Source organism: gamma proteobacterium symbiont of Axiagastus rosmarus, assembly GCF_059730925.1.
The window spans coordinates 2,455,968-2,512,485 of sequence record NZ_AP035925.1 but is presented as its reverse complement, the minus strand read 5'-3'; the positions used below and the strand labels follow the sequence as shown (position 1 = coordinate 2,512,485).

The following is a 56,518-nucleotide window of genomic DNA, read 5'->3' as shown; positions in this document are numbered from 1 at the left end:
CTAACCGTGAGCCGGTAATGAACCTGAGCGAAAGCGAGGTGCAGGCTCAGCTCGATGAGCTGGTGAAAAAGCATCTGGTCACCGCTAACAGCGGTTTCGGTCAGCGCGTCAGCAAATATGAACAGCGTTTCTGCAACTCGGCGTTTGGCAATCTGCAGCTGAATGCCGCCGAAGTGGCGGTGCTGACGCTACTGTTCCTGCGCGGCGCGCAGACGCCGGGCGAACTGCGTACCCGCAGTGGTCGTCTGCATGAGTTTCAGGACATGGCCGAGGTGGAACGCACGCTGGAGGGGCTGACGACGCGCGACGACGGCCCCATGGTGGTGCGTCTGGCGCGCGAGCCGGGCAAGCGTGAAAGCCGCTATATGCACCTGTTTGGCGGCGAGGTGGTGGACGAACTACCTGCCAGCCACACCGCGTCGCCTGAGTCTGACGATCTGGCCGCGCGCGTTGCTCAGCTGGAAGCGCAGGTGGCGCGCCTTGATGCTCAGCTGCAGCAACTGCTGCAGCGGGAGGCGTGAAATGACGCTGCGTATTGGTGTGGTCGGGCTTGGCGGTATCGCGCAGAAAGCCTGGCTGCCGGTGCTGGCACAGGCCAGCGGCTGGCAGCTGGTGGGCGCGTTCTCGCCCAGCCAGGCCCGGGCGCAGCCGATCTGCGACAGTTACCGTATTCCTTATTTTAGTCAGCTGGATGCGCTGGCGGCGGCCAGCGATGCGGTGTTTGTGCACAGCAGCACCGCCAGCCATTTTGAGGTGGTGCAGGCGCTGCTGCTGGCCGGTAAAGATGTTTGTGTCGATAAGCCGCTGGCCGAAACGCTGCAGCAGGCGGAGACGCTGGTGGCGCTGGCGGAAAAGCGCAAACGCAAACTGATGGTGGCCTTCAACCGGCGCTTTGCACCGCGCTACCAGCAGCTGAAAGCGCAGCTGCCGGGCGCGTCCTCGCTGTGCATTGAGAAACACCGGGCAGACAGCGTCGGCCCGCACGACCTGCGCTTTACCCTGCTGGATGACTATCTGCATGTGGTCGATACCGCGCTGTGGCTGGCCGGCGGCAAGCTCAGGCTGGAGCTCGGCCATATCGACACCCATGATGACGGCGCAATGCTCTACGGTGAGCACCATTTCTCGGCCGGATCGCTGCAAATTACCACCAGTATGCATCGCCGCGCGGGCACGCAGCGTGAAGTGGTCAGCGCCATCTGCGACGGGCGTTACATCGAGATTAATGAGATGCGCGACTGGCGTGAAGAGACGCTTAGCGGCCTGCGCAGTGATGTCCCGCCGGCGTGGCAAAGTCATCTGACCCAGCGTGGCTTCAGCGGTGCGGCACACCATTTTATCCAGTGCGTGGAAAATCAGACGATGCCTGAAACCAGCGGTGAACAGGCGCTGGCGGCGCAGCGTCTGGTGGAAAAACTGTGGCGCGACGCCGTACAGGAATAATCCCTTGTAACACTCAATGCTGGTCATTTCCCACCGCAGCAGTAGACTATCGCCGGACATCGCAGGATGTCCGCGCTAAGTTGCTCATTTATCCGACACTTTTCAGGATGCGCCACTCATTATGAATTTGCTGAAATCGCTGGCTGCGGTCAGTTCGATGACCCTGTTTTCCCGCGTGCTGGGCTTTGCCCGCGACGCCATTGTGGCGCGCGTTTTCGGGGCTGGCATGGCCACCGATGCCTTTTTCGTGGCGTTCAAACTGCCCAATCTGCTGCGCCGTATTTTCGCCGAAGGCGCCTTTTCACAGGCCTTCGTGCCAATTCTTGCCGAATATAAAAGCAAGCAGGGCGAAGACGCCACGCGGGTGTTTGTTGCCTATGTATCAGGCCTGCTGACGCTGGTGCTGGCGGTGGTGACGGTGCTGGGCATCGTCGCTGCGCCCTGGGTAATCGTGGTAACGGCGCCGGGTTTTGCCGATACTGCCGACAAGTTCGCCTTAACCAGTTCGCTGCTGCGCGTCACCTTTCCTTATATTCTGCTGATCTCGCTGGCGTCGCTGGCCGGGGCGATTCTTAATACCTGGAACCGCTTCTCCGTCCCGGCGTTCGCGCCCACGCTGCTGAATATCAGCATGATCGGCTTTGCGCTGTTTGCCGCGCCGCACTTCCATCCGCCGGTGATGGCGCTGGCGTGGGCAGTGGTGGTGGGCGGGCTGCTGCAGCTGTTTTATCAACTGCCGCACCTGAAAAAGATTGGCATGCTGGTACTGCCGCGCGTCAACCTGCGCGATGCCGGCGTGTGGCGGGTGATGCGCCAGATGGGCCCGGCGATTCTCGGCGTGTCGGTGAGCCAGATCTCGCTGATCATCAATACCATTTTCGCCTCGTTTCTGGTCTCCGGCTCGGTGTCGTGGATGTACTACGCCGATCGTCTGATGGAGTTTCCCTCTGGCGTGCTGGGCGTGGCGCTCGGCACCATCCTGCTGCCGTCGCTGGCGAAGAGTTTTGCCAGCGGCAACCACGATGAATATTCCCGTCTGATGGACTGGGGCCTGCGTCTGTGCTTCCTGCTGGCGCTGCCGAGCGCGGTTGCGCTGGGCATTCTTTCCGGTCCGCTCACCGTGGCGCTGTTCCAGTACGGCAAATTTACCGCTTTTGATGCGGCGATGACCCAGCGCGCGCTGATTGCCTATTCGGTTGGGCTGATGGGGCTGATCGTGGTGAAAGTGCTGGCACCGGGCTTTTACTCGCGGCAGGACATCAAAACGCCGGTAAAGATTGCTATCGCCACCTTGATCATGACGCAACTGATGAACCTGGCGTTTATCGGCCCGCTGAAGCACGCCGGTCTGTCGCTGTCGATTGGTCTGGCGGCCTGCCTGAATGCGGCGCTGCTCTACTGGCAGCTGCGCAAACAGCAAATCTTTCAGCCGCAGCCGGGCTGGCACGGTTTCCTGCTGCGTCTGCTGGTCGCCGTCGCGGTGATGGCTGCTGCGCTGCTGGGCATTCTGCAGGTGATGCCGGCGTGGGAAGAGGGGCAGATGTGGTGGCGGTTACTGCGGCTGGCGGCGGTGTGCGCCATTGGCGGCGGCGCTTACTTCGTGATGCTCGGTTTACTGGGCTTCCGCCCGCGCGATTTTGCCCGCCGCACGGCGGTGTGAGCGCACAATAAAAAAGGGGCGCCCGGCGCGGGCGACCCTGATTCAGTGGACCTGCAGCGCGGCTGCGTTTAGCCTTTGCGGCTCAGCGTGGTCTGGCCTAAACCACGACCGTCCGGACCGTAAAACGACTGGGTCTGATGCGGTTTCAGCACCGACAGCGCCTGTTCAGTAAAGGTCATCTGATGCTGCAACAGCATGCCATTGTGCTGATTGGCGTCGCGCAGACGCTGGGTATGTTGCTGAATGCTGTGCCAGCGGCGTGCAATATCACTGTGACCACGATAAGGCGCTTTGGTACCCAGCGACAGCTCGGTTTTGCGGCGCATTTCGTCCAGATAATTCAACGTCGTCAGCAGCGCGCTTTTATCTTCTGTAATGCGCTGCAGCAGGTTGCCATTAATCCGTCCGGCAGAAAGTTGCTGCTGCTCTTCATCCATCACGACGTTAAGCGAACTCAGCACATCCTGCATTTTATCTAAGGTGGTCAGCAGATTATCCATCGGGACTATTTACCCTCTAAAAACGCCCTGGTATCGGCGATCAGCGCATCGGCGATCTTACCGGTATCCATTTTCAGTTCACCATTACGAATGGCGGTCTTCAGCTGCTCTACGCGCGCTGTGTTAATATCTTTGCTGCCCGGCTGCATCAGCTGCGCCTGAGCGGGACTCAGCGTCACTTCTGCACCATTCTGGCTGGTGCTGGCGGCCGGTGCGCTGTTCTGACGCACTTTTGCCTGGTTGTCGCTGCTGTCACGGGTTTGTACAGTGCTCACCGGTTTTAAAGGCTGCGTTCTGTCGATACTCATGGTGTGGCTCCTGTTAGGGTCAGTTGGGGATCAGCCAACTGAGTCAGCATAGGGTAATATCATTGTTGATATCTCTATCGGCAGAACAACAGCGTTCTTTAACGCTTTATAGCGATATCAGAATATTCCCATCCTCGCTGACACGACCGCTTACCACCTGGCCATTGCTCATGCGCACGCGCACCGTCTGCGCCGCGCTGGCGTTGTTTAACGCACGACCTTCACTGCTGGCATTAAAGCCGTTGCCGCTGGCAATTACCATCACATTCTGACCGGCTTTCACCCGCCACGGCTGGCGCAGCATGGTGGCCGTCACCGGCTGGCCTGGCGCAATGTCACGCAGGGCAATGGCGTCCGCCAGATTGCTGCTGCTGAGCAGCGCGCGCGCCGGCAGCGTGTCCAGCCGGCCACTCTCCAGGCGGAAATCACTGGCGCTGACGTTGCTGCCGCGCGCCAGCTGACGATTGGCCACCAGATACTCGCCGGTGACCTGCACCTGTACCTGCAGATAGCGACGATTCTGGCCGCAGCTGGCGGCAATGCTCAGATTGCCCCACTGGCGACTGTTACCCGGCAGCAGCAACTGCGGTGTGTCGCAGGCGGGCCACTGCGTCTGCGGCGTGCGGACCACCACGGTCATACCGGCGGCGTGCTGCGGATCGCGTGCCTGAAAGAACTGAGTCAGCTGCGCGCTGAGATCGGCGGCATAGCCGGGCGTCGCGAAGGCCAGCCACAGCAGGGCCAGCAGGGAAGAAGTTGTACGCATCAACGCCTCCTGTCGAAAAGATGGCACTGAGTCTACTCCGCGCACCAAAAATTCAAGGTGAAAAATAGCCACGATTTTTGCTGCTATTCAGACGATAGCCCTTGCTTTTGTCCCATTAAGCTGTCAGCTCGAAATTCTCATTCGCGGAGGAAGCATGCTCGACAAACTCGATGCCGCGCTGCGATTTGGTACAGAAGCATTAAACCTGCGGGCGCAGCGCCAGGAGATTCTGGCGTCTAACATTGCCAACGCCGATACCCCGGGCTACCAGGCGCGGGATATCGACTTTGCCAGCCAGCTGAGCAAGGTGATGCAGAACGGCCGTGCCGAAGGCAGCAGCCTGGCGCTCAATGTCACGTCATCACGTCACATTGAAGCGCAGACCAACTCACAGCCCGCACTGGATCTGCTGTACCGCATTCCCGATCAGCCTGCCGCGGATGGTAACACCGTGGATATGGATCGCGAGCGTACGCAGTTTGCGGATAACAGCCTGAAATACCAAACCGATCTCACCCTCATCAGTAGCCAGATCAAAGGCATGATGAGCGTTCTGCAGGGGCAATAATCATGGCATTGCTGAATATCTTTGATATCGCCGGTTCTGCGATGACCGCACAGTCACAGCGGCTCAACGTCAGCGCCAGTAACCTGGCCAACGCCGACAGCGTCACCGGGCCGGACGGCCAGCCGTACGTGGCGAAGCAGGTGATTTTCCAGACCGATGCCGCTCAGGGCGCGGCCACCGGCGGCGTCAAAGTGGCCGGTGTCGTGAACGACCCGACGCCCGCCAAACTGGTCTATGACCCGGGTAATCCGCTGGCTGACCAGAAAGGCTACGTCAAAATGCCTAACGTCGACGTGGTCGCCGAAACCGTTAACACCATGTCCGCGTCGCGCAGCTATCAGGCCAACGTCGAAGTGCTGAACACGGTGAAGTCAATGATGATGAAAACCCTCACCATGGGTCAGTAACGGAGACGCATTATGAGCCTTGCAGTAGGGATTAAAGACAACCTCGACCCCACGGTCCTCAGCTCCAGCAGCAGTACCGGCAGCGGCAACAGCGCGCAGGATCTGCAAAACCAGTTCCTGAACATGCTGGTGACGCAGCTGAAAAATCAGGACCCGACTAACCCGATGGACAACAGCCAGCTGACAACCCAGCTGACGCAGATCAACACCCTGAGCGGCATTGAAAAACTTAATACCACGCTGGGATCGATCTCCGGTCAGATCAGCACCAGCCAGTCGCTGCAGAGCTCAACGCTGATCGGCCATGGCGTGATGGTGAAGGGCAGCCAGGTGCTGGTCGGCAGCGGCACCAGCACGCCGTTTGGCGTGGAGCTGGGCACCGCGTCGACTGCCACCAGCGTCACCATCAAAGATGGCAACGGCAGCGTAGTGCGCTCCATCGATCTCGGCGGTCTCAGCGCCGGCGTTCACACCTTCTCGTGGGACGGCAAGATGGACGATGGCAGCGCCGCACCGGACGGCAAATATACGGTTTCACTCGCCGCCAGCAATGGCAGCACCCAACTGGTGGCACAGCCGCTGAACTACGCCTATGTCAATGGCGTCAGCACCGTGAATAACACCGCAAAACTGGATCTCGGCACCATGGGCTCCGCGACCCTCGATGAAATTCGTCAGATTCTCTGACTAACCTCTTAGCAGGAGAAATAGCATGTCATTTTCACAAGCGGTGAGCGGCCTGGGCGCTGCCTCCAGCAACCTCGACGTTATTGGTAACAACATCGCCAACTCGGCGACGGCCGGCTTTAAATCCAGCACCATCGCGTTTGCCGATATGTTCGCCGGTTCGAACGTCGGTATGGGTACCAAAGTCGCAGCGGTGATTCAGAACTTTAACGACGGCACCACCACTTCCACCAGCCGTGGGCTGGACGTGGCGCTGAGCGGCAACGGTTTCTTCCGTCTGACCGACGCCAGCGGTGGCGTGTTCTATTCGCGCAACGGCCAGTTCACGCTGGACGAAAACCGTAACCTGGTGAACACCCAGGGCCTGACCGTAACCGGCTATCCGGCTAACGGCACCCCGCCAACCATTCAGGCCGGTGCCAACCCGGTCGCGCTGAGCATTCCGACCACCCAGATGTCGGCGCGCGCCACCACTACCGCCACCATGGTATCCAACCTGAACTCAACCGATGCGGTGCCAACCGGCGGTGCGTTCACGGCGACCAACGTGGATACTTACAACGCCAAAAGCACCGTGACCGTGTACGACTCGCAGGGTAACGACCACGCGCTGGATCTGTACTACGTCAAAACGGCCGACAACAACTGGACGGTGCACGCGATTGATTCCACCACCGGTCAGGCTGCCGGTAACTTCAACATGGTATTCGATACCAGCGGTAACCTGACCTCGGCCAGCACAGTGGCGCTGACCATTCAGGGTGCGAACGGTGCTGCGGCCAACCAGGCGGTCAGCCTCAGCGTGCTCGGCAGCCTGCAGCAGAACACCGGCAAAACCAACTTCGGTAACCCAACCCAGGATGGCTATGCACCGGGCGATCTGACCAGCTACACCATCAACGACGACGGCACCATCACCGGGACTTACTCCAACCAGAAAACCCAGCTGCTGGGTCAGATTGTGCTGGCGAGTTTCTCTAACCCGGAAGGGCTGAAGTCCGAGGGTGATAACGTCTGGTCGGCAACCAACTCTTCGGGCCAGGCGGCAGTCGGTCTGGCAGGCACCGGTACCTACGGCAACCTGACCTCCGGCGCGCTGGAAGCGTCCAACGTCGACCTGAGTAAAGAGCTGGTGAATATGATCGTTGCCCAGCGTAACTATCAGGCCAACAGCCAGACCATCAAAACGCAGGACCAGATTCTTAACACCCTGGTCAACCTTCGTTAATACGCTAACGGGATTGCTTTATGGATCACGCAATATATACCGCGATGGGCGCGGCCAGTCAGACGATGGAGCAACAGTCTGTCACCGCCAGCAACCTCGCCAACGCCTCGACGCCGGGCTTTCGCGCTCAGCTCAATGCGCTGCGCGCGGTGCCGGTCAACGGCTGGTCGCTGCCAACACGTACGCTGGTGGCCGCTTCGACGCCGGGTGCCGATATGTCGCAGGGCTCGCTCGATTATACCGAGCGTCCGCTCGATGTGGCGGTGCAGCAGGATGGCTGGCTGGCGGTGCGTACCGCTGACGGCAGCGAAGCTTATACCCGCAACGGTAACATGCAGATCAGCCCGACCGGCCAGCTGACCATTCAGGGCAATCCCGTGATGGGCGATGGCGGTCCGATTGCCGTGCCGCAGGGCGCGCAACTGACCATTGCCGCCGACGGCTCCATCACCGCGCTTAACGCCGGTGACGCGCCGAACGCCACGGTGCAGCTTGGACGGCTGAAGCTGGTACGTGCCACAGGCCAGGAACTGACGCGCGGTGATGACGGCATGTTCCGTCCCAGCGCCGCCACTCAGGCACAGCGCGGCGCGGCGCTGCCGAATGACGCGACCGTGCAGGTGATGCCGGGCGTGCTGGAGGGCAGCAACGTGAAGCCCGTGGAAACCATGGTCGACATGATCGCCAACGCCCGACGTTTCGAGATGCAGATGAAAGTGATCTCCAACGTCGATGAAAACGAACAGCGGGCTAATCAGCTACTCAATATGAGCAGCTAAGGCTTAAGGAAAACACAATGATTCGTTCTTTATGGATCGCGAAAACCGGTCTTGACGCACAGCAGACCAACATGGACGTCATCGCCAACAACCTGGCGAACGTCAGCACCAACGGCTTTAAGCGTTCACGCGCGGTGTTCGAAGACCTGATGTACCAGACCCTGCGTCAGCCGGGTGCGCAGTCGTCAGAACAGACGACGCTGCCGTCGGGCCTGCAGATCGGTACCGGTGTGCGTCCGGTGACCACCGAACGTCTGCACAACCAGGGCAACCTGTCGCAAACCAGCAACTCAAAAGATGTGGCGATTAATGGTCAGGGCTATTTCCAGGTGCAGATGCCGGACGGTACGTCTGCGTATACCCGCGACGGCTCGTTCCAGGTGGACCAGAACGGCCAGCTGGTGACCAACGCCGGTTTCCCGGTGCAGCCAGGCATCACTATTCCGGCGAACGCCACCAGCATCACCATTGCGCGTGACGGCGTGGTGACGGTGACACAGCAGGGGCAGACGCAGCCGGCGCAGGTTGGCCAGCTGACGCTCAGCACCTTCATGAACGATGCCGGACTGGATAGCGTCGGGGAAAACCTCTATCAGGAAACCCAGGCCTCCGGTGCGCCGACCGAAAGCACGCCGGGCCAGAACGGGGCCGGTCTGCTGTATCAGGGTTACGTGGAAACCTCCAACGTCAACGTGGCGGAAGAGCTGGTGACCATGATTCAGACGCAGCGCGCTTATGAGATCAACAGCAAAGCGATCAGCACCTCCGATCAGATGCTGCAGAAGTTAACCCAGCTGTAATGCCGGGATCGTTGGGCCAGCGCGTCTGGCCCGATTAAGAACATGAAAAAGGTCAGAACTCCGTGGCGAAGCAAGTGATTCTCAAGCCTGGGCATTGGTTAGTAGCCACGCTGCTACTGACCCTTAACGGTTGTGCGCTGGTGCCGCGCACGCCACTGGTACAGGGTGCGACGACGGCTGAGCCGACGCCATCCGCACCGCCGGTGGTGAACGGTTCCATTTTTCAGGGCGTGGCGCCGCTCAACTACGGCTATCAGCCGCTGTTTGAGGATCGTCGTCCACGTAACATTGGTGACACCCTGACCATTACGCTGCAGGAAAACGTCAGCGCCAGCAAAAGCTCTTCAGCCAATGCCAGCCGCGACGGCAGCAACAGCTTTGGCCTGAGCGCCGTCCCAACCGGCCTGGCCGGACTGGTGGGTGCCGGCGGCGAAAAAGCCGCGCTCGACGCCAACGGCAAAAACGATTTCGCTGGCAAAGGTGGCGCAACCGCCAACAACACCTTTACCGGCACCATCACCGTCACCGTTAACCAGGTACTGTCGAACGGCAACCTGCGCGTGGTCGGCGAGAAACAGATTGAAATCAACCAGGGCACCGAATTTATTCGCTTCTCTGGCGTAGTGAACCCGCGCACCATCAGCGCCAGCAACGCGGTGCTGTCAACGCAGGTCGCCGATGCACGTATTGAGTACGTCGGTAACGGTTATATCAATGAGGCGCAGACCATGGGCTGGTTCCAGCGCTTCTTCCTGAACGTCTCGCCGATGTAAGAGGTCATGATGAAAAACACTACACTGCTGCGTTTGGGCCTGGGCCTGTTGCTCGGCATCAGCAGCCTGATGGCGCAGGCCGATCGCATCCGCGATCTCACCAGCGTGCAGGGCGTACGCGATAACCAGCTGATTGGTTACGGTCTGGTGGTTGGCCTTGACGGCACCGGTGACCAGACCACCCAGACGCCGTTCACCACGCAAACGGTGAGTAACATGCTGTCGCAGCTGGGCATCACCGTGCCTGCCGGCACCAACATGCAGCTGAAAAACGTGGCGGCGGTGATGGTCACCGCCAAGCTGCCGTCGTTTGCCCGTCAGGGACAGACGGTTGATGTGGTGGTGTCCTCACTGGGTAACGCCAAAAGCTTGCGCGGCGGTACGCTGCTGATGACGCCGCTGAAGGGCGTCGATAACCAGGTTTACGCGCTGGCGCAGGGTAACATTCTGGTCGGCGGGGCGGGCGCCTCGGCCGGTGGCAGCAGCGTACAGGTTAACCAGCTCAACGGCGGCCGCATTACCGGTGGCGCCACCGTGGAGCGCGAGCTGCAGAGCAACTTCGGCAGCCAGAACACCATCAACCTGCAGCTTAACAACGAAGATTTCACCATGGCGCAGCGCATTGCTGATGCCATCAACAGCCGTGGCGTGGGGTCAGCGCTGCCACTGGACGCCCGTACCGTGCAAATCCGCGTGTCGCCAAATAACAGCTCGCAGGTACGTCTGCTGGCGGAGATCCAGAACATCGACGTGTCGGTACCGCTGGAAGACGCCAAAGTGATCATTAACTCGCGCACCGGTTCGGTGGTGATGAATCGCGAAGTGACGCTCAACACCTGTGCGGTGGCGCAGGGCAACCTGTCGGTCACGGTTAACCAGCAGCAGAACGTCAGCCAGCCGGATACGCCGTTTGCCGGTGGTCAGACGGTTGCCACCACGCAAACGCAGATCGATCTGCGTCAGAGCGGTGGCGCGCTGCAGCGGGTTAACGCCAGTGCCAACCTGAACAACGTAGTGCGGGCGCTGAATGCGCTGGGTGCGACACCGATTGAGCTGATGTCGATTCTGCAATCGATGGAGAGCGCGGGCTGCCTGCGCGCCAAGCTGGAAATTATCTGATGACCGATACGCAATCGCTGATGAACGCGGCGTATGACAGCCGCTCGCTGAACGAACTGAAACGCCAGGCTGCCGTGGACCCGAAAGGCAAAGCGCTGCAGGTGGCGAAGCAGGTCGAAGGGATGTTCGTGCAGATGATGCTGAAGAGCATGCGTGAAGCGCTGCCGCAGGATGGCATGCTGAGCAACGATCAGACGCGGCTTTACACCTCGCTGTACGATCAGCAGATTGCGCAGGAAATCGGCAAGCGCGGGCTGGGTCTGGCCGACACCATTGTCAAACAGATGCAGCCGGCGCAGGCACCGGACGAAAGCGCCGGTACCGTGCCGATGAAACTGGATAACAGCTTCATCTATAGCAGCATGGCGCCCACGCAGCTGGAGCAGATGGTGCGCAAAGCGGTGCCGCGTCTGCCGGTCTCGCCGGCCAGCCTGCCGGGTGACAGCAATGAGTTTATCGCCCAGCTGGCGCAGCCGGCGAAAGTAGCCAGCCAGCAGAGCGGCATTCCTCACCATCTGATTCTGGCGCAGGCGGCACTGGAGTCCGGCTGGGGCCAGCGGCAGATCCTGACGCGCGACGGCAAGCCGAGCTACAACGTGTTCGGGATCAAAGCCAGCGGCGACTGGAAGGGCGAAACCACCGACATCATGACCACGGAATACGAGGGCGGTGAAGCGAAGAAAGTGCGCGCCACCTTCCGCGTTTATGGCTCCTATTTCGAAGCGCTCAGCGACTACGTGCGGTTGATTTCCAGTAACCCGCGCTATGCGGCAGTAGCGAATGCACCGAGCGCCGAGCAGGGTGCGCGCGCGCTGCAGGCGGCTGGCTACGCGACTGACCCGAAATATGCGCAGAAACTGGTAGGAATGATCCAGCAATTCAAAAACATGGGCGAAAAAGTGGTTAAGGCTTACAGCCAGGATTTCACCGACCTGTTCTGATTTTTCCGCTCAAGTTTCGCTTAAGCACGCCGATAACCTTCACATGCCGCGGGCGTTGTGGCCCGCGCAATCGCACTGATGACTGCCAGCCCGGTTAACGGGAAAAAGGAACCGAGATGTCCAGCATAATTAACTCCGCGATGAGCGGGCTGAGCGCCGCACAGGCCGCATTAAGCACCACCAGTAACAACATCAGTAATTACACCGTGGCCGGTTATTCGCGCCAGACGATTTTGCTGTCGCAGGCCAACAGTACGCTGCAGGGCAGCAACTATTATGGCAACGGCGTCAATGTGACCGGCGTGCAGCGTGAATACGATGAGTTTATTACCGCCCAGTTGCGCGGTAACAGCGCCAACTACAGCGCGGTCAATTCACAGTACAACCAGATTTCGAATATTGATGATCTGCTGTCGACGTCGACCACCAGCCTGTCTGACTCGATTCAGAGCTTTTTCACTAACGTGCAGAACGTGGTGAGTAACGCGGACGATCCTTCTGCGCGTCAGTCTATGCTCAGCTATGCGCAGGGACTGGTAAACCAGTTCCAGACCACCGCACAGTATCTGACCAGCATGCAAAACAGCGTCAATACGGACATTAAAGCCAGCGTCGAGCAGATCAACACCTACTCCAGCCAGATTGCCGATCTCAATACGCAGATCGCCAAGCTGACCACCGGCGGCGGCTCTGCGCCTAACGATCTGCTCGATCAGCGCGATCAGCTGGTCAATAACCTGAATGGCCTGGTCGGCGTGAACGTTTCGCAGCAGGACGGTAACTACATCGTCTCGATGGGCAACACCACGCTGGTCAACGGCAGCAAAACCACCTCGCTGATCGCCATGCCTTCCAGCAGCGATGCGTCGCGCATTACCGTGGGCTATGTCGATAAGCAGGCCGGTAACGTTGAGATCCCGGAAAAAACGCTGACCACCGGTTCGCTCGGGGGCCTGCTGGCGTTCCGTACCCAGGATCTGGATAACGCGCAGAACCAGCTCGGGCAGCTGGCAGCGGCATTCACCACCAGCTTCAACCAGGTGCACAGCCAGGGCTATGACAGCAAAGGCAACACCGGCATCAACTTCTTCAATATTGGTAGCCCGACAGTGGTGACCAACAGCAAAAACACCTCTGCCGCTACCGTCAGTGCCAGCTGGACCGACACCGGGGCGATGAAAGCCTCTAACTACAGCGTGAGCTATGACGGCAGCAACTGGTCAGTGACGCGTCTTTCCGACAACGTGAAAGTGACGCCGACCATGGGCAGTGACGGTGCCGGCAATACCACCATGAGCTTTGACGGACTGTCATTAACGGTAAATGGAACGGCTAACGCCAAAGACAGCTTCCTGGTCAAACCGGTGCAGGATGTGATTAGCGGCATGTCAGTGGCTATCACCAGTGAATCGCAGATCGCGGCAGCTTCGGCTGCGGGTGGCGCCAGCGATAACCGTAACGCGCAAAAGCTGCTTGACCTGCAGGATGCCAAACTGATTAACGGTAACGCCACGCTGGCGCAGGGTTATGCCAGCCTGGTGAGCACCGTCGGCAACAAAACCAAAAACCTCGAAACCGCCGCCACCACCCAGAAGGGCGTGGTGACGCAGCTGACCGAACGTCAGCAGTCGGTTTCTGGCGTAAACCTCGACGAAGAGTACGCCAACCTGAGCAAATATCAGCAATTTTACATGGCGAACGCGCAGGTACTGCAAACCGCCAATACCATTTTCGATGCTCTGATGAGCATTCGCGGTTAATACGGGAGGCCTGACCGATGAGACTCAGTACCAATATGATTTTCGACCAGCAGGTGCGCGGCGTCACTGACGCGCAATCCTCCTGGCTGAAAGCGGGTGAACAACTGTCAACCGGTCGCCGCGTGACCAATCCGTCTGACGATCCGATCGCCGCTTCGCGCGCCGTGGTGCTGTCGCAGACGCAGGCGCGCGACAGCCAGTTCGCGCTGGCGCGTTCGTTCGCGAATCAGGGACTGTCGCTGGAAGAGAGCACGCTGAGTGATGTCACGACGGCGATTCAGTCGGCGCAATCCACGCTGATCAGCGCCGGTAACGGCTCGCTGAGTGACGATGACCGCGCCTCTTATGCTACCCAGCTGGAGGGCATTCGCTCGCAGCTGCTCAACCTGGCCAACAGCAAAGACGGGAACGGCCGCTACCTGTTTGCCGGCTATGCGTCCGACAAGCCGCCGTTCACCGAAGATGCCAGCGGTAAAATCATCTATAGCGGTGGCAGCGACGCGATCACCCAGAAAGTCGACAGCGAACGCACCATGACGGTGGGTCATACCGGTAATTCAATTTTTGACCAGCTGACCAGCAACGCCAAGCCGGAGCCGGATGGCAGCGCCAGCCAGACTAACCTGTTCGATATGCTGGATGACGCCATTGCGGCGCTGAAAGTGCCGCAGAATGACGCTGACGATGCCACTAAACAGACCTTCAGCGCGGCAATGGACAAAGCCAACCGTGGCTTCAGCAACTCGCTGAACAACGTGCTGGCGGTGCGTTCTGAGATTGGTACCCAGCTGGACGAACTGGATACGCTGGATGCAAAAGGTGACGACCGCAAGGTGACGCTGAAAGATCAGATGAGCACGCTGGTTAACGTCGATTACACCGAAGCCATTTCCACCTACACCATGCAGCAGCAGCTGCTGCAGGCGTCGTACACCACCTTTAGCGATATGTCGAAGATGTCGCTGTTCCAGATGAATAAATAAACCTGACTGTTTGAGCGTACTTAAACCGGGTACGCTTAGTTTTTCCCACTGCCTGCGAGGGCCGTGGGATTTTTTTTGGCTTGTAATCAGGGTGTTCAGTCAGGTGGGGAGGGGAGAATGCGGGCAATAAAAAACCCCGGACCAGCCGGGGTTTGGAGACGGTAGCGCTCTACAGCAGAGACTTACGCGCTTTCCGGACGGGTAGCCGGTGCGGTAGCCTGATGCGTGGCGCTGTGACCACCGGCTGAACCGCGTCCTTCGAAGTTGAAGGCCGGACGGACCCAGTCACTGTGACGCACGGGCTCAGGTTCCCATGCCGGTGCCGGTGCTTTGGTCATCGGCGCCGTAGCGTGATGCTTAAAGCGGGTCTCAGCATTGCTGACCCCGGTATCACGGGCGGCAACCGGTGCGTGCGGTTCGGTGACCGGCGCGACTGGTGCTTCGGCCGCTACCGGCGCGGACAGCACTTCTTCTACCTGCGCTTCAACCGCGGGTGACACCTCGATCGGAGCCTGTTCCGCTGCGCTAACCGCTTCGGTAACCACTGGCGGCGTCTCTTCGGCAGGCGTAACAGCCGGTTGCGCTTCTGCTGCGGTTTCCTGTGCAACTGCTTCATCGGCTGCGGAAATCACTGCTGGCTGGTGATCAACCGGTGCCGCCACTGGCGTCAGGTCATCAGTATTCACCACCGGCACCTCAGTGTGCGCCTGCGGTTCAGCCTGATGCACCACTTCTGGCGCTGGCGTTTCTGGCTGTGCCACGGCTGCGGCTTCGACAGCCACAGGCAGTTCTTCCGCCGGGGCGGCATCCTGATAGCCATAGTCTGGCATTTCGTTCAGCGCCTGGTTAGAAGTGAAGTGCTCGTGAGTCTGCGTGACCGGATAGGTGATCCACACTTTGCCTGACGCCATCTCTGGTGAGGCAGCTGCTGTTTCCAGCGGCATCGCAGACTGCGTAGGGTAACGCTCGTCACGATAGCGACGACGACGCTGACCGCTGACGCGCAGATGACGCGGTGAGCGACGTGAACGGCGCGGCATGTTGGCCCCGTCACGGTTCTCGCTGTCATCCTGCTCATCCTGAGCGGTTTCAGCTTGCTCTTTCAGCTGGGCGCGCTGGCTGTTTTCCTGCACCGCTTCAGTAACGGCAGCGGCAGGCAGCTCAGCAGGGATCGCGTCAGCGTTGTCATCTACGCGCACGCGCTGACTGAGCTGGCGCTGTTTGCGACGCGGCATAACCTGAACGCGTTCGTCTTCCTGCGCAACGCTGTCATCAACGCTATCAACAACAGGCACCTGCTCAGCAACTTGCGGTTCCTGCTGCGCACGCTTCTCTTCCTGACGACGACGCTGACGCTCAGCACGCTGTTCGCGACGCTGTTGCTGCTGCTCATCACGCTGCTGCAGTTGCTCTTCAGTCAGCGCCGGACGCTCGCCACGCGCGTCATTCTGACGCTTGTTACGGCGGTTATCCTGATCGCGTGGCTCGCGGGCTTCACGAGGCTCACGGGGTTCACGCGGCTCGCGCGCTTCACGTGGCTCACGGCCTTCACGGTTCTGCGCATGCTCACCGTTACGCGGCGTGCGCTCGCGGCGATTGTTGTTGCGACGGTTGTTACGACGCTCACCACGCTGCTGCGTATTCTCACCGTCAGCCGTTTTCGCTTCGGTCTTCTCTTCAGCAGGGGCCGCGGCGGGGGCATCACCAGCAAACAGTTTTTTCAGGCCACCCAGCAGGCGCGCAACAAAACCGGTGCTGACCGTCGCGGGTGCTGCGACCGCCGGTTTGGCTTTGACGTCAACCGCTGCCGGCTGGCTCTCTTCACTCACTTCAACCGGAGCCGGTGGTGCATCCGGCATCACGAAGGCGGCCAGTGCAGGCTGCTCCGGACGACGACGCTCAGCGTGCTCTTCTTCCGAAGGCAGCGCCATCTCAGCTTCATGCAGTTTCGGCAGGTGATAGGAGAGGGTTTGCGTCTCTTCACCTTTGCGCACGCGCAGCACCGAGTAGTGCGGCGTTTCCATCTGATCGTTTGGCACGATGATGGCACGCACGCCGCCCTGACGTTTCTCAATCGCACTGACCGCTTCACGTTTTTCGTTCAGCAGGTAAGAGGCCACCTGAACCGGCACAATGGCGTGCACTTCTTTGGTGTTGTCTTTCAGCGCTTCTTCTTCAATCAGACGCAGGATCGACAGCGACAGCGATTCGTTATCACGAATGGTGCCGGTACCGCTACAGCGCGGGCAGACGTGATGGCTGGACTCACCCAGTGACGGGCTGAGGCGCTGACGCGACATCTCCAGCAGACCAAAGCGTGAAATGTGGCTGATCTGGATACGCGCCCGATCCTGACGTACCGCTTCACGCAAACGGTTTTCCACGGCGCGCTGATGGCGCACCGGCGTCATATCGATGAAGTCGATAACAATCAGACCACCGAGGTCGCGCAGACGCAGCTGACGGGCAATCTCGTCGGCGGCTTCCAGGTTGGTGTTGAAGGCGGTCTCTTCGATATCGCCACCGCGTGTAGCGCGGGCGGAGTTGATATCGATGGCGGTCAGCGCTTCGGTGCTGTCGATAACGATAGAACCGCCGGACGGCAGACGCACTTCGCGCTGGAACGCCGATTCAATCTGCGATTCGATCTGGTAATGGCTGAACAGCGGAATTTCACCGGTGTACAGTTTGATTTTGCTGCTGAAGTCCGGACGACCGAGCGCGGCGATGTGCTGACGCGCCAGCTCCAGCACTTTCGGGTTATCGATAAGGATTTCGCCGATATCCTGACGCAGGTAGTCGCGGAAGGCGCGCACAATCACGTTACTTTCCTGATGAATCAGGAACGGTGCCGGGCGGCTGTCTGCGGCTTTTTTGATGGCTTCCCAGTGCTTCAGACGGAAGCTGAGGTCCCACTGCAGCGATTCGGCAGATTTGCCGACGCCAGCGGTACGCACGATCAGGCCCATGCCGTCCGGCAGCTCCAGCGCTGACAGCGCCTCTTTCAGCTCGGTACGGTCATCACCTTCGATACGGCGGGAAATGCCGCCGGCGCGCGGGTTGTTGGGCATCAGCACCAGATAGCTACCGGCCAGCGAAATAAAGGTGGTCAGTGCTGCCCCTTTATTACCGCGCTCCTCTTTATCGATTTGTACGATCACTTCCTGGCCTTCACGCAGCACATCTTTGATGTTCGGACGGCCATGCGCGTTGTAATTAGCAGGGAAGTATTCGCGGGAAATTTCTTTCAGAGGGAGGAAACCGTGACGCTCGGCACCGTAATCAACAAACGCAGCTTCGAGGCTGGGTTCAATACGGGTGATTTTACCTTTGTAGATGTTGGCTTTTTTCTGCTCGTGTCCGGGGCTTTCGATATCCAGATCGTACAGACGTTGTCCGTCAACAAGGGCAACGCGCAACTCCTCCTGCTGAGTTGCGTTGATTAACATTCTTTTCATCGTGACTTACTCGTTATTCTCACATGAGTGATAAAGCTGCGGGCATCGTTACCCTGGACGAGAATCAACCGATGGCCCCGTGTCTGCATGCACTGACGTCAACCTCACGGTTGTCGGCGGCTAAAGGGGCGCAAATCTTGTCGGTGGCCTGTTTTTCATAAGGAAAACCAGCGCCTGAAGGTGGAAGTGCTACAGAGTATTCAAAAATCCACACATCCCAGTCTGTCGTCCAGGCCGCAACCCGCAGCCCGCTAAGTGCCTGATTAAACATCACGTCTTACGCCATTGCTGCGTGTCCGTTTCATCCGGCAAAATACCTTAATTTCGCTCTTTTTCCTGCCTGACTCTTTCCAGGACAGAAACCTCTGCATTATTCCATTGCTTAGCAACTTATAGCAAGGCGACTTTTACCGAGCTGTGAAGTTTGTTCATCCTTAACCTGTTCATTTGCAGGGGTAATCATCGCATCGTTGAAAAAGCCAGCATTCTGGCCGCGTAACGCGGCGATAAAGTCAGAGTTAAGCACAGAAAAAGGGGTGGCGCTATCCGGGGACACTATTTAGAATCGCCGCCATGAAAACAGAGAATCCCGGCGTACAGTTTGTCGCCATCACGGCTGAAAATGCCGGTCAACGTATTGATAACTTTTTGCGCACCCAGCTGAAAGGGGTGCCGAAAAGCATGATTTACCGCATCCTGCGTAAAGGCGAGGTGCGGGTGAATAAGAAGCGCGTAAAACCTGAATATAAGCTGGAAGACGGCGACGAAGTGCGCGTGCCGCCGGTGCGCGTGGCCGAGCGTGAAGAGCAGGCAGTGTCGCCCAAACTGGATAAAGTAGCGGCGCTGGAGTCGTGCATTCTGTATGAAGACGATTATCTGCTGGTGCTGAACAAACCGTCCGGCACCGCGGTGCACGGCGGCAGCGGGCTGAGCTTCGGCGTGATTGAAGGGCTGCGCGCGCTGCGCCCGGAGGCGCGTTTCCTTGAACTGGTGCACCGTCTCGATCGTGACACGTCTGGCATTTTGCTGGTGGCGAAGAAGCGCTCGGCGCTGCGTTCGCTGCACGAGCAGCTGCGTGAGAAGGGCATGCAGAAGGATTATCTGGCGCTGGTGCGCGGCGACTGGCCATCGCATCTGAAAGTGGTGCAGGCACCGCTGCTGAAAAACATTCTGCAAAGCGGCGAGCGCGTGGTGCGGGTCAGCGCGGAGGGCAAGCCGTCAGAAACGCGCTTTAAAGTTGAAGAACGTTTTGGCCTGGCGACATTAGTTAAAGCCAGTCCAGTGACCGGACGTACGCATCAGATTCGCGTGCATACCCTGCATGGCGGGCACCCGATTGCCTTTGACGATCGCTATGGCGATCGCGAATTCGATCGCCAGCTGGCACCAACCGGTCTGGCGCGGCTGTTCCTGCATGCTGCCGCGCTGACGTTTACCCATCCCAACACCGGCGAAAGCCTGCGTATGGAAGCGCCGCTGGATAAGGCTCTGAAGCACTGCCTGTCCCAGCTGCGCCAGCAGAAAAAAGCCTGAGAGCGTGGCATCAGCCCAGCGGATTGATGCCCGCCTGCCTTAACAGGCCATTCAGCGCGATCAGCGGTAAGCCAATCAGGCTATTGGGATCGCGCCCCTCCAGCCGTTCGAACAGACAAATCCCCAGTCCCTCACTTTTGAAACTGCCGGCGCACTGCAGCGGCTGCTCCAGCTCGACGTAGCGCGCAATCTCTGCCGCGCTCAGTTGCCGAAAATGCACGGTAAAGGGTTCACACAACACATGCTGCTGCGCGCTGGCGGGGTGAATCAGCGCCAGGCCGGTATAAAAGGTAATGGCTTTGCCGCTCGCCAGCGCCAGCTGCTGGCAGGCGTTCTCTGCGGTATGCGGCTTGCCGGCGATGCGGCCGTCCAGTACACAGACCTGATCGGACCCAATGATCCAGTGCGCAGGATAGCGCGCGGCCAGCGCCTGCGCTTTGGCCATGGCCAGACGCTGCACCAGCTGCGGCGCGGCTTCTCCCGGCAGCGGCGTTTCATCGCTTTCAGGGGCGGCAGTGATAAACGGCAGGCCGAGCTTGCGCAGCAGCGCCTGACGGAACGGAGAGGTTGAGGCTAAAACCAGCGGTGTCATCATTTTTTTGCAGAAGTGATAGCGTAAAGATGACAGGCATTTTAAACTATGCGCCGCACTGGATGCGACTAACGGGTGAAAGATGCTGTAAACCGGCCTTTTTCTTTGACTCTATGACGTTACAAAGTTAATATGCGCGCCCTATGCAAAAGGTAAAATTACCCCTGACGCTCGATCCGGTCCGCGCCGCGCAAAAACGCCTGGATTATCACGGTGTTTACGCACCTGAATTGGTGGCGCGCCTGGCCGAAACGGTCGTGAGTGTGGACAGTGATGTGGAATGTGCCATGTCGTTTGCGGTTGACAACCAGCGCCTCGCGGTTCTGCAAGGAACAGCCGATGTGCAGGTAACGTTGTTATGTCAACGCTGCAACCAACCGTTCCCGCATGCTGTGCACGTAAGCTATTGCTTCAGTCCTGTCTCTTCTGATGAGCAGGCCGAGGCACTGCCGGAAGCCTACGAGCCGGTCGATGTCAACGATTTCGGTGAAATCGACCTGCTGGCGGTGATCGAAGATGAACTCATCCTCGCGCTGCCGGTCGTTCCGGTGCATGATTCTGAACACTGTGAAGTGTCCGACGCGGACATGGTCTTTGGCCAGCTGCCTGAAGAGGCGGAAAAACCAAACCCATTTGCCGTATTAGCCAGTTTAAAGCGTAAGTAATAGGAGTAAGGTCCATGGCCGTACAACAGAATAAACCAACCCGTTCTAAGCGTGGTATGCGTCGTTCGCACGATGCGCTGACCACTACCACTCTGTCAGTAGATAAAGTTTCTGGTGAAACTCATCTGCGTCACCATATCACTGCGGATGGTTACTACCGCGGTCGCAAGGTTATCACCAAGTAATTCTTTGCGGTTACGCAAGGCGATACCTTGACACGTTTGACCCTGGCAGTTGATGCCATGGGCGGGGACTTCGGTCCCTGCGTGACAGTGCCTGCAGCCTTGCAGGCACTGGCCTCTCATTCGCAGCTGGTTCTTCTTCTGGTCGGCGATCCCGACATCATCTCGTCATTTCTTGCCAAAGCGGATTCCTCGTTACTGGGGCGTGTGCAGGTAATCCCTGCCGAATCGGTTATTGCAAGTGATGCCAAACCCTCGCAGGCGATTCGTAACAGCCGCGGCAGCTCCATGCGCGTGGCGTTAGAGCTGGTAAAAGAGGGGAAAGCGCAGGCGTGCGTCAGTGCCGGCAATACCGGTGCGCTGATGGGCCTGGCAAAATTATTACTGAAGCCGCTGGATGGCATTGAGCGTCCGGCGTTGATGACCGTGCTGCCGCATCAGCAGCACGGCAAGACGGTGGTGCTGGATCTGGGCGCTAACGTCGATTCCGACAGTGAAATGCTGGTGCAGTTTGCAGTGATGGGTGCGGTGATGGCGGAAGAAGTGCTGGAAATCAGCCAGCCGCGCGTCGCGCTGCTCAACATCGGTCAGGAAGAGACGAAGGGGCTGGAGACGATCCGCGCCGCATCGGCGGTGCTGCGGGCCTCGCCGCAGATCAACTATATTGGTTACCTTGAGGGGAACGATCTCCTCACCGGCAAGACGGATGTGCTGGTCTGTGATGGCTTCGTGGGTAATGTCACGTTGAAGACCATGGAAGGCGTGGTAAGAATGTTTCTTTCTCTGCTCAAATCGTCAGGTGAAGGAAAAAAACGGGCCTGGTGGCTGAAATGGCTGGGACGCTGGATCCAAAAGCGTCTGGCTAAACGTTTCGGTCATCTCAACCCCGACCAGTACAATGGCGCTTGTCTGTTAGGATTGCGCGGGACAGTGATCAAGAGCCACGGCGCGGCGAATCAACGCGCGTTTGCCGTGGCGATAGAACAGGCAGAGCAGGCGGTGCGCAAGCAAGTTCCCGAGAGAATTGCCGCGCGCCTTGACGCTGTATTAGCCAGGAGTGACAAAGCGTAGATGTTTACCAAAATTATCGGTACGGGCAGCTATTTGCCTGAGCAGGTTCGCAGCAACGCGGACCTGGAAAAAATGGTGGAGACTTCGGACGAGTGGATTGTCACCCGGACCGGTATTCGTGAACGTCGCATTGCGGCACCGGATGAAACGGTAGCCAGCATGGGCTTCACCGCTGCCCAGCGTGCGCTGGAGATGGCGGGCGTGGCAGCCAGCGACGTTGGCCTGATCATCGTGGCAACCACCTCGTCCAGCCACGCCTTCCCGAGCTCAGCGTGCATGATTCAGCAGATGCTGGAAATCAACGACTGCGCCGCCTTCGATCTCGCCGCAGCCTGTGCCGGTTTTACCTATGCACTGAGCGTGGCCGATCAATACATCAAAAACGGTGCGGTGAAGCACGCGCTGGTGATCGGCGCGGATGTGCTGGCTCGCACCCTCGATCCTGACGATCGCGGCACCATCATCCTGTTTGGTGATGGCGCGGGTGCCGTGGTGCTCGGCGCAAGCGAAGAAGCGGGCATTCTCTCCACGCATCTGCATGCCGATGGCCGCTACGGTAAGCTGCTGACGCTGCCGTACCAGGATCGCGCGCATCAGGATGAGCCGGCTTACCTCACCATGGCCGGCAACGAAGTGTTTAAGGTCGCGGTCACTGAGCTGGCGCATATCGTCGATGAAACGCTGCAGGCGAATAATCTCGATCGTGAACAGCTTGACTGGCTGGTGCCGCATCAGGCCAACCTGCGCATCATCAGCGCCACCGCCAAAAAGCTCGGCATGGGCATGGATAAAGTGGTGGTGACGCTGGATCGACACGGCAACACCTCGGCAGCGTCGGTGCCAAGCGCGCTGGACGAAGCGGTACGTGATGGCCGCATCAAGCCCGGACACCTGATTTTGCTCGAGGCCTTTGGTGGCGGTTTCACCTGGGGCTCGGCGCTGGTTCGCTTTTGATTGACAGGAACGCAAGATGACGCAAATTGCTTTTGTTTTCCCGGGACAGGGATCGCAGACCGTCGGCATGCTGGCCGATCTGGCAGCGGAAAATCCACAGGTTGAAGCCACTTTCCGTGAAGCTTCTGACGCCCTGGGTTACGACTTATGGCAGCTGGTCCAGCAGGGCCCGGCTGAAGAGCTGAACAAAACCTGGCAGACCCAGCCGGCGCTGCTGGCAGCCTCGGTCGCGATTTATCGCGTCTGGCAGAGCAAAAATGGCGCGCAGCCCGCGCTGATGGCCGGACACAGCCTCGGTGAATACTCTGCGCTGGTGTGTGCGGGCGTACTGAATTTTGCTGACGCCATCAAGCTGGTTGAACTGCGCGGCAAACTGATGCAGGAAGCGGTGCCGGAAGGCACGGGTGCCATGCAGGCGATTATCGGTCTCGACGACGCGGCAATTCGCAAAGCCTGTGAAGAGAGCGCGCAGGGCCAGGTGGTTTCGCCGGTCAACTTCAACTCGCCGGGCCAGGTGGTGATCGCCGGCAATAAAGAAGCGGTAGAACGTGCCGGTGCCGCCTGTAAAGCCGCAGGCGCCAAACGCGCGCTGCCGTTGCCGGTCAGCGTGCCGTCGCACTGTGCGCTGATGAAGCCGGCCGCTGATAAGCTGGCGGTGGCGCTGGAAAGCGTGACCTTCAATGCACCTTCGGTGCCGGTGGTGAATAACGTTGACGTTAAATGCGAAAGCGACGCTGCAGCAATCCGCAGCGCGCTGGTGCGTCAGCTTTACAGCCCGGTACGCTGGACTGAAGCGGTTGAGTTTATCGCTGCGCAGGGCGTGACCGTACTGCTGGAAATCGGCCCGGGTAAAGTGCTGACCGGCCTGACCAAACGAATTGTGGACAGCCTGACGGCTGCAGCGGTGAACGATCCGTCGTCACTGGCTGCGGCGCCTGGCCAGGAATAAGAGGAAAATCATGAGCTTTGAAGGTAAAGTAGCGCTGGTGACCGGCGCCAGCCGCGGTATCGGACGTGCCATCGCGGAAACGCTGGCGGCACGCGGTGCAAAAGTGGTGGGTACTGCCACCAGCGAAAGCGGCGCGGAAGCCATCAGTGCTTACCTCGGCGACAAGGGCAAAGGTCTGCTGCTGAACGTGACCGATGCGGCCTCTATTGAGAGCGTGCTCGAGAAAGTTCGCGCCGAATTTGGCGAAGTTGACATTTTGGTCAATAATGCAGGCATTACGCGTGACAATCTGCTGATGCGCATGAAGGACGATGAGTGGGCGGATATCCTCGATACCAACCTGACATCGGTGTTCCGCCTGTCGAAGGCGGTCATGCGTGCCATGATGAAAAAGCGCGTGGGCCGTATCATTACCATCGGTTCGGTAGTTGGAACCATGGGTAACGCGGGTCAGGCAAACTATGCGGCAGCAAAAGCAGGTTTGATTGGCTTTAGCAAATCACTGGCGCGAGAAGTTGCGTCACGTGGCATTACCGTAAACGTCGTGGCTCCGGGCTTTATTGAGACGGACATGACGCGTGCACTGAACGAAGATCAGCGCTCGGGCATTCTGGCAGAAGTGCCGGCAGGTCGTTTAGGCGACCCGCAGGAGATTGCCAATGCTGTTGCATTCTTAGCCTCTGACGAAGCCGCCTACATCACGGGTGAGACGCTGCACGTCAATGGCGGCATGTACATGGTCTGATAATCACGAAATCATTTGCATTATCTGCGGTAAACACCGCAGAATAACGCAAAATCGTGGTTCGACCAGCCGGGATTTTGTTGCATCTTTTTCAACATTTTATACACTACGAAAACCATCGCGAAAGCGAGTTTTGATAGGAAATTAAATAGTATGAGCGATATCGAACAACGCGTTAAGAAAATCGTAGCTGAGCAGCTGGGCGTTAAAGAAGACGAAGTGGTTAACGGCGCTTCTTTCGTTGAAGACCTGGGTGCAGATTCTCTTGACACCGTTGAGCTGGTAATGGCTCTGGAAGAAGAGTTTGATACTGAAATTCCAGACGAAGAAGCTGAGAAAATCACTACCGTTCAGGCAGCGATCGACTATATCAATAACCATAAAGGTTAATGAATATCTTCAGGCGGTCATTCGACCGCCTGAGTTTTATGTTTGCCCCACATAGCGTCATTATTTCCCTCCCTGGAGGACGAACGTGTCTAAGCGTCGTGTAGTTGTGACCGGTCTTGGCATGTTGTCTCCTGTCGGCAATACCGTAGAGTCTACCTGGCGTGCTCTCCTTGCCGGTCAGAGCGGCATTAACCTGATCGACCATTTTGATACCAGTGCCTACGCAACGCGTTTTGCGGGTCTGGTGAAAGATTTTAACTGCGATGAATACATCTCGCGCAAAGATCAACGCAAGATGGATGACTTCATCCAGTACGGCATTGTGGCCGGTATTCAGGCTATGGCGGACTCCGGTCTGGTCGTAACCGACGAGAATGCCGGACGCATCGGTGCGGCTATCGGTTCCGGCATCGGCGGTCTGGGTTTGATCGAAGATAACCATACCTCGCTGGTCAATGGCGGTCCGCGCAAAATCAGCCCATTCTTTGTGCCTTCAACCATCGTTAACATGGTCGCTGGCCACCTGACCATTATGTACGGCCTGAAAGGCCCGAGCATCTCGATTGCGACCGCCTGTACGTCTGGCGTGCACAATATTGGTCACGCTGCCCGTATCATCGCGTACAACGACGCGGATGTGATGCTGGCCGGCGGTGCTGAAAAAGCCAGTACGCCACTGGGCGTGGGCGGTTTCGGCGCGGCGCGTGCGCTCTCTACCCGTAACGACAATCCGCAGGCGGCAAGCCGTCCGTGGGATAAAGATCGTGACGGTTTCGTGCTGGGCGACGGTGCCGGTATCGTGGTGCTGGAAGAGTACGAACACGCGAAGAAACGCGGTGCGAAGATTTATGCGGAAATCGTCGGTTTCGGCATGAGCAGCGACGCTTACCACATGACATCTCCACCGGAAGACGGTTCAGGTGCAGCCGCAGCGATGGTCAACGCGCTGCGTGATGCGCAGCTGGACCCGGCGCAGATTGGCTATGTTAACGCGCACGGCACCTCAACGCCGGCCGGTGACAAAGCCGAAGCGCAGGCGGTGAAGTCGGTGTTTGGTGCGGCCGCGCACAGCGTAATGGTCAGCTCGACCAAATCGATGACCGGTCACCTGCTGGGTGCAGCGGGCGCGGTAGAAGCGATTTATTCGATTCTGGCGCTGCGCTACCAGGCGGTTCCGCCGACCATCAACCTCGACAATCCTGACGAAGGTTGCGATCTGGATTTCGTGCCGCACACGGCGCGCCAGGTCAGCGGACTGGAGTACACGCTGTGTAACTCCTTCGGTTTCGGCGGCACCAACGGCTCGCTGATCTTCCGCAAGGTTTAAGCGCTATCCAGCCGAACAGAGGCCCGCAATGCGGGCCTTTTTTATATTTTGTCACGCAGTGGCGTGGAATGTTACGCGCCACAGTGCTATTCAACGCTGACGCCAGCGGCAGAGGAGAAGCGCATGTGGATTAACGGAGTGGCACAGGACACCCTTTCTGCCCGCGACCGCGCGGTGCAGTTTGGTGACGGCTGTTTCACCACGGCGGCAGTCAGAGAGGGCCGTATCCAGCTGCTGGAGGCGCATCTGCAGCGTCTGCAGGACGGCTGCCAGCGTTTGCTGATGGCCGCGCCGGATCGCGCCTTACTGGCGGAAGAGATGCGCCGCGCGGCGGCGGGCCAGCGCGAAGCGGTGCTCAAAGTGATCCTGACGCCCGGCGCGGGCGGACGCGGCTACAGTCGCGCCGGCTGCACGCAACCCACGCGTATCATCGCGCTCGCACCCTGGCCACAGCACTACGCCACGCTGCAGCAGCAGGGCGCGCGGCTGGTGACCAGCCCGGTGCGGCTGGCGCAGAACCCGCTGCTGGCCGGCATCAAACATCTTAACCGGCTGGAGCAGGTGCTGATTCGCCAGCAGCTGGACGCGTGCGACGCTGACGAAGCGCTGGTGCTTGACACCGCCGGGACGGTAGTGGAATGCTGTGCGGCCAATTTATTCTGGCGCAGCGGTGAGGCCATTTTCACGCCGCGCCTCGCGCAGGCCGGCGTTGATGGCATCATGCGTCGTTATTTGCTGGCGCAGCTGGCCCAGGCCGGTCACGACTGCCAGCAGGTAGAGGCCAGCCGAACGGCGGTGTTAAGCGCCGATGAAGTGGTGATCTGTAACGCGCTGATGCCAGTATTACCCGTGCGGCAAATTGACGACGTCACCTTTTCCGCACGCACGCTGTACCAGCAACTGCTCGCCAGTTGCCAGACGATGGAAGCATAATGACCCGAATGAAAAAAATAGTTGCCGGCGCCGTAGTCATCGCTGGCCTGGCTGCCGCATTTAGCTACTGGCAGATTAAACGCTTTGCCGCGACGCCATTAACCATTCACCAGGAAACCCTGTATACCCTGCCGGCCGGCAGCGGTCGCGTGGTGCTGGAAGCGCAGCTGGAGAGCCAGCACATCATTCCGCAAAGCATCTGGTTTGGCCCGTTGCTGAAGCTGGAGCCCGATCTGGCTAACTTCAAAGCCGGGACGTATCGCCTTGAGAACGGCATGACGGTGCGCCAGCTACTGCAGTTGCTGGCCAGCGGCAAAGAGGCGCAATTTCCGCTGCGCTTTGTCGAGGGTTCCCGGCTGAAAGAGTGGCTGGCTGAGCTGCGTAAAGCGCCATACCTTAAACACACGCTGCCGGATGATGAATTTGCCAGCGTTGCGGCCGCGCTTAAGCTTGATGTCAGCCAGCTGGAAGGCGGTTTCTATCCGGATACCTATCTGTATACTGCCAACACCAGCGATGTGGCACTGCTGGAGCGGGCGCACGCGCGCATGAACAAGCTGGTGGATGAGATCTGGCAGGGGCGGATGGCCAGTCTGCCGTATAAAACGCCGCAGCAGATGGTTACCATGGCGTCGATTATCGAAAAAGAGACCGGCGTCAGCGAAGAGCGCGCGCGCGTTGCCTCGGTATTCATCAATCGCCTGCGCACCGGTATGAAACTGCAGACCGATCCCACGGTGATCTACGGAATGGGCGACAGCTATACCGGTACGCTGACGCGCAAGGATCTTGAGACCCCGACCGCGTACAATACCTATACCATCAGCGGTCTGCCGCCGGGACCGATTGCCATGCCGGGGCGCGCCTCGCTGGAAGCGGCGGCCCATCCGGAGAAGACCAATTACCTCTATTTCGTCGCGGATGGCAAAGGCGGTCACACCTTTACCACCAATCTGGCCAGTCATAATAAAGCCGTGCAGGTTTACCGGCTGGCGATGAAGGAAAAAAATGAAAAGTAAGTTTATCGTCATCGAAGGGCTGGAAGGCGCCGGCAAAACCACCGCGCGTGAGGCGGTGGTTGCGGTCCTGCATGAGCAGGGTATTGAAGACGTGGTCTTTACCCGTGAGCCGGGCGGCACACCTTTGGCCGAACAGCTGCGCGTGCTGGTGAAACAGGGCATTGATGGCGAACAGGTGAGTGATAAAGCCGAGCTGCTGATGCTGTATGCGGCGCGGGTGCAGCTGGTAGAAAACGTCATTAAACCGGCGCTGGCACGCGGTGCCTGGGTAGTGGGCGATCGTCACGATCTTTCGTCACAGGCGTATCAGGGCGGTGGTCGCGGGCTCGACACTCAGCTGATGACCACGCTGCGCGATGCGGTGCTGGGCGATTTTCGTCCCGACCTGACGCTTTATCTCGACGTCACGCCGGAGATTGGCCTGCAGCGTGCCCGGGCGCGCGGCGAACTGGATCGCATTGAGCAGGAGTCGCTGAACTTTTTTACCCGCACGCGCGAACGCTACCAGGCGCTGGCCGCTGCCGATCCAACCATCAAAACCATCGATGCGACACAGCCGATTGATAATGTGACAGCGTCACTTAAAGCCGTGCTGCGTCAGTGGCTGGCAGGTCAGGCGGCATGAACTGGTATCCGTGGCTGAACCAGCCGTACCGACAGATCATTGCCCGCCATCAGAGTGGACAGGCACATCATGCGCTGCTGATTCAGGCCATCGACGGCATGGGCGACGATGCGCTGGTGTGGGGCGTCAGTCGCTGGCTGATGTGTCAGCAGCCGCAGGGACTGAAAAGCTGCGGCCAGTGTCACGGCTGCCAGCTGATGCAGGCACACACCCATCCGGACTGGTATCGGCTGGAAGCGGAAAAGGGGAAAGCCTCACTCGGCATTGATGCGGTTCGCGACGTCAGTGAGAAGCTGTACCATTTTGCCCAGCAGGGTGGCGCGAAAATTGTCTGGCTGCCGGATGCGACGCAACTGACCGAAGCCGCCGCCAACGCGCTACTGAAAACGCTGGAAGAGCCGCCCGCCAACTGCTGGTTTTTCCTCAGCGTGCGCGAGCCGTCGCGACTGCTGGCCACGCTGCGCAGCCGCTGTATGACATGGCATCTTTCGCCGCCGGAAGAGATGCACAGCCTGCAATGGCTGCAGAAACAGCAGCCGCAGCCGGAAGCGATACTGCGCGCGGCGCTGCGTCTGAGCAACGGGGCACCTGCTGCGGCGCTGGCCTTGTTACAGCCGGACCGCTGGCAGGCACGGCAAACGCTGTGCGACAGCCTGAACAGCGCACTGAGCGGCGATATTCTGCAGCTGTTGCCGGCGCTCAACAGCGACGATGTGGCGGTTCGCCTCGGCTGGCTGCTTTCGCTGCTGGTGGATGCGATGAAGGTGCAGCAGGGCGCCAGCAACTGGCTGAGTAATGGCGATCGCCCGGACGTGGTGACGCAGCTGGCGCAGCAGTTCAGCAGCAGCGCGCTGAATGCCAGCGTGCAGCAGTGGCTGCAGTGTCGCGAGCAGCTGCTGCATGTGGCGGCGCTTAATCGTGAACTGATTCTGACCGACCGTCTGCTTGCCTGGGGACGTTTGCTGTCTCCCGCGACGGTTGGCTAAGGGTAAAAGAGAAATCTATGTTTATTGTTGATTCGCACTGCCATCTTGATGGCCTTGATTATGAAACCCAGCACCGCGATCTGGATGACGTGATTGCCAAAGCGGCGGCGCGGGATGTGAAATTCATGCTGGCGATTGCCACCACGTTGCCGGATTACTACAAAATCAAACAGCTGGTCGGCGATCGCGACAACATCGCGCTGGCCTGCGGCGTGCATCCGCTCAATCAGGAAACGCCGTATGACGTGGAAGAGTTTCGCCGTCTGGCGGCGGAAGAGCAGGTGATTGCGCTGGGCGAAACCGGGCTGGATTATTTTTACCAGCAGGAGACCAAAGCGCAGCAGCAGGCCTCGTTCCGTGAGCATATCCGCACCGGCATTGCGCTGAACAAGCCGATTATTGTGCACACCCGCGATGCGCGCGAAGACACGCTGGCCATTCTGCGTGAAGAGCAGGTAGAGCGGTGCGGCGGCGTGCTGCACTGTTTCACCGAAGACAAAGAGACGGCGGCGCAGCTGCTGGATCTTGGGTTCTACATCTCCTTCTCCGGCATTGTGACCTTCCGCAACGCCGAACAGATTCGCGAAGCAGCGCGCTATGTACCGCTGGATCGCATTCTGGTTGAAACCGATTCACCCTATCTGGCGCCGGTACCGCATCGCGGCAAAGAAAACCAGCCTGCCTTCACCCGCGACGTAGCTGAGTATATGGCCGTGGTGAAAGGCGTCGATCTTGCTACCCTGGCGGCCGCCACCACGGAAAACTTCTCCCGCCTGTTTAAGGTGCCGATGAGCCGACTCGGCGGCTAACGCGCTTTATTTCAAACTCTGTAATTAATCTTAAATCACTCATCTGCGCTGCGTGTTTCGCGGTGCAGGCAGTGATTTATTGCTGTTTATAGCAGCAAGTCAGTAAGAAATGACTGAAATTTCAGCACTGTGTTTGGTGAAACGTGATAGCCGTCAAAGTAACGTGTCGTCATTTATTTTACCCTTCGTAATAAATCAAAAGACGCTCAGCGTCACCCCGGCTAAGGATCCTCCCCCTTTGCCATGCGCACTGCGCTAAAAAATGCACTCATACTCAGGAGCTTCTATGTTCAAGAACGCATTTGCGAACCTGCAAAAGGTAGGTAAATCGCTGATGTTGCCGGTATCGGTTCTGCCGATTGCCGGTATTTTGTTAGGTGTTGGTTCTGCTAACTTCAGCTGGCTGCCGGAAGTGGTTTCCCACGTGATGGCCGAAGCGGGTGGATCGGTGTTTGCTAACATGCCGCTGATCTTTGCGATCGGTGTGGCACTGGGCTTTACCAATAACGACGGCGTGTCGGCGCTGGCCGCCGTGGTCGCCTACGGCATTATGGTGAAAACCCTGGCTGTGGTCGCGCCGCTGGTTCTGCATCTGCCGGCAGCCGAGATTGAAGCCAAACACCTCGCCGATACCGGGGTGCTGGGCGGCATTATTGCCGGTTCGATTGCAGCCTATATGTTCAACCGCTTCTACCGTATCAAGCTGCCGGAATACCTCGGCTTCTTTGCCGGTAAGCGCTTTGTGCCGATCATTTCCGGTCTGACCGCGATTTTCACCGGTGTGGTGCTGTCCTTCATCTGGCCACCTATTGGTACCGCGATTCAGGACTTTTCGCAGTGGGCGGCCTATCAGAACCCGGTGGTGGCGTTCGGTATTTACGGTGTAGTTGAGCGTGCGCTGGTGCCGTTTGGTCTGCATCACATCTGGAACGTTCCTTTCCAGATGCAGATTGGTGAATTCACCAACGCGGCTGGTCAGGTCTTCCACGGTGACATTCCGCGCTACATGGCGGGTGACCCGACTGCCGGTAAACTGTCTGGCGGCTTCCTGTTCAAGATGTACGGTCTGCCGGCTGCGGCTATCGCCATCTGGCATTCTGCTAAACCTGAAAACCGCGCCAAAGTGGGCGGCATCATGATCTCCGCCGCGCTGACCTCGTTCCTGACCGGTATCACCGAGCCGATCGAGTTCTCGTTCATGTTCGTGGCACCGATCCTGTACGTGATCCACGCCATCCTGGCGGGCCTGGCGTTCCCAATCTGTATTCTGCTGGGCATGCGTGATGGCACCAGCTTCTCACACGGTCTGATCGACTTCATCGTGCTGAGCGGCAACAGCAGCAAAATCTGGCTGTTCCCGATTGTCGGTATCATCTACGGTCTGGTGTACTACACCGTGTTCCGCGTGCTGATCGCAAAACTGAATCTGAAAACCCCGGGTCGTGAAGACACCGCGATTGAGCAGAGCAGCGCCACCGGCAGTGAAATGGCGGGCAAGCTGGTCACGGCGTTCGGTGGCAAAGAGAACATCACTAACCTTGATGCCTGTATTACCCGTCTGCGCGTCAGCGTGGCGGACGTAGCGAAGGTGGATCAGGCTGAACTGAAAAACCTCGGTGCGCGTGGTGTGGTGGTGGCGGGTTCCGGTGTGCAGGCGATTTTCGGCACCAAGTCCGATAACCTGAAAACCGAGATGGATGATTATATCCGCAGTATGTAATCAGGCAGCTATCGTGCACGAAGCGCGCATGATGGTGACAAGCAGTAAGAGGCGGCAGAGGAGTAAAGTGTCCCGCGACAGGGATGTCGCGGGCCAAGCCCCAGGGATGGTTTATAGCGTCTTTACGATCTGACGCCTCTTACTGCGCAAGCACAGCCCCTCATCCGAGGGGTTTTTTATTTTACCGCCGCCAGACACCGCCCGCCGCGCCAGCGTGAAAAAAAGTGATGCAAAGGCAGCCATTTAATGAAGAAAAGTGGTCCTGAGGTTGAAAGAAACGGAATTCCTCACGCATACTGCCTGACTGAACTCAGGCTTAAGGAACTGCACCATGGCTGAAGAAACCATTTTCAGTAAAATCATTCGTCGCGAAATTCCCGCCGACGTGGTTTATCAGGACGAACTGGTCACCGCCTTCCGCGATATCGCGCCCAAAGCGCCTACCCATATACTGATTGTCCCCAATGTACTGATTCCGACCGCCAACGATGTGCAGGCGGCGCATGAGCAGGCGCTGGGCCGCATGGTTACCGCCGCCGCGAAAATTGCCCGTGATGAAGGTATCGCCGAGGATGGCTATCGCCTGATCATCAACTGCAACCGTCACGGTGGGCAGGAGGTTTACCACATTCATATGCACCTGGTCGGCGGACAGCCGCTGGGCCCGATGCTGGCCATCTAACCTCAGGCGGACCTTGTGATGCGTCAATGGCTGAGCGGCTTGCTGTTGCTGACCCTGGTGGGCTGCAGCAGCGATAAGCCGATGATCAACACCTCCCAGTCGCTGGTGATGGAGTCTGCCGTACTGTCGGCGGGCATCATCACCGATGAGCCCGCGCTGACCAGCCGCGACGGCCAGCAGCGCGCCGCCAGCGTGCTGCAAAATCTGCGTGAAACGCCGGTCACCGTTCACTATCGTTTCTACTGGTACGATGACAAAGGGCTGGAGATTGAGCCGCAGGAACCGGCGCAGACTCAAACCGTACCGGCGCACGGCAGCGTAGAAGTGGCCTCGCAAATGGGTAACCCGACCGCCAGCAAGGTGCGTCTCTATCTTTATCTTTGAGGAGTAACCTGTGATTCGCAGTGTACAACGTTCCGGCGCGCTACTGTTTGCGCTGATGCTCACCGGTTGTGTGGTGAAACAACAAACCCCGGCGCCGGTTGAACCGACGCAGCCGACCACGCCAACCCAGCCAGAACAACCGCCCGCGCAGCCAGTGCCGCCGCCGCAAACTGTGCCGCAGCCGCCGAAGCTGAAAACCATCAACTGGAACGCCAGCGTCCAGCCGTTAGTCGCCAATATGGTGCAGTCGGCGGGCGTCAATCCGGGCAGCGTGCTGCTGGTGGATCGCATCAAAAACAGCACCAACGGCTCGCTGCAAACGGAAAAAGCCACGGCAGCGATTGAGAACGCGCTGGCGAATAACGGCAAGTTCAGCCTGGTCTCAAACGATCAGCTTAATCAGGCGAAGCAAACGCTCGGCCTGTCGCCAGAGGATAGCCTCAACTCGCGCAGCAAAGCGATTGGCCTGGCGCGCATCGTCAACGCGCAGTATGTGCTGTACAGCAACGCGCAGGGCGATGTGAAAGCCCCTGCGCTGCAAATGCAGCTGATGCTGGTGCAGACCGGCGAAATCATCTGGTCGGGCAACGGCGTTGCACAACCCTGATCCCCGGCTGCAGCATCTGGTTCAGCAACAATGGCCGACGGCGCAAGCTGCCGGTCATTTTTTCGCGCTGCCAGGACTGAGCGGTAACAGCGTACAGGTGCGCAGCGAGCAGGGCGATCTGCTGGCGCGCCGGACGCCGTCGCAGCCCATCCCGTTTGTCGATCGCCAGCGCGAATACCGCATCCTGCGTCAGCTGCGTACTACGGCGCTGGCGCCGCAGCCGCTGGCGTGGCAGGCGCCGTGGCTGCTGCAGCGCTGGCTGCCGGGCGAGGTGCTGTCGCCGGATCAGTTCAGCGCGCAGCGCGCAGCGGTGCTGACGCTGCTGCTGCGCCTGCATCACCAGCCGCTGACCGGTTATCGCTTACGGCTGGCACCGCTGCTGCAGCGCTACTGGCAGCTATGTCAGCAGCGGCACTGGCGCTGGCAGCGGCGCTTAAACCAGTTGCTGCAGCGCGGCGAACCGTCGCCGCTGCGGCTGGCACCGCTGCACATGGACGTCCACCCTGGCAATCTGATTGCCACACCGGATGGCCTGCGTTTAATTGACTGGGAATATGCTGCGGATGGCGATGTGGCGCTGGAGCTGGCCGCTGTCGGCGCGGTGGATGGCGCTGAACACGATTACTGGATAACCGACTATGCCGCCGAGGCGCGGCTGTCTGCAATGGCGCTGCGGCGTCAAAGCCGGCGCTGGCAGCCTTGGCTGCAGCTGCTGATGGCCAGCTGGTATCAGCTGCGCGCCGAGCAGAGCCACGACCAAACATTGCAACGGCTGGCGCAGGCCAGCTGGCAGGATCTTTAATTCAGGAACCGAAACATGACGATGACAACGCCCGGACCGCTGATGCTGGACGTCGAAGGCTACGAGCTGGACGCCGAAGAGCGCGAAATTCTGCAACATCCGCTGACAGGCGGACTGATCCTGTTCGCCCGCAACTTCCATGATGTTGCGCAGCTGGCGGAGCTGGTACGCCAGATTCGCGTGGCGTCGCGCAACCGGCTGCTGGTGGCGGTAGATCAGGAAGGCGGACGCGTGCAGCGCTTCCGCGACGGTTTTACTCAGCTGCCGGCGATGCAATCGTTCGCCGCGCTGCACGACATGGCGCGTGCTGGCGAGCTGGCGCAGCAGGCCGGCTGGCAAATGGCGGCGGAAATGATCGCCATGGATATCGATATCAGCTTTGCGCCGGTGCTGGATATCGGCCACATCAGCGCGGCCATCGGCGATCGCGCTTTCCACGCCGATCCGGCGATTGCGCTGCAGATGGCGCGCCAGTTTATCCACGGCATGCACGAAGCCGGCATGAAAACCACCGGCAAGCACTTCCCGGGCCACGGCGCGGTCAGCGCGGATTCGCACAAAGAGACACCGCGCGACACGCGCGATGCGGCCACGCTGCGCCAGCATGACATGGCAATCTTCCAGCAGCTGATTGATGAGCAGCTGCTGGATGCGGTGATGCCCGCGCATGTTATCTATACTGAAGTGGACCCGCTGCCGGCCAGTGGTTCGCCTTACTGGCTGCAAACGGTGCTGCGGCAGGAGCTGGGCTTCAACGGGGTGATCTTCTCAGACGATCTGTCGATGGAGGGCGCGGCGGTGATGGGCAGCTACGCGGAACGGGCTCAGCAGTCGCTGAACGCCGGCTGCGATATGATCCTGGTGTGCAATCAGCGTGCTGGCGCGGTGAGCGTGCTGGATAATTTGACGCCGATCCAGGCGACGCGCGTCACGCAGTTATACCATCAGGGACGTTTTGACCGTCAGAGTTTGCAGGCCAGCGAGCGCTGGCGGCAAAATCAGCGTCAGCTCAGTGACCTGCAGGATCGCTGGCTTGCGCACAAAGCGTCGGGCAGATAATCGCCGCTGCCCGGATCTCACTCCACGCTGAGGATAATCATGATCATCTATCTGCACGGTTTTGATTCCAACAGTCCGGGCAACCATGAAAAGGTGCTGCAGCTGCAGTTTATTGACCCGGACGTCAGACTAATCAGCTACAGCACCCGCCATCCGAAACACGACATGCAGTTTCTGCTGAAAGAGTGCGACAAACTGCTCCAGCAGGGCAGCGATGCGCATCCGTTGATTTGTGGCGTCGGCCTGGGCGGCTACTGGGCAGAACGCATCGGCTTCCTTTGCGGCATGCGCCAGGCGATATTCAATCCCAACCTGTTTCCCGATGAAAACATGGAAGGCAAGATCGACCGGCCGGAAGAGTATCTTGATATCGCCACCAAATGCGTCAGCAACTTCCGTGAAAAGAACCGCGACCGCTGCCTGACCATTTTGTCACGTCACGATGAAGCGCTGGATAATCAGCGCAGCGCGGCCGCATTGCACCCGTACTACGAAATCGTGTGGGACGAGGAGGCCAGCCACAAATTCAAAAATATTGCCCCGCATCTGCAACGCATCAAAGCGTTCAAAACCCTTGCCTGAGTGCTGCTGCGCCGTGTGATGCGGCGCACAAAACGTGTAACATTCTGATAATGCAGTGCAAAGATTGATGTACATCAATTTTCTTATGTCCGGATGATTATGCCGTGCTATTCTGCCCTCAGCTCGCGATTAAATGTCGCCAACCCTATGTTTATTAAGGTTTTATATAACCATTAATTAACTTTTGGTTTACAACTTTGAGGGGGTCTTCATTGACTACAAGCATGGAAAAAATCGTCATCGTCGGTGGCGGTGCCGGAGGGCTGGAGCTGGCAACGCAGCTCGGCCATAAACTCGGCCGCAAAAAAAAGGCGGAGATCATCCTGGTCGATCGTAACCACAGCCATCTGTGGAAACCGCTGCTGCATGAAGTGGCGACCGGTTCGATGGATGAAGGTATTGATGCGCTCAGCTATCTGGCGCATGCGCGCAACCACGGTTTCCAGTTCCAGCTGGGTTCGCTGACGCAAATTAATCGCGACACTAAAACCATTGAACTGGCTGAGATCCGCGACGCGGAGGGTGGGCTGCTGGTACCGCAGCGCGAACTGGCGTATGACCGTCTGGTGATGGCGCTGGGCAGCACCTCGAACGATTTCGGCACGCCAGGCGTGAAAGATCACTGCATCTTCCTCGACAACCCGCATCAGGCGCGTCGGTTCCATAATGAGATGCTCAACCTGTTCCTGCGCTTCTCTGCCAGCGAAGGGCAACTGCAGAAAGTCAATATCGCCATTGTCGGCGGCGGCGCGACCGGCGTCGAGCTGTCGGCAGAACTGTATAACGCAGTGAAACAATTGCACAGCTACGGCTATAAAGGTCTCGACAGCAACGCGCTCAACGTCACGCTGGTGGAAGCCGGCGAGCGTATTCTGCCTGCACTGCCACCGCGCATCTCCGCAGCGGCGCACCAGGAACTGAGCAAGCTTGGCGTGCGCGTACTGACGCAAACCATGGTCACCAGCGCAGCAGCCAACGGTCTGAATACCAAAGGGGGCGAATTCATCGAAGCCGATCTGATGGTGTGGGCGGCCGGTATTAAAGCGCCAGACTTCATGAAAGAGATTGGCGGGCTGGAGACCAACCGCATTAATCAGCTGGTGGTCAAAGAGACGCTGCAGACCACGCTGGACGACGACATTTACGCCATCGGCGACTGCGCCTCCTGCGCGCTGCCGGGCGGCGGATTCGTGCCGCCGCGCGCGCAGTCGGCGCACCAGATGGCGTCGCGAGCGCTGGAAAACATCCTCGCCCAGCGCAAAGGCAAGCCGCTCAAAGCCTACGTGTATAAAGATCACGGCTCGCTGGTGTCGCTGTCCCGCTTCAGTACCGTCGGCAGCCTGATGGGGAACCTGATGCGCGGTTCGATGATGGTGGAAGGGCGTATTGCGCGTTTTGTCTACATCTCCTTGTACCGTATGCACCAGATTGCGCTCCATGGATACTTCAAGACCGGTCTGATGATGCTGGTCGGCAGCCTCAACCGCGTGCTGCGTCCGCGTCTCAAACTGCATTAATCGCTGGCGGGCGGTCACCCCCGCCCGCTGCGTGCCCGGCTGCCGTAACCGGCTGATTGCCGTTCATTCAGCGCCAGGTTACGGTGCAATGACACTGCCGCTCAGAACTCTCCTAAAAGCTGGTCCTGCTGGCTTTCCGCTGCGTTTCCTCCATTAATCTGATGTTGCATTTTCGGACCATCTGTAAAACTTATGCCAACGAACACGGCGCGGCGCGCACGCCGGTTATGCCTCGGTAACCCGGGATCGGGTTGCGGCAGGAATGCGCGGTAACAACTTCAGGAGGACATTCCTGTGAATAAATCAATGTTAGCGGGTATTGGAATCGGCGTAGCAGCAGCGTTGGGCGTGGCCGCCGTCGCCAGCATGGATGTGTTTGATCGTGGCCCGCAGTATGCTCAGGTGCTTTCGGCAACGCCAATCAAAGAGAGCATCAAGCAACCGCGTCAGGAGTGCCGCAACGTTACCCTCACGCACCGTCGTCCGGTGCAGGATGAGAACCGCATCGCCGGTTCCGTACTGGGTGCCGTGGCCGGTGGGGTGATTGGTCACCAGTTCGGCGGTGGCCGCGGCCGGGATATCGCGACCGTAGCCGGTGCGCTGGCAGGCGGCTACGGCGGTAACCAGGTGCAGGGTGCGCTGCAGGATCGTGACACTTACACCACCAGCGAGCAGCGCTGCAAAACCGTGTACGATAAACAGGAAAAAATGCTGGGTTATGACGTGACCTATAAAATAGGCGACCAGCAGGGCAAAATCCGCATGGAGAATGACCCTGGCACCCGCATCCCGCTCGACCGTAATGGTCAGCTGATCCTGAATTCGAATCAGGCCTGATTGGGCAAAGCTACTTCACAGCAGCAGTAACAAAAAAAGCGCCGCAAGGCGCTTTTTTTATGCTCTGGCTACAGCACCGTACGCAGCAGCGCGTCGCATAGCGCTGCTGCGTAACGGCTGGGCGATCAAACCCGGTTCTTCGCCAGCTCGGCGACGAAATTCTGCACCCATTCCATGCGCGTTTTGCGTTCGCTGAGATCGCGGGTGAATTTCAGTCGTGTCGGGCCATCCAGCTTCCACTGCTTCGCATCTTTCTGCAGCAGGCCGATCAGCCAGCCGGGATCGACCTGATTCTGCGGCGCGAACTCAAAGAAGCCGCCTTTTTCGCTGGCTTCGATTTTGCGCAGCCCCAGCTGGCGCGCCACCAGGCGCAGCGCGGCGATGTCCAGCAGGTTACGCGCGGCGTCGGGCAGCTTGCCGAAGCGGTCAATCATCTCAATTTTCAGCTCGGCCAGCTCCTGTTCATCGGCCGCACTGGCGATGCGTTTGTACAGTGACAGGCGCGTATTGACGTCCGGAATAAAATCATCCGGCAGCAGGGCAGGCATGCGCAGCTCAATTTCGGTCTGATTGCTGGTGAGATCTTCCAGCGACGGTTCACGTCCGGCCTTCAGCGCATCCACCGCGTTTTCCAGCAGCTCCATGTAGAGCGTAAAGCCGATGGTTTCCATCTGGCCGCTCTGATCTTCACCCAGCAGCTCGCCGGCACCGCGAATCTCCAGATCGTGCGTCGCCAGCGCAAAGCCAGCGCCCAGATCCTCCAGCGAGGCAATCGCTTCCAGTCGCTTCTGGGCATCGGTGGTCATCGCCTTCGGATGCGGCGTCAGCAGCCAGGCATAGGCCTGATGATGCGAACGGCCGACGCGGCCACGCAGCTGATGCAGCTGCGCCAGACCGAAATGGTCGGCGCGCTCAATGATGATGGTATTGGCGCTGGGTACATCGATCCCGGTTTCGATGATGGTGGTGCACACCAGCACGTTGAAACGCTGGTGGTGGAAATCGTTCATCACCCGTTCCAGATCGCGCTCGCGCATCTGACCGTGGCCGATGGCGATGCGCGCTTCCGGCACCAGCTCGGCCAGCCGCTGTGCCGCTTTCTCGATGTTCTCGACGTCGTTGTAGAGATAGTAAACCTGGCCGCCGCGCAGCACTTCACGCAGGATCGCTTCGCGCACCACCAGGCTGTCATACTCGCGCACGAAGGTTTTCACCGCCAGACGGCGCGCCGGTGGCGTGGCGATAATCGACAGATCGCGCATGCCGCTCATCGCCATGTTCAGAGTACGCGGAATCGGCGTTGCGGTGAGCGTCAGAATATCGACGTCAGCGCGCATCGCTTTAATGCGCTCTTTGTGACGCACGCCGAAACGATGCTCTTCATCGACGATCAGCAAACCGAGATCGCGCCACTTCAGATCGCTCATCAGCAGCTTGTGGGTGCCGATCAGAATATCAATTTTGCCCTCGCTGGCCTGTTCCAGCACCTGCGCCTGCTCTTTGGCGCTGCGGAAGCGCGACAGCATCTCAATGCGCACCGGCCAGTTGGCGAAGCGGTCGCGGAAGTTGTCGTAATGCTGCTGCGCCAGCAGGGTGGTTGGCACCAGCACCGCCACCTGTTTGCCGTTCTCCACCGCAAGGAAGGCAGCGCGCATCGCCACTTCGGTTTTACCAAAGCCAACATCGCCGCACACCAGGCGGTCCATGGCCAGCGGCTGGCACATATCGCTGAGCACGGCGTTAATTGCCTGCGCCTGATCCGGCGTGGTTTCAAACGGAAAACCTTCGCAGAACAGCTGATACTGCTCGCGGTCGTGCTTAAAGGCAAAGCCGGCCTTGGCCGCGCGCTGGGCGTAGATGTCCAGCAGTTCAGCGGCCACGTCACGGACTTTCTCCGCCGCTCTCTGCCGCGCGCGTGACCAGGCATCGCTGCCCAGTTTGTGCAGCGGCGCATTTTCATCGGCGCCGCCGGCGTAACGGCTGATCAGATGCAACGATGACACCGGAACGTAAAGTTTGGCATCGCCGGCATAGGAGAGCATCAGATACTCGGCCACGATACCGCCGGCTTCCAGCGTGGTCAGGCCGATGTAGCGCCCCACACCGTGTTCAAGATGCACCACCGGCTGGCCCGGGTGCAGCTCGGCGAGGTTACGAATCAGTACATCCGGATTGATGGTGCGGCGATTGTCCTGACGCCGCCGGCTGACGCGCTCGCCGAGCAGATCGCTTTCGCAAATCAGCGCGCGCTGGCGCTGGGTGTCGATAAAACCGCGCTCGCTGGCGCCAATCATCAGGCTGTACGGCTGCTCATCGGCCTGCTCGAAGTGATCGATCGGCTGCGGGCGCAGTTTGATGCGGGACAGCAGCTCCTGCAGGCTCTCACGGCGACCTTCGCTTTCTACCGAGAAAATCACCTGACCGGTAAACTGTTCGAGGAACTGACGCAGCAGATCGAGCGGCGCTTTGGCCTGCGCCTGCACCGTCAGCTCCGGCAATGGCTGATAGCCCAGATTACTGTTCGCGGCTTTCTCCGGCAGCGTTTCAGCGCTGAGCTGCATGCGCGGCCAGTTTTTCAGCTCGCTGAGCAGCGCATCCGGGCGCAGCCACAGCGTGGCCGGCTCCAGCAGCGGGCGCATAGGATCGATGCGGCGATTTTCATAGCGTGCGTTAGCATCCTGCCAGAAACGTTCAGCGCTGGCGTGCAGATCGCCGCTGTTCAGCACCAGCGTGCTGGCGGGCAGATAGCTAAACAGGGTAGGCAGTTCCTGCTCGAAAAACAGCGGCTGCCAGTACTCAATCCCGGCCGGCAGCGTGCCTTTGCTCACCTGCTGATAGACGTGCTCAGGTTCGCGCCGCACGTCGAAGGTTTCACGCCAGCGGCTGCGGAACAGCTCAATGGCCGCTTTGTCAGTGGGAAATTCATGCGCCGGCAGCAGGTTAATGGCGCTCACCGCCTCCAGCGTGCGCTGTGAATCGACGTCAAACAGGCGCAGGCTGTCGATCTCATCATCAAAGAAATCGATGCGGTAAGGCTGATCGCTGCCCATCGGGAACAGGTCGAGCAACGCGCCGCGCGTCGCGTACTCGCCATGCTCCATCACCTGATCGACATGGCGATAACCGGCCTGCTCCAGCTGGTCGCGCAGCGCATCGCGCGACAGCTTCTGGCCCTGCTGCATCACCAGCGCATGGCCGTGCAGGAAGCTGTGCGGGCAAACGCGCTGCATCAGCGTGTTAACCGGCAGAATCAGCATGCCGCGCGTCAGGGTGGGCAGCTGGTACAGGGTGGAGAGACGGGCGGAGATAATGTCCTGATGGGGCGAGAAGCTGTCGTAGGGCAGCGTTTCCCAGTCAGCAAGATTGGTGACCGGCAGATCGGTAAACTGTCTGATCTCCTCCTGCAGTCGCAGGGCCGATTGCATATCCGGGGTAATCATCAGCACCGGACCGTGGTGGCGTTCGGTGATGCTGGCACACTCAACCGCCTGCGCGGCGCCGACCAGCTGACCGAGCTGACGATGGTCGCCTGCTTTAGCAGGCAGGGTATAACGACGCTGTTCCGACATAAGGTCCGACATTCTCTCCTCAGTTTCCAGGGCGTCATCATTCCACATTCCGCCGTGAGGATCATCTCTCCTTTCTGAGTTTATGTCAGGGTGCATGAATGCGCACCTTACATCAGCGGCACCCTGAAGGGACGCCAGTATGGCCGGTCGCCAGGTCGTCATTGATGGCGACCTGGCCGCGTCACGTTATTTACTGGATTGCTGTGTGTAGTGCATGCGAGGACGATCCACATTGGCCCATGACAGCTCGCGCTCGACATGGTAGCTGTTGTTGCCATCGTCCCACTTCACATAATAACCGGTTAGCGCGTCTCCCTGCTCAAAGACATTGACCACTTCGCCTTTGATCTCGCCAGATTTATGTTTAACGATACTGCCCTTAGGAAACCTGCTCATGGTAAGAACCTCCGTACTGCGCTTACTGTGATGCGAAAACCGGTACTGCAAGCTAAGTCTAACCCACCTGCTGACGAATAATCGTACTAATAGCGTCACTATTTTGTCGTAATTTTGTGCATTGTCGCGCAGGAGGACGCATTTTGACGCAACTTTGCAACTGACTCAGCGGGTTAGAGGTTTCATAAAGCAGACGGCTCCTTTATCATCGCTCTACTTAATTTTGGGCAACGGCCAAGACGGATCTCATGTATCAACCAGTCGCGTTATTCATCGGTTTGCGCTACATGCGTGGACGTGCTTCAGACCGTTTCGGTCGTTTCGTCTCCTGGCTCTCGACTATTGGTATCACGCTCGGCGTGCTGGCACTGGTGACGGTGCTGTCGGTGATGAACGGCTTTGAGCGCGAGCTGGAAGGCAACATTCTCGGCCTGATGCCGCAGGCGCTGGTGACCAGCGACACCGGCAGCATCAATCCGCAGCAGATGCGCGCACAGGATCTCAAACTGCAGGGCGTGACGCGTATTGCGCCGCTGACCACCGCCGATGTGGTGTTGCAGAGTGCGCGCAACGTGTCGGTGGGCGTGATGCTGGGCATCAATCCCGACGAACAGGATCCGCTGACGCCTTATCTGGTCAACACCCAGCAGAGCGTGCTGCAGCCGGGGCAGTATAAGGTCATTCTCGGTGAACTGCTGGCCCAGCAGCTGGGTGTGAAGCGCGGCGATCAGCTGCGCCTGATGGTGCCATCGGTCAGTCAGTTTACCCCGGTGGGGCGCGTGCCGAGCCAGCGCATCTTTACCGTTGCCGGTACCTACGCGGCCAATAGCGAAGTCGATGGCTATCAGATTCTGGTGAACCAGCAGGATGCCTCGCGCGTGATGCGCTATCCGCTCGGCAACATTACCGGCTGGCGCCTGTGGCTGGATAAGCCGCTGAATGTCGATGCGCTGAGTCAGCAGCCGCTGCCGCAGGGGCTGACGTGGAAAGACTGGCGCGAACGCAAGGGCGACCTGTTCCAGGCGGTGCGCATGGAGAAAAACATGATGGGGCTGCTGCTCAGCCTGATCATCGCCGTGGCCGCTTTTAACATCATCACCTCGCTGGGCCTGCTGATCATGGAGAAGCAAGCGGAAGTGGCGATCCTGCAAACCCAGGGCTTAACGCGGCGGCAAATCGTCGCGGTATTTATGGTGCAGGGCGCCAGCGCCGGCATTATCGGCGCGCTGCTCGGTACGCTGCTGGGCGTGCTGCTGGCCAGCCAGCTCAATAATTTAATGCCGGTGATCGGCCTGTTCCTTGATGGCGCCGCGCTGCCGGTAGATATCAATGTCTGGCAGGTGATCACTATTGCGCTGGTCTCGATGGCCGTGGCGCTGCTCTCTACCCTCTATCCGTCATGGCGCGCTGCCGCCGTTCAACCCGCTGAGGCTTTACGTTATGAGTAATACCCCTTTGTTGCAGTGTCGTGACCTGTGCAAACGCTATCAGGAAGGCAGCGTGCAGACCGATGTGCTGCGCAATGTGGCTTTTAGCCTGCAGCCGGGCGAACTGACGGCCATCGTCGGCAGCTCCGGCTCCGGCAAAAGTACCTTACTGCACCTGCTGGGCGGGCTGGATGCACCGACCTCCGGTGACGTGGTGTTTGACGGGAAATCGCTTAACGCCATGTCGTCGGCGGCCAAAGCAGAGTTGCGCAACCGGGAACTCGGCTTCATTTATCAGTTTCACCATTTGCTGCCGGACTTCAGCGCGCTGGAGAACGTAGCCATGCCGCTGTTGATTGGCAAAACCGGCAAAGCCGAAGCGGAAGCGCGCGCACGCGAGATGCTGGCGGCGGTTGGTCTGGAAAAGCGCGCGGCGCACCGGCCTTCTGAGCTGTCGGGCGGTGAGCGTCAGCGCGTGGCGATTGCCAGGGCGCTGGTGAACCGGCCGCGGCTGGTGATGGCCGATGAGCCCACCGGTAATCTCGATGCGCGCAACGCCGATGCCATTTTTGAACTGCTCGGCGAGCTCAACGTGCAGCAGGGCACCGCGTTTCTGGTGGTGACGCATGACCTCAACCTGGCGAAGCGCCTGAGCCGTCAGATGGAAATGCGCGACGGCCAGCTGAGCGATCACCTGACGCTGGGAGCGATCTGATGGCGTCCTCTTTATCCCTGCTGCTCGGGCTGCGCTTCAGCCGCGGCCGGCGGCGCGGCGGCATGGTGTCGCTGATCTCCATCATCTCGACCATCGGCATTGCGCTTGGCGTGGCGGTGCTGATCATCGGGCTGAGCGCGATGAACGGTTTCGAGCGGGAGCTCAACAACCGCATTCTGGCCGTGGTACCGCACGGCGAAATTGAGGCGGTTAACCAGCCATTTCGCAACTGGCAGCCGATGATTGCGCCCATCGAACAGGTGCCAGGCATCGCCGCGGCGGCGCCTTACGTTAACTTTACCGGATTGATTGAGAGCGGTGCGAAGCTGCAGGCGCTGCAGGTGAAGGGCGTTGATCCGCAGCAGGAGCCGCGCCTCAGCGCGCTGCCGCGTTTTGTCAGCGGCGATGCCTGGTCGCAGTTCAGCGCCGGCAGGCAGCAGATCATTCTGGGCGGCGGCATCGCCAAATCGCTCAACGTGAAGCAGGGCGACTGGATCACCATCATGATCCCGAATAATGATGGCGAGAACAAACTGCTGCAGCCAAAACGCATTCGTCTGCAGGTGAGCGGTATTCTGCAGCTGAGCGGCATGCTGGATCACAGTCTGGCGCTGGTGCCGCTGGCCGATGCGCAAAAGTATCTGGATCTGGGCGACAGCGTCAGCGGCATTGCGCTGAAGATGATCGATCCGTTCCAGGCACAGAAGCTGGTGCGCGATGCCGGCGAAGCCACCCACTCCTATGTCACCATCCGCAGCTGGATTGGCACTTACGGCTACATGTATCGTGACATCCAGATGATTCGCGCCATCATGTATCTGGCGATGGTGCTGGTGATTGGCGTGGCCTGCTTTAATATCGTGTCGACGCTGGTGATGGCGGTGAAGGACAAGAGCAGCGATATCGCCGTGCTGCGCACGCTGGGCGCGAAAGACGGCCTGATTCGTGCCATCTTTATCTGGTATGGCCTGCTGGCCGGGCTGCTGGGCAGCGTCAGCGGTGTGGTGGTTGGCGTGCTGGTGGCGCTTAATCTGACGCCGGTGATGCGCGTAGTGGAGCACTTTACCGGGCATCAGCTGCTGGCGGGCGACATCTACTTTATCGACTTTCTGCCGTCTGAGCTGCACTGGCTGGATGTGGCCATCGTGCTGGCGACGGCGATTGGCCTGAGCCTGATTGCCAGCTGGTATCCGGCGCGGCGCGCCAGCCGCATCGATCCTGCCCGCGTGCTGAGCGGTCAGTAAAGACAAAACACGCAGCCGCCTTCGCGGCTGCGCACATTTTCAGCGTCTGCGGCATGCAGCCGTCATACCCAGCCGCTATTATCGGGTCTGAGTAACCCGGAAAACACCCGCAGCGCGGCGTTCAGCGCCGCAGATTAAGGAGCCTTTATGCGCCAACCGCGCCGCCGCCTTCGACTCGCCCGCTACAAAAAGAACCGCCGCAAAGTGCATCAGCGCTTTCGCCAGCGCATCTTTGAGCGCGATCGTCAGGTCGAACTTGCCGCCCATCCGCAGCCGCACGTGGTGGTGCTGACCGGTGCCGGAATTTCGGCAGAATCCGGCATTCGCACGTTCCGCGCGGAAGATGGCCTGTGGGAAGAGCATCGCGTGGAAGATGTGGCGACGCCCGAAGGCTTTCGCCGCGATCCGGCGCTGGTGCAGGGGTTCTACAACGCGCGCCGGCGTCAGCTGCAGCAGCCAGAAATCCAGCCTAACGCGGCGCACAAAGCGCTGGCCGAACTGGAGCAGGTGCTGGGCGATAATTTCCTGCTGGTGACACAGAATATCGATAACCTGCACGAGCGCGCCGGCAGCCAGCGTGTGCTGCATATGCACGGTGAATTACTGAAGGTGCGCTGTAAGCACAGCGGTCAGGTGCTGGCGTGGACGGAGGATGTCGGTCCGGACGATCGCTGTACCTGCTGCCAGTTCCCGTCGCGGCTGCGTCCGCACGTGGTGTGGTTTGGTGAAATGCCGCTCGGCATGGAGGAGATTTATCAGGCGCTGGAACAGGCCGATCTGTTTATCGCCATCGGCACCTCAGGCCACGTCTATCCGGCGGCAGGATTTGTGCACGAGGCGAAACTGCAGGGGGCGCATACCGTGGAGCTGAATCTGGCCCCCAGTCAGGTCGGTAACGAATTCGCTGAAGCGCATTACGGCTTAGCCAGCGAAGTGGTGCCCGAATTCGTGCATACTTTTTTGCGCGGCTTGTATAAATAGTCAGTGCGCTGCGCGTTTCCCCTCATCCCGGCCTTCTCCCGGCGGGAGAAGGGGAAAAACGCGCCCGACTGAAACTCAGCTAAAACCGGCACGAATGAACCCTCTCCCTCTGGGAGAGGGCAGGGTGAGGGCCAGGCCGCACAACCTCCACCTCAGAACCTCACCGTCCCGCTTTCAGCTTCTGGAACAGCGTTTCGTACTGCACGCTGGCGGCACCGACATCGTTCTGCCACTCGCCGTTTTTGATCACTTCAGCCGGCGGATAGAGTGACGGATCGCTGGCCACCTCGGGCGGCAGCAGCTTTCTTGCCGCCAGGTTGGGCGTCGGATAACCGATGGTTTCCGCCACTTTAGCCGCCACATCCGGGCGCAGCAGGAAGTTAATCAGCTTCAGCGCGCCCGCTTTATTTTTCGCATTCGCCGGGATCGCCAGGTTATCCATCCAGAAAATCCCGCCCTCTTTCGGCCAGATAATCTGCAGCGGCGTGCCAGCCTGGCGCGCCACCCAGGCGGAGCCATTCCAGATCATGCCGACGTTGACTTCGCCTTCCATAAACGGATTGCCGGGATTATCCGAGTTGAACGCCAGCACGTTCGGCATCAGCTTTTTCAGCTCTTCATAGGCGGCTTCAATCTGTTTTGGATCCTGCGTATTACCGGAGTAGCCGAGCTTGCGCAGCGCCATCTGGAACACTTCACGCGCGTCATCGGTCAGCAGCAGGCTCTGCTTATACTGTGGTTTCCACAGATCGGCCCATTGGGTCAGGGTTTTCGCATCCACCTCGTCGGTATTCACGCCAATGGCGGTTGCGCCCCAGATATAGGGAATGGAATAGTCGTTGTTCGGATCAAACGGCTTGTTCAGCAGGTCGGGATCGAGGTTGCGGAAGTTGCTCAGCTGTGACTTGTCGATCTTCTGCAGCATGCCCTCGTTGCGCATTTTGGCGATGAAGTAGGTCGACGGCACCACCAGATCGTAAGCGCCCGCTTTCCAGGTTTTCAGCTTGGCGTACATGCTTTCATTGGATTCATAGGTGGAATAAATCACTTTGATGCCGGTCTCTTTGGTGAACTGCTCCAGCAGCCCGGGCGGCACATATTCGGTCCAGTTATAGAAGTAAAGCGTGTTGTTGTCATCCGCCTGAGCGCTTTGCATACCCAGTGCCAGCGCCCCAGCCGCCAGCCAGTGAGACCACTTTTTCATCGGTTATCCTCTATTTGGTTTTATCACGCAGCAACAGCTGACTGGCTGCCACCAGCAGCAGCGACAGCAGCATCAAAATGGTAGCCAGCGCGTTCACCTCCGGCGACACGCCCACTTTCACCATGGAATAAATTTTCAGCGGCAAAATTTCGAAGCCGGGACCGGTGACAAATGACGACACCACCACATCATCCATCGACAGGGTGAAACTCAGCAGCCAGCCCGCGGCCACTGCCGGCAGCGCCAGCGGCAGCAAAATTTTACGCAGAATAGTCACTTCGCTGGCGCCGAGATCTTTTGCCGCCTCCAGCATGCGCACGTCAAAGCCTTTCAGGCGCGAATAGACGGTAATCACCACAAACGGCAGGCAGAAAGTGATGTGGGAAAACAGCAGCGACCAGAAGCCGAGCGAAATCCCCAGCAGCATAAACAGCACCAGCAGCGAAATCGCCATCACGATATCCGGCGACATCATCACCACAAATAGCATACCGCTGACAAACGGCTTGCCGCGAAAACGGTAGCGGTACAGCGCCACGGCGGTGAGTGAGCCGATCAGCGTTGCGCAGCTGGCCGACAGCACGCCCATGATCAGCGAATGCTGCGCCGCCTGAATCAGGCTGTCGTTATTGACCAGCAGGCGATACCACTGGGTGCTGAAGCCCTGCCAGTTGATGCCGAAGCGCGAGGCATTAAAGGAGTTGACGATCAGGATGATGATCGGAATGTAGAACCAGGCATAAATCACGGCCATGAAGCCGTAGCGTAATCCGCGCGCCATCATTGCAATGCCGCCTTGTGATTCAGCAGACGCGCTGCGCGCCAGTAAACCAGCAGCATCAGCCCCATCAGCAGCGTCATGACAATGCTGGTGGCGGCACCAAACGGCCAGTCACGAATATTGAGGAACTGGCTTTTGATTACGTTACCGATCAATAGGTTCTTTGCTCCGCCCATTAAATCCGCTACGTAGAACAACCCCATCGCCGGGATAAATACCAGTAGCGCGCCGGCAACGATACCGGGCAGGGTCAGCGGCAAAATGATACGGATGAAGGTCTGTAGCCTGCTGGCGCCAAGATCGCGCGCCGCTTCCAGGCAGGATTTATCCAGCTTCTCAAGGCTGGAGTAGAGCGGCAGTACCATAAACGGCAGCAGAATATAGATCAGCCCGAGGATCACCGCTTCCGGGGTAAACATGATGCGAAACGGCTTGTCGATGACGCCGAGCCACAGCAGAAATTCATTGAGCCAGCCGCGCGTGCTGAGAAAAATTTTCAGACCATAAATGCGAATCAGAGAGTTGGTCCAGAACGGCACAATCAGCAGAAACAGCATCAGCGGACGCAGACGCGCCGGCAGTCTGGTCAGGCACCAGGCAAAAGGGTAGCCGAGCAGCAGGCAGCACAGCGTGGCGATGCAGGCCATGTTGAGCGAGTGCAGTAGCACGTCGGCATACAGCGGATCGAGGAGCCGGCCGTAGTTGTTCAGGGTGAACACCATGCTGACAAAGTGCGCGTCGTCGCGCGTCAGAAAACTGGTGACGAAGATCATCAGATTCGGCAGCAACACGAACAGCGTCAGCCAGCCGACGATCAGCGCCACAATGGCTTTCTGCAGACGATTACGCATCCGTTTCATACGGCAGCACCACCTCCCAGTTTGGCACCCAGCTGACCGCCATTTTCTGATTCAGCGAGTGGTCAAAATCCGGATCGTCCTCATTAAAGAACTCGCTGACGGTGAGCAGCTTGCCGTTCTCCAGTTCGACGGTAGATTCCAGCGTCATGCCTTTATAGTTGCGTTCGCGCACATAGCCGATCAGGTTTTCGCTGCGGCTGTCGTGATCGATCTCCTCAACGCGCAAATCTTCCGGTCGCAGCAGCACATGCAGCCGATCGCCAGGTTTGACCGGGAACGGGCAGTGAATATCACACTCGCGGCCTTCGACGCGAGCGCGTACCTGCGGCGCTTGCGCGCTGCCGATCACTTCCGCATCAAACACGTTGATTTCGCCAATGAAGCGCGCCACAAACAGGTTCGCGGGCTCTTCGTAGATCTCGCGCGGCGTGCCGTCCTGCTCGATGCGCCCATCGCGCATCACCACGATGCGATCGGACATGGTCAGCGCTTCTTCCTGATCGTGCGTGACAAACACAAACGTGATGCCCAGCTTGCGCTGCAGCGCTTTTAGCTCGTTTTGCATCTGGCGGCGCAGTTTGTAATCCAGCGCGGAGAGCGACTCATCAAGCAGCAGCACTTTGGGCCGGTTGACCACCGCCCGCGCAATCGCCACGCGCTGCTGCTGGCCGCCGGAGAGCTGATGCGGCCGGCGCGCGGCAAAGCTTTCCAGCTGCACCATCGCCAGCGCCTCGTTGACGCGCTGCGTCAGCTCTGGCGTCGGGGTTTTCTGCATGCGCAGGCCAAACGCGACGTTTTCAAACACCGACATGTGCGGAAACAGCGCGTAGCTCTGAAACACGGTATTGATATGGCGATGCTCGGCGGGCGTTTCAGTGATGTCGCTCTCATCCAGATGGATACGTCCGCTGTCGGCGTTTTCCAGCCCGGCGATCAGGCGCAGAATCGTGGTCTTACCGCAGCCGGAGGGGCCAAGCAGGGTGATAAATTCGCCATGACCGATGGTCAGGTCAAAATCCGGGATGATGGTTTTGCCATCGAAAGCTTTACTGATGCCAGAAAGCGTAACCAGCGCCTGCTGCGCGCGTGTTTGCGTCATTTTAGTCACTCAGTCTGATGAGAATCAGGTTACAGCATAGCCGCCGGCGACAGCTTGCCGTGATGAAGGGCGCGATAATACCTGAAAAATGCGCCATTGCCATGTTCAGACACGGAATAACCTTGAAAAGTCTGCAAATTGCTGGAGTATGCTCATCGGGCCAGCCGGACGGGTGGCTGGCAGGGCGAATTTCAGCGCACGATTGGGCTGAGAGGGCTAACCTGAAGGATAATGATTTGACGCAACATGGCGATAATCAGGCCCCATGATAATAATGCAGGTTCTTTAGAGGGATGACAGATGGATCAATTACTTGAGCGTTTTCTCAGTTATGTGGCAGTAGAAACTCAGGCAAAACCTCAGGCGCGGCAGGTGCCGAGCAGCGAAGGGCAGTGGACGCTGGCGCGTCAGTTACAGGAAGAGCTTATTGCGCTGGGTTTTGTGGACGTCACCTTAAGCGATCATTGCTGTGTGATGGGCACCCTGCCGGCAAACGTCGACTGGCCGACGCCGGTGATCGGTTTTATTTCCCACATGGATACCTCGCCGGATTTCACCGCGAAAAATGTCAATCCGCAGATCATTGAAAACTATCGTGGCGGCGACATCGCGCTGGGCAACGGGGATGAAGTGCTCTCACCAGTGATGTTCCCGGTGCTGCACAAGCTGACCGGGCATACGCTGATCACCACCGACGGTAAAACGCTGCTGGGCGCTGATGATAAAGCCGGTATCGCTGAGATCATGACGGCAATGGCCGAGCTGGCCAAAGGGGATGTGCCGCACGGCGCCATTCGCGTGGCCTTTACTCCGGATGAAGAGATAGGTCGCGGCACGTCGCACTTCGACGTTGAAGGATTCGCGGCTGACTGGGCTTATACCGTTGACGGCAGCGATCTCGGCGAGTTTGAGTTCGAAAACTTTAATGCCGCGACGGCGCTGGTCAAAATCACCGGCAACAACGTGCATCCCGGCAGTGCGAAAAACGTGATGGTGAACGCGCTGGACCTGGCAATGCGTTTCCACGCCGAGCTGCCTGCCAAAGAGAAGCCGCAGTTTACCGACGGCTATGAAGGCTTTTTCCACCTGCACACCATTAAGGGATCGGTAGAGCACGCCGAGCTGATGTACCTGATTCGCGATTTTGATGCCGACAGCTACGAACAGCGTAAGCAGCTGCTGCAGGAGATTGGCCGCCGCGTCAGTAAAGGTCTGCAGGCTGAGTGCTCCATCAAGGTGGAGATCAGCGACAGCTATCGCAATATGCGGGAGAAGGTGGAACCGCATCCGCACATCATTGAGCTGGCGCTGCAGGCGATGCGCGACTGCGGTATCGAGCCGAACGTGAAGCCGATCCGCGGCGGCACCGACGGATCGGCGCTGTCATGGAAAGGACTGCCGTGTCCGAATCTGTTTACCGGCGGCTACAATTACCATGGTAAACATGAGTTTGCGTCGCTAAATGTAATGGCGAAGTCGGTTGAGGTGATTGTGCGTCTGGCCGCGCTCGCGGCGGAGAAGAAGTAGGGCGGAGAGGGGCTTGCCCTCACCCTAACCCTCTCCCGCTCGCGGGAGAGGGGACCGATCGAGCGGGTATCAGGTTTTGTTTATTGCCTTAACTCCTGTTTATGCCCCTGTTTTTTTACGCATCTTATGGCCTGCGCTTTACTGCAATCATCGCGCGGTTTTCTCCCGCGGGCGGGAGAGGAGACCGATCGAGCGAGAATCAGGCTCTTCATTTGCCCATGCCGTCGCCGGCGCTTTACTGCAATCGTCGCGCGGTTTTCTCCCTCTCCCGCGGGCGGGAGAGGGCCGGGGTGAGGGAAACGGGCGCAGAGGACCTGATCAACTCAATCAGCAAAAAACCAGTACCCGCTGTTCACCAGTGCCGCCAGCTGAGCCAGCAGCGAAGGGTCATCCAGCGCATCGCCGAAATCTTCCAGCGTCAATACGTGTTTGTGTGCCAGCGCAGCCAGTACCGACGGATGTGCGCACTCGACGCGCTCACCGTTGACGTACACCGCGTCGCCCAGCGTCAGCACGCGCAGGCCGCCGAGGCGCGTTAGCGCATCACCCTGCTGCAGCGCGTCATAAATCTCATCCGGCTGATACGGCGGTTCCGGCGGTGCCACATCCAGCTCGTGACGCGACTGGGAAATAAATTCGCCAAACCACTGGTTAAACTGCTCCGGCTGATTAATTACATCCAGCATCACCTTGCGGATCCCTTCTACTTCCGACGGCAGAATCTGCGATGGGCAGTCACGCGCCGGCACATCCGGATCGCTGAAGCGGTAGCTGCCCAGCTCATGCGCCAGCATGTAATCCGCAAAGCCGCTGATCAGCTCGCGTCCGTTAGGTGCGCGGAAGCCGACTGAATAGTTGAGCGCGTTCTCCAGCGAATAGCCTTCGTGCGGGAAACCCGGTGGAATATAGAGAATGTCGCCCGGTTCCAGCTCTTCATCGATGATGGCGTCGAACGGTTCAACCTGCAGCAGGTCCGGATGCGGGCAGTGCTGTTTCATCGGCACTTTTTCGCCCACGCGCCAGCGACGGCGGCCAGTGCCCTGAATAATAAACACGTCGTATTGATCAAAGTGCGGGCCTACGCCGCCGCCCGGCACTGCGAACGAGATCATCAGGTCGTCGATACGCCAGTCGGGCAGAAAGCGGAACGGGCGCATCAGCGCAGCAGAAGGTTCATGCCAGTGGTTCACCGCCTGTACCAGCAGCGACCAGTTGCTTTCACCCAGGTGATCGTAGCTTTCAAACGGACCATGGCTGACCTGCCACTTGCCGTTGTTGTGGCTGACGAGGCGGCTGTCCACCTCGTTTTCCATTGCCAGACCGGCCAGCTCATCCGGAGAAATCGGATCAATGAAGTTTTTGAAACCCCGTTTCAGGACCACCGGGCGTTTTTGCCAGTAGCGCTGAATAAAGTCGGGCCAGTTGATGTCGAGCTGATAGTCCATGCGAGGATTCCGGTTAGGGCCATAATTGCTGCCAAGTATAACAGCCCGCGCCCGGTTCTACTCGCGGTGATGTTCAACTTCCTGCCGCTGAAAAATCACCTCCATGCGTGCGCCGCCGAGCGGGCTGGTCGTGGCGATTACCTGACCGGCATACTGCTCGAGAATATCGCGCACTACTGCCAGTCCCAGTCCCTGACCGGGACGCAGCGTATCGGCACGCTGGCCGCGCACAAAGATCAGATCGCGCTTGCTTTCGGGAATGCCGGGGCCGTCGTCATCAATGAACAGATGCAGCGCGTTTTCCGTCTGGCGCGCGCTGACCTCAATAAATTCGAGGCAGTATTTGCAGGCGTTATCCAGCACGTTGCCCAGCACTTCCATAAAGTCATTTTGATCGCCGATAAAGGTCAGCTCCGGCGAAATATCCAGCGTGATCTCAACGCCCTTGCGCTGATACACCTTATTGAGCGCGGAACACAGGCTATCCAGCAGGGCCGAGACCGAATGCAGATCGCGCTGCAGCGGGTTGTGATCCGCCTGCATACTGGCGCGATGCAGGTAGTAGCCAATCTGCTGCGAGATGCGGCTGATCTGTTCGAGCATGACCGGCTCAGCCTGTTCGATGGTCAGCTCTTTGCCACCGCGCAGCGAGCGCAGCGTGCTTTGCAGCACCGCCAGCGGCGTTTTCAGGCTGTGCGTCAAATCCGACAGCGTGGTGCGATAGCGCGTGTAGCGCTGCCGTTCGTTGGTGAGCAACAGATTGAGATTGCGCACCAGGCTGCGCAGCTCCTGCGGCGGGTTGTCGTCGAGATTTTCCCGGTGGCCGGTTTCCAGCTCGCGTACCTGTGAAGTCAGGTGGCCAATCGGACGCAGGCTCCAGTGTGCCGCCAGCCACAGCAGCGGAATCACCAGCAGCAGATTGGCCGCCAGCACATAGCTAAACCACGACCACACCACGTCTGAGTGCTGCAGCTCCTGCGGGATCGAGTCCACCACCACAATGGTCAGCGCCGGCAAATTGGTGGTCGCGTCGTAGCGGTTCACTGCCACCGAGTGGGTGAAGGTGTCGTTGCTGTCACTGTCCAGCGCGTGCAGCCGCTGCTGTGCCTGCGGATTGTTACCCATCGCCGCCATACTGGTGCGATTGCTGGTATCGATCTCGTAAAAGTCTGGCTTCATCAGCCAGTCGCGGCGAATGTTTTTGCGGATTTCCGGCACGTCGCGCTGCTGCCACAGCAGCTTACCGCGCTCGTCATAGATGAACACCAACGTCGGGAAATTGAGCGTCATGCGTTCCGGCTGGGCGATGGTGAGCTTATTGTCTTTCCACTGCGCGAGGGTGAAGAACAAATTGCTCTCGCCGCGCATCACGCGATAGGTATTTTTATCAAAGCTGACGACATAGCCAATGACCGCCACCATGCCATACGACAGCGACAAAAACAGCACGATCGCCGCCGTCGCCAGCAGGAAACGCGCGCGCAAGGAGAAAGGGCGCTGACGGCGGAGCAGCTTCATAAATCAGAGATCAAAGCGGTATCCCTGGCCACGCACGGTGTTGATCACTTCGGTCGGGTGCAGCGCGAGAATTTTTTTACGCAGCCGCCCCATCAGTACATCAATGGTGTGGCTTTCGCGCAGTTCCGCATCGGGATACAGCTGCAGCATCAGCGAGTCTTTGCTGACCACTTTACCGGCATTGCGGATCAGTGTTTCAACAATGGTGTACTCAAACGCGGTCAGCTTGACCGGCGCGTCATTCACCGTAAGCTCGCGGCGCGACAGGTCAACCTGGAACGGCGGCATGGAGATAATTTGCGAGGCGTGTCCGCTGTTGCGGCGCATCAGCGCCTGTAAGCGGGCGGCGACCTCTTCAATGTGGAACGGCTTGGTCACGTAGTCATCGGCACCGGCTTCCAGCGCTTCAACTTTCGCCTGCCAGCCTTCGCGCGCGGTCAGCACCAGAATCGGCTGACGAATGGCATCGCCACGCCAGCGGCGAATCAGCGACATGCCGTCTTCGTCGGGCAGGCCGAGATCGACCAGCGCGATATCGGGAATGTGTTCCTGCAGGAAATAGTCGGCTTCTTTGGCGTCTTCGGCGGCATCCACCTGATGAC

The 56,518-nt window shown here is 58.9% G+C and carries 56 protein-coding genes (2 of these 56 only partly in view); 42 read left to right on the top strand and 14 right to left on the bottom strand.

Annotated features, from left to right (window positions below):
- The 3 genes from AC6I8F_RS11790 to murJ all read left to right on the top strand — a co-directional run.
- Nucleotides 1-521 carry the 3' portion of a DUF480 domain-containing protein gene (locus AC6I8F_RS11790; RefSeq protein ID WP_241797815.1) on the top strand. Its footprint begins 124 nt before the window's first position, so only the last 521 of its 645 coding nucleotides appear in the window; its start codon lies off the left edge, out of view; it ends in the stop codon at nt 519-521.
- A 1-nt stretch (nt 522) separates the two neighbouring features.
- Nucleotides 523-1,443: a Gfo/Idh/MocA family protein gene (locus AC6I8F_RS11785; RefSeq protein WP_336698596.1), complete on the top strand. Its 921-nt coding sequence runs from the start codon at nt 523-525 to the stop codon at nt 1,441-1,443.
- Nucleotides 1,444-1,564: 121 nt separating this feature from the next.
- Nucleotides 1,565-3,103 (top strand): murein biosynthesis integral membrane protein MurJ, encoded by a 1,539-nt coding sequence (gene murJ, locus AC6I8F_RS11780; RefSeq protein WP_498028048.1) that lies wholly within the window; start codon nt 1,565-1,567, stop codon nt 3,101-3,103.
- A gap of 68 nt (nt 3,104-3,171) precedes the next feature.
- On the opposite strand, the gene flgN is transcribed toward murJ, so the two are convergent.
- The 3 genes from flgN to flgA form a co-directional block, all read right to left on the bottom strand.
- Nucleotides 3,172-3,603 carry a flagellar export chaperone FlgN gene (gene flgN, locus AC6I8F_RS11775; RefSeq protein ID WP_058769621.1) on the bottom strand — a complete coding sequence of 144 codons (432 nt, stop codon included), beginning with the start codon at nt 3,601-3,603 and terminating at the stop codon, nt 3,172-3,174.
- A 5-nt stretch (nt 3,604-3,608) separates the two neighbouring features.
- Nucleotides 3,609-3,911: a flagellar biosynthesis anti-sigma factor FlgM gene (gene flgM, locus AC6I8F_RS11770; protein WP_058775421.1), complete on the bottom strand. Its 303-nt coding sequence runs from the start codon at nt 3,909-3,911 to the stop codon at nt 3,609-3,611.
- A gap of 106 nt (nt 3,912-4,017) precedes the next feature.
- Nucleotides 4,018-4,677: a flagellar basal body P-ring formation chaperone FlgA gene (gene flgA / locus AC6I8F_RS11765; protein ID WP_021506424.1), complete on the bottom strand. Its 660-nt coding sequence runs from the start codon at nt 4,675-4,677 to the stop codon at nt 4,018-4,020.
- 154 nt (nt 4,678-4,831) lie between these two features.
- Here flgA and flgB point away from each other — a divergent pair, with 154 nt between their 5' ends.
- The 11 genes from flgB to flgL all read left to right on the top strand — a co-directional run bounded on the left by flgB (nt 4,832) and on the right by flgL (nt 14,722).
- Nucleotides 4,832-5,245, top strand: a complete 414-nt coding sequence (flgB, locus tag AC6I8F_RS11760) for a flagellar basal body rod protein FlgB (RefSeq protein WP_021506423.1) — start codon at nt 4,832-4,834, stop codon at nt 5,243-5,245.
- 2 nt (nt 5,246-5,247) lie between these two features.
- The gene (gene flgC, locus AC6I8F_RS11755) at nt 5,248-5,652 is read left to right on the top strand and encodes a flagellar basal body rod protein FlgC (RefSeq protein WP_021506422.1); all 405 of its coding nucleotides are present in this window, start codon (nt 5,248-5,250) and stop codon (nt 5,650-5,652) included.
- 12 nt (nt 5,653-5,664) lie between these two features.
- Complete coding sequence (gene flgD, locus AC6I8F_RS11750) at nt 5,665-6,339, top strand: flagellar hook assembly protein FlgD (RefSeq protein WP_021506421.1); 675 nt, start codon at nt 5,665-5,667, stop codon at nt 6,337-6,339.
- 25 nt (nt 6,340-6,364) lie between these two features.
- Nucleotides 6,365-7,567, top strand: a complete 1,203-nt coding sequence (gene flgE, locus AC6I8F_RS11745; protein ID WP_021506420.1) for a flagellar hook protein FlgE — start codon at nt 6,365-6,367, stop codon at nt 7,565-7,567.
- A 20-nt stretch (nt 7,568-7,587) separates the two neighbouring features.
- On the top strand, nt 7,588-8,346 hold the full coding sequence (locus AC6I8F_RS11740) for a flagellar basal body rod protein FlgF (protein ID WP_058759464.1): 759 nt from the start codon (nt 7,588-7,590) through the stop codon (nt 8,344-8,346).
- A 17-nt stretch (nt 8,347-8,363) separates the two neighbouring features.
- Nucleotides 8,364-9,146: a flagellar basal-body rod protein FlgG gene (gene flgG / locus AC6I8F_RS11735; RefSeq protein ID WP_021506418.1), complete on the top strand. Its 783-nt coding sequence runs from the start codon at nt 8,364-8,366 to the stop codon at nt 9,144-9,146.
- Between the two features lie 62 nt (nt 9,147-9,208).
- Nucleotides 9,209-9,919 (top strand): flagellar basal body L-ring protein FlgH, encoded by a 711-nt coding sequence (locus tag AC6I8F_RS11730; protein ID WP_498028047.1) that lies wholly within the window; start codon nt 9,209-9,211, stop codon nt 9,917-9,919.
- Nucleotides 9,920-9,988: 69 nt separating this feature from the next.
- Nucleotides 9,989-11,038 (top strand): flagellar basal body P-ring protein FlgI, encoded by a 1,050-nt coding sequence (locus AC6I8F_RS11725; protein WP_230201060.1) that lies wholly within the window; start codon nt 9,989-9,991, stop codon nt 11,036-11,038.
- Complete coding sequence (flgJ, locus tag AC6I8F_RS11720; protein ID WP_021506415.1) at nt 11,038-11,979, top strand: flagellar assembly peptidoglycan hydrolase FlgJ; 942 nt, start codon at nt 11,038-11,040, stop codon at nt 11,977-11,979. The genes AC6I8F_RS11725 and flgJ overlap by 1 nt, the downstream gene beginning before the upstream one ends.
- Before the next feature lie 116 nt (nt 11,980-12,095).
- Entirely contained in the window at nt 12,096-13,739 is a 1,644-nt protein-coding gene (gene flgK / locus AC6I8F_RS11715; RefSeq protein ID WP_021506414.1) for a flagellar hook-associated protein FlgK, read from the top strand.
- A 17-nt stretch (nt 13,740-13,756) separates the two neighbouring features.
- Nucleotides 13,757-14,722 (top strand): flagellar hook-associated protein FlgL, encoded by a 966-nt coding sequence (gene flgL / locus AC6I8F_RS11710; RefSeq protein WP_059010446.1) that lies wholly within the window; start codon nt 13,757-13,759, stop codon nt 14,720-14,722.
- Between the two features lie 182 nt (nt 14,723-14,904).
- Here flgL and rne read toward each other — a convergent pair whose 3' ends face one another.
- A complete protein-coding gene (gene rne / locus AC6I8F_RS11705) occupies nt 14,905-18,180 on the bottom strand; it encodes a ribonuclease E (RefSeq protein ID WP_498028046.1) in 3,276 nt (1,091 codons plus the stop codon).
- Nucleotides 18,181-18,753: 573 nt separating this feature from the next.
- On the opposite strand from rne, the gene rluC reads away from it, so the two are divergent.
- A complete protein-coding gene (rluC, locus tag AC6I8F_RS11700; protein ID WP_021506411.1) occupies nt 18,754-19,713 on the top strand; it encodes a 23S rRNA pseudouridine(955/2504/2580) synthase RluC in 960 nt (319 codons plus the stop codon).
- Between the two features lie 10 nt (nt 19,714-19,723).
- On the opposite strand, the gene AC6I8F_RS11695 is transcribed toward rluC, so the two are convergent.
- Entirely contained in the window at nt 19,724-20,305 is a 582-nt protein-coding gene (locus AC6I8F_RS11695) for a Maf family protein (RefSeq protein WP_498028800.1), read from the bottom strand.
- A gap of 143 nt (nt 20,306-20,448) precedes the next feature.
- On the opposite strand from AC6I8F_RS11695, the gene yceD reads away from it, so the two are divergent.
- The 22 genes from yceD to AC6I8F_RS11585 all read left to right on the top strand — a co-directional run bounded on the left by yceD (nt 20,449) and on the right by AC6I8F_RS11585 (nt 39,150).
- Nucleotides 20,449-20,970, top strand: a complete 522-nt coding sequence (gene yceD / locus AC6I8F_RS11690) for a 23S rRNA accumulation protein YceD (RefSeq protein WP_058759469.1) — start codon at nt 20,449-20,451, stop codon at nt 20,968-20,970.
- Nucleotides 20,971-20,984: 14 nt separating this feature from the next.
- Nucleotides 20,985-21,155, top strand: a complete 171-nt coding sequence (gene rpmF, locus AC6I8F_RS11685; protein ID WP_016192161.1) for a 50S ribosomal protein L32 — start codon at nt 20,985-20,987, stop codon at nt 21,153-21,155.
- Nucleotides 21,156-21,182: 27 nt separating this feature from the next.
- The gene (gene plsX / locus AC6I8F_RS11680; protein WP_058759470.1) at nt 21,183-22,223 is read left to right on the top strand and encodes a phosphate acyltransferase PlsX; all 1,041 of its coding nucleotides are present in this window, start codon (nt 21,183-21,185) and stop codon (nt 22,221-22,223) included.
- Nucleotides 22,224-23,177, top strand: coding sequence for a beta-ketoacyl-ACP synthase III (locus AC6I8F_RS11675; protein ID WP_021506407.1), 954 nt, complete (start codon nt 22,224-22,226; stop codon nt 23,175-23,177).
- 16 nt (nt 23,178-23,193) lie between these two features.
- Entirely contained in the window at nt 23,194-24,126 is a 933-nt protein-coding gene (gene fabD, locus AC6I8F_RS11670; RefSeq protein WP_058775428.1) for an ACP S-malonyltransferase, read from the top strand.
- Nucleotides 24,127-24,136: 10 nt separating this feature from the next.
- The gene (gene fabG, locus AC6I8F_RS11665; RefSeq protein ID WP_021506405.1) at nt 24,137-24,871 is read left to right on the top strand and encodes a 3-oxoacyl-ACP reductase FabG; all 735 of its coding nucleotides are present in this window, start codon (nt 24,137-24,139) and stop codon (nt 24,869-24,871) included.
- Nucleotides 24,872-25,024: 153 nt separating this feature from the next.
- Nucleotides 25,025-25,261: an acyl carrier protein gene (gene acpP / locus AC6I8F_RS11660; protein WP_010617251.1), complete on the top strand. Its 237-nt coding sequence runs from the start codon at nt 25,025-25,027 to the stop codon at nt 25,259-25,261.
- An 85-nt stretch (nt 25,262-25,346) separates the two neighbouring features.
- Entirely contained in the window at nt 25,347-26,588 is a 1,242-nt protein-coding gene (fabF, locus tag AC6I8F_RS11655) for a beta-ketoacyl-ACP synthase II (protein ID WP_498028045.1), read from the top strand.
- Between the two features lie 123 nt (nt 26,589-26,711).
- The gene (gene pabC, locus AC6I8F_RS11650) at nt 26,712-27,521 is read left to right on the top strand and encodes an aminodeoxychorismate lyase (RefSeq protein WP_283342547.1); all 810 of its coding nucleotides are present in this window, start codon (nt 26,712-26,714) and stop codon (nt 27,519-27,521) included.
- Nucleotides 27,521-28,540 carry an endolytic transglycosylase MltG gene (mltG, locus tag AC6I8F_RS11645; RefSeq protein WP_058775430.1) on the top strand — a complete coding sequence of 340 codons (1,020 nt, stop codon included), beginning with the start codon at nt 27,521-27,523 and terminating at the stop codon, nt 28,538-28,540. The genes pabC and mltG overlap by 1 nt, the downstream gene beginning before the upstream one ends.
- Nucleotides 28,530-29,165: a dTMP kinase gene (gene tmk, locus AC6I8F_RS11640; protein ID WP_058775431.1), complete on the top strand. Its 636-nt coding sequence runs from the start codon at nt 28,530-28,532 to the stop codon at nt 29,163-29,165. The genes mltG and tmk overlap by 11 nt, the downstream gene beginning before the upstream one ends.
- Nucleotides 29,162-30,151, top strand: a complete 990-nt coding sequence (gene holB / locus AC6I8F_RS11635) for a DNA polymerase III subunit delta' (RefSeq protein WP_498028044.1) — start codon at nt 29,162-29,164, stop codon at nt 30,149-30,151. The genes tmk and holB overlap by 4 nt, the downstream gene beginning before the upstream one ends.
- A 17-nt stretch (nt 30,152-30,168) precedes the next feature.
- Complete coding sequence (locus tag AC6I8F_RS11630; protein ID WP_021506399.1) at nt 30,169-30,960, top strand: metal-dependent hydrolase; 792 nt, start codon at nt 30,169-30,171, stop codon at nt 30,958-30,960.
- Nucleotides 30,961-31,246: 286 nt separating this feature from the next.
- The gene (ptsG, locus tag AC6I8F_RS11625; protein ID WP_058759479.1) at nt 31,247-32,680 is read left to right on the top strand and encodes a PTS glucose transporter subunit IIBC; all 1,434 of its coding nucleotides are present in this window, start codon (nt 31,247-31,249) and stop codon (nt 32,678-32,680) included.
- 331 nt (nt 32,681-33,011) lie between these two features.
- Nucleotides 33,012-33,362: a purine nucleoside phosphoramidase gene (gene hinT / locus AC6I8F_RS11620; RefSeq protein WP_021506397.1), complete on the top strand. Its 351-nt coding sequence runs from the start codon at nt 33,012-33,014 to the stop codon at nt 33,360-33,362.
- A gap of 18 nt (nt 33,363-33,380) precedes the next feature.
- Nucleotides 33,381-33,746 carry a YcfL family putative periplasmic lipoprotein gene (locus AC6I8F_RS11615; RefSeq protein WP_021506396.1) on the top strand — a complete coding sequence of 122 codons (366 nt, stop codon included), beginning with the start codon at nt 33,381-33,383 and terminating at the stop codon, nt 33,744-33,746.
- A gap of 10 nt (nt 33,747-33,756) precedes the next feature.
- Nucleotides 33,757-34,353, top strand: a complete 597-nt coding sequence (gene lpoB, locus AC6I8F_RS11610; RefSeq protein ID WP_021506395.1) for a penicillin-binding protein activator LpoB — start codon at nt 33,757-33,759, stop codon at nt 34,351-34,353.
- Entirely contained in the window at nt 34,340-35,155 is an 816-nt protein-coding gene (thiK, locus tag AC6I8F_RS11605) for a thiamine kinase (protein WP_498028043.1), read from the top strand. The genes lpoB and thiK overlap by 14 nt, the downstream gene beginning before the upstream one ends.
- Nucleotides 35,156-35,170: 15 nt before the next feature.
- Entirely contained in the window at nt 35,171-36,214 is a 1,044-nt protein-coding gene (nagZ, locus tag AC6I8F_RS11600; protein WP_141495558.1) for a beta-N-acetylhexosaminidase, read from the top strand.
- Nucleotides 36,215-36,253: 39 nt separating this feature from the next.
- A complete protein-coding gene (gene ycfP / locus AC6I8F_RS11595; protein ID WP_021506392.1) occupies nt 36,254-36,796 on the top strand; it encodes an alpha/beta hydrolase YcfP in 543 nt (180 codons plus the stop codon).
- A 212-nt stretch (nt 36,797-37,008) separates the two neighbouring features.
- On the top strand, nt 37,009-38,313 hold the full coding sequence (locus tag AC6I8F_RS11590; protein WP_058780742.1) for an NAD(P)/FAD-dependent oxidoreductase: 1,305 nt from the start codon (nt 37,009-37,011) through the stop codon (nt 38,311-38,313).
- Between the two features lie 294 nt (nt 38,314-38,607).
- Entirely contained in the window at nt 38,608-39,150 is a 543-nt protein-coding gene (locus AC6I8F_RS11585) for a glycine zipper 2TM domain-containing protein (RefSeq protein ID WP_031279257.1), read from the top strand.
- 125 nt (nt 39,151-39,275) lie between these two features.
- Here the strand turns inward: AC6I8F_RS11585 and mfd are convergent, their stop codons facing one another.
- Both mfd and AC6I8F_RS11575 read right to left on the bottom strand, forming a co-directional pair.
- On the bottom strand, nt 39,276-42,719 hold the full coding sequence (mfd, locus tag AC6I8F_RS11580; RefSeq protein WP_498028799.1) for a transcription-repair coupling factor: 3,444 nt from the start codon (nt 42,717-42,719) through the stop codon (nt 39,276-39,278).
- 186 nt (nt 42,720-42,905) lie between these two features.
- Nucleotides 42,906-43,115 carry a hypothetical protein gene (locus AC6I8F_RS11575; protein WP_021506388.1) on the bottom strand — a complete coding sequence of 70 codons (210 nt, stop codon included), beginning with the start codon at nt 43,113-43,115 and terminating at the stop codon, nt 42,906-42,908.
- Nucleotides 43,116-43,363: 248 nt separating this feature from the next.
- On the opposite strand from AC6I8F_RS11575, the gene lolC reads away from it, so the two are divergent.
- From lolC to cobB, 4 genes are all read left to right on the top strand, one after another.
- On the top strand, nt 43,364-44,563 hold the full coding sequence (gene lolC / locus AC6I8F_RS11570; RefSeq protein ID WP_058775436.1) for a lipoprotein-releasing ABC transporter permease subunit LolC: 1,200 nt from the start codon (nt 43,364-43,366) through the stop codon (nt 44,561-44,563).
- Nucleotides 44,556-45,257 carry a lipoprotein-releasing ABC transporter ATP-binding protein LolD gene (gene lolD, locus AC6I8F_RS11565; RefSeq protein WP_021506386.1) on the top strand — a complete coding sequence of 234 codons (702 nt, stop codon included), beginning with the start codon at nt 44,556-44,558 and terminating at the stop codon, nt 45,255-45,257. The genes lolC and lolD overlap by 8 nt, the downstream gene beginning before the upstream one ends.
- Nucleotides 45,257-46,501, top strand: coding sequence for a lipoprotein-releasing ABC transporter permease subunit LolE (gene lolE / locus AC6I8F_RS11560; RefSeq protein ID WP_498007564.1), 1,245 nt, complete (start codon nt 45,257-45,259; stop codon nt 46,499-46,501). Before lolD ends, lolE begins: the two co-directional genes overlap by 1 nt.
- A 147-nt stretch (nt 46,502-46,648) precedes the next feature.
- Nucleotides 46,649-47,482: a Sir2 family NAD+-dependent deacetylase gene (cobB, locus tag AC6I8F_RS11555; protein ID WP_498028042.1), complete on the top strand. Its 834-nt coding sequence runs from the start codon at nt 46,649-46,651 to the stop codon at nt 47,480-47,482.
- Nucleotides 47,483-47,642: 160 nt separating this feature from the next.
- Here cobB and potD read toward each other — a convergent pair whose 3' ends face one another.
- From potD to potA, 4 genes are read right to left on the bottom strand one after another with little or no spacing between them, the layout of a single operon-like run.
- Nucleotides 47,643-48,686 carry a spermidine/putrescine ABC transporter substrate-binding protein PotD gene (potD, locus tag AC6I8F_RS11550; RefSeq protein WP_088517713.1) on the bottom strand — a complete coding sequence of 348 codons (1,044 nt, stop codon included), beginning with the start codon at nt 48,684-48,686 and terminating at the stop codon, nt 47,643-47,645.
- 10 nt (nt 48,687-48,696) lie between these two features.
- Nucleotides 48,697-49,470 (bottom strand): spermidine/putrescine ABC transporter permease PotC, encoded by a 774-nt coding sequence (potC, locus tag AC6I8F_RS11545; RefSeq protein ID WP_088517712.1) that lies wholly within the window; start codon nt 49,468-49,470, stop codon nt 48,697-48,699.
- Nucleotides 49,467-50,318, bottom strand: coding sequence for a spermidine/putrescine ABC transporter permease PotB (potB, locus tag AC6I8F_RS11540; protein WP_104092825.1), 852 nt, complete (start codon nt 50,316-50,318; stop codon nt 49,467-49,469). The genes potC and potB overlap by 4 nt, the downstream gene beginning before the upstream one ends.
- Nucleotides 50,311-51,426, bottom strand: a complete 1,116-nt coding sequence (gene potA, locus AC6I8F_RS11535) for a spermidine/putrescine ABC transporter ATP-binding protein PotA (protein WP_498028041.1) — start codon at nt 51,424-51,426, stop codon at nt 50,311-50,313. Before potA ends, potB begins: the two co-directional genes overlap by 8 nt.
- A 300-nt stretch (nt 51,427-51,726) precedes the next feature.
- On the opposite strand from potA, the gene pepT reads away from it, so the two are divergent.
- Nucleotides 51,727-52,953, top strand: coding sequence for a peptidase T (gene pepT, locus AC6I8F_RS11530; protein WP_021506380.1), 1,227 nt, complete (start codon nt 51,727-51,729; stop codon nt 52,951-52,953).
- Nucleotides 52,954-53,276: 323 nt separating this feature from the next.
- Here pepT and AC6I8F_RS11525 read toward each other — a convergent pair whose 3' ends face one another.
- The 3 genes in view from AC6I8F_RS11525 to phoP are tightly spaced (at most 57 nt apart) and all read right to left on the bottom strand, a layout consistent with a single transcriptional unit that may run on beyond the window.
- Complete coding sequence (locus tag AC6I8F_RS11525; RefSeq protein ID WP_058776487.1) at nt 53,277-54,398, bottom strand: ribosomal protein uL16 3-hydroxylase; 1,122 nt, start codon at nt 54,396-54,398, stop codon at nt 53,277-53,279.
- A gap of 57 nt (nt 54,399-54,455) precedes the next feature.
- Entirely contained in the window at nt 54,456-55,916 is a 1,461-nt protein-coding gene (gene phoQ, locus AC6I8F_RS11520; protein WP_021506378.1) for a two-component system sensor histidine kinase PhoQ, read from the bottom strand.
- A gap of 3 nt (nt 55,917-55,919) precedes the next feature.
- A protein-coding gene (gene phoP / locus AC6I8F_RS11515) for a two-component system response regulator PhoP (protein WP_010617222.1) crosses the window boundary here: on the bottom strand, nt 55,920-56,518 show its 3' portion. Its footprint extends 70 nt past the window's final position; the window shows 599 of its 669 coding nt (coding positions 71-669); the start codon falls outside the window, past its right edge — the gene reads right to left on this strand; its stop codon occupies nt 55,920-55,922.

What these genes read in the sequence shown, in the direction of transcription:
- rne (WP_498028046.1), bottom strand. Translation starts at nt 18,180, where the DNA reads ATGAAAAGAATGTTAATCAACGCAACTCAGCAGGAGGAGTTGCGCGTT.
- potD (WP_088517713.1), bottom strand. Translation starts at nt 48,686, where the DNA reads ATGAAAAAGTGGTCTCACTGGCTGGCGGCTGGGGCGCTGGCACTGGGT.
- potC (WP_088517712.1), bottom strand. Translation starts at nt 49,470, where the DNA reads ATGATGGCGCGCGGATTACGCTACGGCTTCATGGCCGTGATTTATGCC.
- holB (WP_498028044.1), top strand. Translation starts at nt 29,162, where the DNA reads ATGAACTGGTATCCGTGGCTGAACCAGCCGTACCGACAGATCATTGCC.
- AC6I8F_RS11525 (WP_058776487.1), bottom strand. Translation starts at nt 54,398, where the DNA reads ATGGACTATCAGCTCGACATCAACTGGCCCGACTTTATTCAGCGCTAC.
- nagZ (WP_141495558.1), top strand. Translation starts at nt 35,171, where the DNA reads ATGACGATGACAACGCCCGGACCGCTGATGCTGGACGTCGAAGGCTAC.
- flgJ (WP_021506415.1), top strand. Translation starts at nt 11,038, where the DNA reads ATGACCGATACGCAATCGCTGATGAACGCGGCGTATGACAGCCGCTCG.
- lolE (WP_498007564.1), top strand. Translation starts at nt 45,257, where the DNA reads ATGGCGTCCTCTTTATCCCTGCTGCTCGGGCTGCGCTTCAGCCGCGGC.
- AC6I8F_RS11675 (WP_021506407.1), top strand. Translation starts at nt 22,224, where the DNA reads ATGTTTACCAAAATTATCGGTACGGGCAGCTATTTGCCTGAGCAGGTT.
- flgB (WP_021506423.1), top strand. Translation starts at nt 4,832, where the DNA reads ATGCTCGACAAACTCGATGCCGCGCTGCGATTTGGTACAGAAGCATTA.
- flgE (WP_021506420.1), top strand. Translation starts at nt 6,365, where the DNA reads ATGTCATTTTCACAAGCGGTGAGCGGCCTGGGCGCTGCCTCCAGCAAC.
- flgL (WP_059010446.1), top strand. Translation starts at nt 13,757, where the DNA reads ATGAGACTCAGTACCAATATGATTTTCGACCAGCAGGTGCGCGGCGTC.
- AC6I8F_RS11785 (WP_336698596.1), top strand. Translation starts at nt 523, where the DNA reads ATGACGCTGCGTATTGGTGTGGTCGGGCTTGGCGGTATCGCGCAGAAA.
- AC6I8F_RS11630 (WP_021506399.1), top strand. Translation starts at nt 30,169, where the DNA reads ATGTTTATTGTTGATTCGCACTGCCATCTTGATGGCCTTGATTATGAA.
- lolC (WP_058775436.1), top strand. Translation starts at nt 43,364, where the DNA reads ATGTATCAACCAGTCGCGTTATTCATCGGTTTGCGCTACATGCGTGGA.
- AC6I8F_RS11695 (WP_498028800.1), bottom strand. Translation starts at nt 20,305, where the DNA reads ATGACACCGCTGGTTTTAGCCTCAACCTCTCCGTTCCGTCAGGCGCTG.
- potA (WP_498028041.1), bottom strand. Translation starts at nt 51,426, where the DNA reads ATGACGCAAACACGCGCGCAGCAGGCGCTGGTTACGCTTTCTGGCATC.
- potB (WP_104092825.1), bottom strand. Translation starts at nt 50,318, where the DNA reads ATGCGTAATCGTCTGCAGAAAGCCATTGTGGCGCTGATCGTCGGCTGG.
- AC6I8F_RS11740 (WP_058759464.1), top strand. Translation starts at nt 7,588, where the DNA reads ATGGATCACGCAATATATACCGCGATGGGCGCGGCCAGTCAGACGATG.
- acpP (WP_010617251.1), top strand. Translation starts at nt 25,025, where the DNA reads ATGAGCGATATCGAACAACGCGTTAAGAAAATCGTAGCTGAGCAGCTG.
- murJ (WP_498028048.1), top strand. Translation starts at nt 1,565, where the DNA reads ATGAATTTGCTGAAATCGCTGGCTGCGGTCAGTTCGATGACCCTGTTT.
- rluC (WP_021506411.1), top strand. Translation starts at nt 18,754, where the DNA reads ATGAAAACAGAGAATCCCGGCGTACAGTTTGTCGCCATCACGGCTGAA.
- flgC (WP_021506422.1), top strand. Translation starts at nt 5,248, where the DNA reads ATGGCATTGCTGAATATCTTTGATATCGCCGGTTCTGCGATGACCGCA.
- flgA (WP_021506424.1), bottom strand. Translation starts at nt 4,677, where the DNA reads ATGCGTACAACTTCTTCCCTGCTGGCCCTGCTGTGGCTGGCCTTCGCG.
- flgG (WP_021506418.1), top strand. Translation starts at nt 8,364, where the DNA reads ATGATTCGTTCTTTATGGATCGCGAAAACCGGTCTTGACGCACAGCAG.
- flgM (WP_058775421.1), bottom strand. Translation starts at nt 3,911, where the DNA reads ATGAGTATCGACAGAACGCAGCCTTTAAAACCGGTGAGCACTGTACAA.
- ptsG (WP_058759479.1), top strand. Translation starts at nt 31,247, where the DNA reads ATGTTCAAGAACGCATTTGCGAACCTGCAAAAGGTAGGTAAATCGCTG.
- tmk (WP_058775431.1), top strand. Translation starts at nt 28,530, where the DNA reads ATGAAAAGTAAGTTTATCGTCATCGAAGGGCTGGAAGGCGCCGGCAAA.
- pabC (WP_283342547.1), top strand. Translation starts at nt 26,712, where the DNA reads ATGTGGATTAACGGAGTGGCACAGGACACCCTTTCTGCCCGCGACCGC.
- AC6I8F_RS11575 (WP_021506388.1), bottom strand. Translation starts at nt 43,115, where the DNA reads ATGAGCAGGTTTCCTAAGGGCAGTATCGTTAAACATAAATCTGGCGAG.
- cobB (WP_498028042.1), top strand. Translation starts at nt 46,649, where the DNA reads ATGCGCCAACCGCGCCGCCGCCTTCGACTCGCCCGCTACAAAAAGAAC.
- rpmF (WP_016192161.1), top strand. Translation starts at nt 20,985, where the DNA reads ATGGCCGTACAACAGAATAAACCAACCCGTTCTAAGCGTGGTATGCGT.
- lolD (WP_021506386.1), top strand. Translation starts at nt 44,556, where the DNA reads ATGAGTAATACCCCTTTGTTGCAGTGTCGTGACCTGTGCAAACGCTAT.
- ycfP (WP_021506392.1), top strand. Translation starts at nt 36,254, where the DNA reads ATGATCATCTATCTGCACGGTTTTGATTCCAACAGTCCGGGCAACCAT.
- flgN (WP_058769621.1), bottom strand. Translation starts at nt 3,603, where the DNA reads ATGGATAATCTGCTGACCACCTTAGATAAAATGCAGGATGTGCTGAGT.
- mltG (WP_058775430.1), top strand. Translation starts at nt 27,521, where the DNA reads ATGACCCGAATGAAAAAAATAGTTGCCGGCGCCGTAGTCATCGCTGGC.
- mfd (WP_498028799.1), bottom strand. Translation starts at nt 42,719, where the DNA reads ATGTCGGAACAGCGTCGTTATACCCTGCCTGCTAAAGCAGGCGACCAT.
- pepT (WP_021506380.1), top strand. Translation starts at nt 51,727, where the DNA reads ATGGATCAATTACTTGAGCGTTTTCTCAGTTATGTGGCAGTAGAAACT.
- fabD (WP_058775428.1), top strand. Translation starts at nt 23,194, where the DNA reads ATGACGCAAATTGCTTTTGTTTTCCCGGGACAGGGATCGCAGACCGTC.
- phoQ (WP_021506378.1), bottom strand. Translation starts at nt 55,916, where the DNA reads ATGAAGCTGCTCCGCCGTCAGCGCCCTTTCTCCTTGCGCGCGCGTTTC.
- yceD (WP_058759469.1), top strand. Translation starts at nt 20,449, where the DNA reads ATGCAAAAGGTAAAATTACCCCTGACGCTCGATCCGGTCCGCGCCGCG.
- hinT (WP_021506397.1), top strand. Translation starts at nt 33,012, where the DNA reads ATGGCTGAAGAAACCATTTTCAGTAAAATCATTCGTCGCGAAATTCCC.
- fabG (WP_021506405.1), top strand. Translation starts at nt 24,137, where the DNA reads ATGAGCTTTGAAGGTAAAGTAGCGCTGGTGACCGGCGCCAGCCGCGGT.
- AC6I8F_RS11725 (WP_230201060.1), top strand. Translation starts at nt 9,989, where the DNA reads ATGGCGCAGGCCGATCGCATCCGCGATCTCACCAGCGTGCAGGGCGTA.
- flgK (WP_021506414.1), top strand. Translation starts at nt 12,096, where the DNA reads ATGTCCAGCATAATTAACTCCGCGATGAGCGGGCTGAGCGCCGCACAG.
- AC6I8F_RS11615 (WP_021506396.1), top strand. Translation starts at nt 33,381, where the DNA reads ATGCGTCAATGGCTGAGCGGCTTGCTGTTGCTGACCCTGGTGGGCTGC.
- flgD (WP_021506421.1), top strand. Translation starts at nt 5,665, where the DNA reads ATGAGCCTTGCAGTAGGGATTAAAGACAACCTCGACCCCACGGTCCTC.